Raw genomic sequence first — 57,671 nt, 5'->3', positions numbered from 1 at the left:
TACCTATATCATTCCCGATCTTTATTCCTACAGCTCATACGTATCGCAGTTTCGCTCCATCAATAACATTCAGACCATCAGTATTTTCAGATCGCCGTTTGATGGTATTGGCTCGCTGATTAAGCGTGTTGAGGATTTAGTGATTGGTGGCGTTATTACGCTGATGATTTCGCCATTGCTGCTGGTGATTGCTATTGGTATCAAACTGACGTCACGGGGGCCGGTGTTATTCAAGCAGGATCGTTACGGCCTGAGCGGCAATAAAATCAAAGTGTGGAAATTCCGCTCGATGCACGTGATGGAAAACGCCGGCGTCGTGACGCAGGCGACTAAAAACGATCCTCGTGTTACGCGTTTTGGCGCATTTTTACGCCGGACTTCGCTGGATGAACTACCGCAATTTTTCAATGTATTGCAAGGGACGATGTCGATTATTGGCCCGCGCCCTCATGCCGTCGTGCATAACGAGCAGTATCGTCAGCTAGTCGAGAATTACATGATTCGCCATAAAGTGAAGCCTGGAATTTCAGGCTTGGCGCAGGTTAATGGTTATCGCGGCGAAGTGGATACCCTCGATAAAATGGAAAAACGGGTTCACTACGATATTGCCTATATTCAGAGTTGGTCCCTTTGGTTGGATATCAAAATTATCTTTAGAACCATTTTCAAAGGCTTTATCGGTGAAAATGCGTACTGAATTGATCATCGCCGCTGGAATGATAATCCCCCTCCCATCCTGGGCCGACCTGATGCCGAAATCGCATATCGGTGTCGCCGGTATTGATTTTCAAAGCCAGGTGGGGCTGGACTATGGGCATGAGAATAACGTGACCTATCAGGCTGATGATCAGGATGCGGTGAGTTCTCATTTTCAGAGCGTCAGGCCAATGATTAAGGCCATTGGCGCGCGTTATCAGGATCAATATCTGTTGATGTATTCCGGTGATTATCGTCGTTACGACAGCGATCTGGCGGATAATTACACTGACCATTTCTTTCGCTTTAATGGCGCATGGCGCTACGGGTTGAGGCATGGATTAACGCTCAGTCTTGAGGAGGCGCTTGGGCACGACGTGCGTGGGCGCGGTATTACCGAAGGTTTTCGACCACAACAGTTCAGCGATTTCGGTATTCATTCGCCGTTGAGTACCGCGCTTTTCAACAGTGAATTGCGTTATAGCTATGGCGCGCTGAAAGGGTGCGGTAAAGCCGACGTCGCGCTGCTGTTTAGAAAACTACGGTTAGGCCGCACGGAGGATATTAAAAATACCGATATTGATTTTTATAACTATGTTCTTGGGCAGGAATGGCACGAGAACGGTTTGATCGCCGAATTATCTGACCAATACTCGTCGGCAACGCGCTTTCGCTACCGTTTTATTGGTAATCAGCGGCGTTATGAAATCGATTCGCAAAAAGATAGTGATGAATATTATCTGGAATACGGCATTAAATCGCAGCTTACGGGAAAAACCGGTATTGATGCCAATGTGTCCTGGCTCTACAAGACATTCAATAATAACCCGAACGCCAGGGATTTTAGCGGGATAAACTGGGATATTCAGACCGAGTGGAAACCACTTAAACAATCCATTTTTATCGTACATACATCGCAGCATATCAAAGACCCGTCAGAAATCGGCGGCTATATCCTGGCTTCTAAATACGGCATCTCTTATCAGCACTTTTGGCTCGTCGATCGTTTCTCCACCACGTTTGACTATTCATACCTGACGGACGTTTACAAGAATTACCCGCGAGATCGTAAAGACAGAAACAGGGTGTTCACATTCGCCATGAATTATAACTTCAGGCCCTCTATTAACGTTGAATTAAAGTATCAACTGAACACGCTACGTTCCAATCAAGATAGCGATTCTTTCTTTATTGGCCCTAACGGCGATCGCCAGGTCGTCAGAATGCTGGGCCGTGATAACTCTCTGATTATGTTTACGGCTAAGGTACAGATCTAACGTGAAAATAATAAAACTGTGCATTTTTCTGTGCCTCAGCGTCTGGCTAGCAGGATGCTCCCTGTCGAGCCAGCGGCAAATGGACAAACCTGAAAGTGAAACCACCGGTTATCAGTTAGGTGAAGGCGATGTTGTCAATATTCTGGTGTACGGCGAGCCGGAGATGACGATGAAGTTCATGCTGGATAAAAGCGGCGCGATTACCTTCCCCTACATTGGTCAACTGGTGTTGAAAGGGAAAACGCCAGAGCAGGTGGGCGAGGAGTTGGCTAATCGCCTGCGCGGCGACTATCTGCAAAATCCGATGGTGACGGTCAGCATCGCCGAGTTCCGGAAATTCTATATCACCGGTGAAGTCGAGAAACCGAACGGGTATGCCTACGAGCCGGGCTTAACCGTTGAAAAAGCGCTGGCGCTGGCCGGCGGATTTACCGATCGCGCAGACCGCAAGGATGTGGGTATTCGTCTATCGAATAGCAATCAACTGATTGAAAATATTGATGTAAGACGTGTTGTTCATCCTGGCGATACCGTGATTGTCGGTATGAGCTTTTTCTGACCATGACTCTGTCTATCGTGGAAAATGGCAGAAAACTGGAAAGCATCATCGATGTCTCCAGATTTGCCCAAGAGATCAAACAGAACGGCTGGAAGATCGTGCTGGCCGGCCTGATTGTGGCGGTAGTGGCTTACCCGCTGATTAACATGATCACGCCCAAATATGTGTCGACCGCAACGGTACTGCTTAAAGCACAGCAGGATAACGTTTCGCCTTTGCCGCAGGTCGATGGTTATGATTCCACCCGTAGTGGCTATTACGAAACCCAGTATGCGTTGATGCAGTCGCGTATTGTGCTGGAACAAGCCGTGCGGGACATCAAGCTGGACCAAAACCCAGCGTTTAACGGCGGTACAGACAAAAACGCGGATAACCGTGGCGATGCGCAACAGCGGGTCGATCACGCACTGGATTCGATAGTGGCAAACCTCACTATCACCGGCGTTCGTACCACACACCTCGCCACTATCTCATACGAATCGGCGTCGCCTGAGCTGGCGGCCGACATCGCTAACGGCGCGGCGCAGGCATTTATTGACTATACGGCCAGGCAAAAGCACCTCAAGACACTGAAAGCCAAAACGTTGAACCAAAAACAGATGGAAGAGGTGTGGCAGCAAGTCGTCGAGCAACAGGCCGTCATCGACCAATTTCTGAAGAAAGAAGGGCTGCTGACTTTCCGCGGCGTGGATGGCTTCGAAACTGAACAACTGGGGATCGTCACCACCAAGTTAGCGGATGCCACCCAACGTCGCATCAGGGCGGAAACGAATTACAACAGCGTGCGTTTGAATGTGGGTACGTCGCTGGAAAACATCATTTCTCTGCCTGATATTTCTAATCATGCGCAAATTCAGGATTTGCGCATTGCGCTGATTCAGGCCCGGCGTTCTTTATACGAGTTACGGAAACGCTACGGGCTGAAGCATACCAAAATTTTAGAAGCCGAAGCCCAGGTTCAGGCGATTGAAGAGCAAACCCACACCGTGTTACTCGAACTGGAAGCGGGGCTGAATAAGCAGTATCAGGCGGCGTTGAGGGATGAAAAATATTATCAGCAACTGCTGGAGAAACAGAAAGCGGATTTCCAAACGCTAGCGTCTAAACGTGATGAATACAATAACCTGATCACCGCGTTGGATAAAACAAAAGAGCTGTATAAGGCGCTCTATCAGCGCACCAAAGAGCAGACGCTGGCAGGTCACTATTTAGAGCCGGACGCGGTACTTTACGACCCTGCCGTGCCGGCGGACCACCCGTCGAAACCTAATAAAGCGATGCTGCTGGTGATGGTGGTCATGCTAACCCTGATTTTCTCGGTGGTTTACTTCATCGTGAGAGCCGCGCTGGATAATTCAATCAACAGTATCAGCCAGATGAAAAAGCGCCTGAATGTGGCGCCGGTGGGGGAAATTCGCATCTTCGCCAGTGGCGTGAAGCGCTCACAGGTTGTGCGTTTGATCACCAAAGCACCGCTGTACGTCGATATTGTCCACAGCATGCGAACCCACATTTTGTTATCGCATCCATCCTGCCAGGCCATTGCCATCAACTCGGCAGAGCATGGCGAAGGGCGATCGTTGCTGGCGCATTTGCTGGCGACATCTTTCAGCGCTGACCAAAAAACGCTGCTTATCGACCTGGATTTCTTTAACGACGGTGGGCTGACGCAAGACCTGGCACCCCCTTCCGCTATCGGTGTGGCGGAACTGCTGCAAGGGCAATCACCGTTGGATGCCGCACTGGTGACAATCAGTGAAAATTTAAGCTTCCTGCCGCGTGGCAATGCCTTGATGTCTTCTTTACTGATGCTGTCGTCCGAACATGTCGTGACGTTGATGGCAGAGCTGAGAACACGCTATCAGCGAATAATCGTTGATGTGGCCGCGGTGAATCAAACGCAGGATAGTCAACTCATTAGCCGGGTAATAGACGGCGTGGTTTTTGTGCTGAAAGCCGGCGAGGGGCGTACGGGTGATGTGCTTAATGCCATTGAGAAAGTTAAGCAGCACCGCGCGGTGCTGATTGGCGCGGTAATGAATCGGGTTGCGGATAAAAACCTCGAAACCAAAGAGGGGATACGTTCCCTAAACCATAGTATGAATGCACTAATCGACAGTACCGGTCACCTGTGAGTTTATTAAAAAGATGAGTTTACTAAAAAGCGTTTCTACCATTGCGGGTTCATCGGTGGTTTCACAACTGATTGGCGCGCTGTCTATCTGGCTGATTTCGCATAAATACAACATGGCCGAGGTGGGGATCTACGCGCTGAGTTACAGCATCGTGTTGGTGGGGGCGCAGGTCTGTACCTTTGCATCGCAACTGCTGATTCCGAAACAGCAAGACAGTGAACTGGCGCAGAGTGTGGTGTTCAGCACACTACAAAGCCTGCTTATCGCAGTGCCCTATGCAATGTTGACCGCATGGCTGTTTCAGCGAAATGTGTTCTTTCTCTATCTGCTCACGCTGTCCTATGCACTGGTGCTGATCTCGGAGAATTTGTCGCTGCGCGAGGGTAACTACCGTTTTCTGGCCTTTCAGCGACTCGCCGTCTCGGTGGTGGTCGTGCTTTCGCTGGTGTTCACTTCACATACCACCGCGTTTTATTGGTCCTGGGCCTGCGCCATGATGGTGCTGATTAGCGGCTGTATTCTGTTCTCGTTCAATATCCGCACCGTTACGTTTGGACATTTTAGTCTGCAACGTAATAGGGCTTTCTTTCATCAGCATGCTCATCATCTCACCCGCGTTGGCAGCGCCGAAGTGCTGGCGATGGTTAATAATAATTTGCCGGTTATGCTGATTAATTTTTGGTTTTCCGCATTGACGGCGGGGTATTTCTCGGTGGTGAGTCGTTTTTGTTTGTCTCCGGTGGTGATTATCGGCAATGCGGTGCGTCATTCTATTTTTTCAACTTGGTCTACCGATTTCAGAAATAAACGTTTCAACTATGATGAGTTCAAAAAAGTCCGGCTGGTATTATTGATGTCGGGGGTGGTCTGCACGCTAGGCGTGTTTATTTTCTATCCGTTGGTGATGCATCTGTTTTTTAGCGAGGAATGGATTAACTCTATTCCAACCTCTCGCTATATGTTGCCTTATTTATTTCCGGCGCTGGCGGTGTGTCCGCTGACGGTGATTGAACTAATATTTGGTTCTCATCGCTATTTTTTACGTATTCAATTAGAACAGTTGAGTGTGGTATTAATCGCATTTATGATTGTGCCTTATTTTTATAATCACTATGCCACATCAATAATTCTTTTTTCTGTGCTGACGTTTGTACGTTACGCGTTTATTTATCTCAAAGTAAACAAACGTGCTAATGGGCTGAAAAATATGATGACAGAACCATGATCTTGAATACAGGGCTTTACCTACAGGTTTATGTTGTTATCACGCTGGTATTCTGCGGACTGACGCAGTATTTCACCGGTTTTTTGGCGGTGCTGTGGTTACCCTTTATTTTGGCGCTGAACATGGTGGGGTTGCTGATTATGCAGACTCGCTACGATAGATTGCATTTGGATACGCAGGAATTGATAGTTCTCACGCTTTACCTCTCTTTTCTGGCGATGGCGGGATTGTCTACCCTGTTACAGGGCGGAATAACCGTCGCTATCGTTGGGTTTAAAAACGAGGTTGCATTGTCGCTGATGATGCTTTGCCTGCTGCTGGGGTTTTGCCGCGAATCACAGATTTATCGCGTGACCCGCAGTTTGTATTGGGTGTTCTACGCGCAGTTCCCGGTGGTGATTTATCAGGTGTTGTTTGTTTTACCGCGGCGGGTGGCATTGCGGGGAGAAGACGAAAAATGGGACTCGGTCGTCGGCACTTTCGGTGGCGACCCGATGGGCGGGGGAAATACTGCGGCGATGGGGTTGTTCTGCCTGTTGATTATGCTGCTGAAAGTCTCGGAATTTAAACATGGTTTGACGTCGTTTAAATCCACGGCGCTGCATATTGTTCTGGGGTTTGGCTTGTGTATCTTGGGGGAAGTGAAATTTGTGATCCTGGTTTCGCCGTTATTACTGGCCTGGGTTTGGTTAATGCCGAGCTACATCAAAGGCATGAATAGCGTAAACCTGAAAGCGATTTTGCTGATTTTCACTGGCATGGCGTTGCTGATTACCGTGGCGATTACCATTTTGGCCTCGGGTTACTCCTCGGCGTTTGGTGGCGACCCGACGAAAAGCGCGATGAGCGTATTTCTGGATTCATTGAATTATATTTTTGATACCAGCTACATTATGGAATCCGGTGAACTTGGGCGTCTTACTACGCTATTTTTCTGGCTGAAAAATCACGATATGTGGGGGATCTCCGGCACGTTGTTTGGCTATGGATTAAATGCGACAAATAGCGGCAGCGCTGTCTCTCCCGGCTTTTTGAATATCATCTATAACCTGATCATTGATTCAACTTCATTAAGTGTGCTGCTATGGGAAGTCGGCGTGGTTGGAACGCTATTTTTCATCGGGTTAATTATTTATATCTTAATCATTACGCAGCCAAAGCCGGGACTAGATCGTAATAAATTAGACCAACAGGATCTGCAACTGCTGAGTTTTTCTCCGGCCTTTAACGTTTTTGCGGTTGGGTGCCTATTGAGTCTGCCTTATAGCCAGATCCTGATGATTATTCCCATGCTGCAATTCCTGTTTTATTTATCCCTGGGCTCAAGTCTGGTAATTCGCCATTCTGTCCGCCGTTATATCGGAAAACCGTATGAGTGATAAACCTTTTATTTCAGTGAGCATTAAGACATTCAATGAGGCGGAATGCATCGAAAAAACCATCGACAGTATTCGTCGCCATATTGTGGATTACCCCCATAAAATCATTGTTGCCGATAGCCTATCAACCGACAACACGCAGCAGCTTGCCAGCGCCAAAGGCGTTACCGTGGTGTCGCTGACTGAACCGTCGGAACGCTGCTGCGGTGTGGGGCATCAGCTTGGTTATCTGTACAGTCAGGGGGATTATTTGCTGCTGATGGACGGCGATATGGAGCTGGAAGATGGCTTTATTGAGCAGGGCATCGCATTTTTAACCGCACACCCTGATTACGCTGGCGTGGCGGGAACGGTAGAGATGGATGGTGCGGCGAACTATGAGTTTACATCACGTAAACAGCGCCTTCATAAAATATATCCGTTGGGTGACTGCGGTCATTTAGGTGGTGGGGGCTTATACCGCCGCTCGGCAATTGAAAAAATAGGTTATCTCACCAACCGCAGCTTGCATGGTTATGAAGAGGCTGAATTAGGCATTCGTTTGCGCTATGCCCAATATAAATTACATCGACTGAATGTGCCTTATTTCCGTCACACGTCGTACACCATGCCAACATATAAAATGCTGCAATATCGTTGGCGGAACGGTTTTCTCTGGGCTCCGGGCGAGCTTTTACGCAGCGCATGGGGGATGCCTTATTTCCGTGAGGCATTGCATATCGTTAAAAACGAGGCAGTTTTTGCGGTTTATTTGCTGGTGCTGTTGATGAGTTTATTGACGTTTAACGCCGCTGTTATTGGCATCGCGTTGCTGCCGTTACTCGCTTTTGTGGTATTAAAAACGATTAAGAACCGTTCACTGCTGAACGGGGGGCAGAGTGTGATGAACCTGGCTGTGTTTTCTGCGGGATTGATAAAAGGGTTAACCAGACCCGTGCGCGACCCTATGACACCACCAAGCAGCAAGGTTATTCATGAATAGGCAGGTATGATGAAAGTTTTATTGGTCAATAAATTTTTTTATATTAAGGGCGGCGCTGAAACGGTTTATTTTCAAGAGATTGATATGTTGAAAAAGGCTGGCGTTGACGTTATCGCTTTCTCTATGCAGCATGAAAATAACTTCCCGTCAGACTACGCGCCCTATTTTGTCGGTAATGTGGATTATCATCAAAACAGCAATGCGATTGGGGCAATTAAAACCGCGGTTAACTTTATTCATAATGCTGAGGCATGTAAGAAATTGCTGGTGTTATTGCGTAAAGAAAAGCCGGATATTGTTCATTTTCACAATATCTACCACCAGCTCACGCCGTCGTTGATTAAAATTGCCCGTCAGTTTGGGTGTAAAACCGTGTTAACGGCTCATGACTACAAGATTATCTGCCCTTCGTACACCATGCTGCGCGATGGCAAAGTCTGTGACGCGTGTTTAACTGGTTCGGTATTTAACGCTTTTAAATATCGGTGCCAGCAAGGTTCTGCATCGAAAAGTCTGCTTCTTTCGTTAGAAGGTGCCTGGCAGAATATTGCCAAAAATTATCAGGCGCTGGATGTGATCGTTTCACCCAGCGAATTTCTGCGTAACCAATTAATGCGCAAGCTGCCGAATGTTCGTATTGACGTGATTGTTAACGGTATTAATGACAGCCTGTCGGTGGAGGATGTTAAAGACGACGGTTATTTGCTGTTTATTGGTCGCCTGAGTCGGGAGAAAGGTGTTGCTACGCTTGCCAGGGCGCATCAGCAAATGCGGAATAAAATTCCGTTAAAAATTGCGGGCAACGGGCCGCTGTATAACGATTTGGTCGCGCAATTTCCGCATGCGGAATTCCTGGGTTACAAACAGCAGGGCGAAGAACTTAACCAACTGATTAAATACGCACGCGCGGTGGTGGTTCCTTCCGAATACTATGAAAACTGTTCAATGTCGGTACTGGAGTCGATGGCATTCGCTAAACCAGTGGTAGGCGGGCGTATTGGCGGTATACCTGAACAAATTCGCGATAAGATAGACGGCATTTTATTCGAACCCGGCAATGTGCAGGCATTAGCCGATGTGCTGGATGACTTGGCGTTGAATCCGCAAAAAGCCAGAGAAATGGGATTAAATGCGCGCCAACGTCTTCGCGAAAAATATTCATTACATAAACACACAGAATCTCTATTGGCGCTTTATCGAGAAATAGTAATCGAAAAATAATATGACTACGAAAATTACCGTTCTGGGAACACGTGGTATTCCAAACGTGTTGGGTGGTGTGGAAACACATTGCCAAAATTTATATCCGACGATTAAACAGCAATTCGACGTGGATATTTGCGTTCTCGCACGTTCACCTTATGTGAATTATAAAAAATCACAATATCGAGGTGTGATGACTCGTGCTTTACTGTCGCCGAAAAAACGTTCATTAGAGGCTATCGTTCATTCGGTGCTGGCGGCATTTATCACCTGCTTTGATCAGTCTACAGTGGTGCATGTTCACGCTATTGGTCCAGGTCTGGTGGTGCCGCTTTTGCGTTTGCTGGGTAAAAAAGTGGTTTTTACTCATCATGGCCCAGACTATGACCGCCATAAATGGGGGTTCCTGGCAAAGAAAGTTTTATTGCTGGGTGAAAAGGTTGCCGTGAAATATGCCAATGAAGTGATTGTGATCTCCGAAGTGATTAATAATATGATCAAGCAGAAATATGGCCGCAATGATGCCCATCTTATCTATAACGGTGTGAATCTACCCCAGCGACTTACTGCGGACGTTATCCATCAAACATTGGTGCGTTTTTCTCTTCAGCCACAACACTATTTGGTTGCGGTTGGCCGCTTCGTGGAAGAAAAAGGCCTGCATGATCTTATCGCGGCCTATCGGCAATCGGGCGTCACGATGCCACTGGTTTTGGTTGGCGATGCCGATCACCCCACTGCGTATAGCATGCGATTAAAACAGTTAGCCCATGAAACCCCGAATGTGATTCTGACCGGATTTTTAACCGGCCAGGAACTACAAACTGTTTTCTCACAGGCTAAACTCTTTGTGATGTCTTCATATCATGAAGGGTTACCCATTGCGTTGCTGGAGGCCATGTCATTCTCATTGCCTGTCGTGGTCAGCAATATTCCAGCCAACCTGGAGGTGAAATTAGCGCCAGCAGCGTATTTCAATGTAGGAGATGTGGCGGATTTATCCGAAAAAATCACGTTGCGCTCTAAATCGTTATCTGTTGATTACTCTGAATATTTACAAAGGTATAATTGGCAACACATCGCGGAACAAACGATGACCGTTTACACCGCAGTAAATAAATCAATAGGTTAATAGTGAATGAATCGAATAAACGCCCGTTAGTCATTGAGCGCTTCTATGAAGCCCTTGATGGAAAAACCGATACAGAACTGACCTCGGAACAACGGCTGGCCGTTGAGCAGGCGGTGCTGTCGATTACGGCATCTTCAATGCATTGGGTCGACGTGCGTAAGAGTTTCCCTTTTTTGAACAGGCGCTATTACTTTGTTTTTTTGTTCGGTCTGGATCACCGCAAGCGTCCACGCAAAGAGTCAACGCTATTTCGCATACTGCTGACTGCGTTGATCCTGTTTACTGGCTTGTCCTGCATGCTTGCGGCGCTATTGATGCTTTACATGATTAAGTCTGCCTTGGGTATTGATATTTTCCCACATTTCCACTTAGGAGTTTGGGATTGGTGGCTCAGCCTGAAGGATCACTGACCCCCGGTTTCTACTGATGTGGAAATAAGGAGTCATAAGTGCATTGTAAAATTATCGCTGTAGGAGGTTTGCTATTTTCTGTATTGGGTGTGGCCGATGGCGTGATGACGACCGTCACCCCCAGAGGGCTAACTGGCCCGCTAACGAACCCAGGTACTGGCGTCGCCAGCTTTAACAAGGGTAATGGTACAACGTTGTCGCTGGCTGATTATCCCGACACCGGCATTGAATATGATCGTTTGTACTGGAATGAACTTGAGCCAGCAGAAGGCCAATATAATTTTCAAGCCGTGGACGCTATTTTCGAACTGGCTAGCCAGCATCAACCACCGATGAACGTGGGGTTGCGCTTTATGGCGCTTGATGAACCTGCCAGTGGTTCGAAGATTCCTGACTGGCTGATCCAAAAAGGCATCAAGGGCGAATGGACGCCGGACAAAAAAACCTTTGTGCCGGATCTGGACGACCCGGTGTTTATCGAATACAGCCAGCGTTTGCTTAATGCTTTTGGGCTGCGCTATGACGGTAATTCGAATTTGGCTTATATCGATATTGGATTGGTGGGGTCATGGGGCGAGTGGCACAACACCAATTTCCCGACCATTACGCCGCTGATTGAACGCTACACATCAGCCCAGTTGGATAAGTACGTGGAAATGTATTTTGCCGCGTTTCCCAACAGCCCAAAAATTATGCTCATTAACGGCGGCGACACGTTGGTCAGCGCAGTGAAGCAAGGCGCTGGATGGCGCGCGGATTGCTGGGGAGACTGGCATAATTTTTCGACCACATGGAGCCACATGCAAGATGATTACCCGCAGCGGCTGAAAAATGCGGAGGCGCTTTATCCCAATTTTAGCTCTGCGTGGCAACGTGCGCCGGTGAGTCTGGAAATCTGTGGTCATATGTCGGAGTGGCAGAGCGTGCAGCACTATACTCGTGCGCAAGTGCAGGCGGCCTTTGACTGGGCGCTGGCACAGCACGCCAGCACCATTAATCTGAAATCGCGCAGCGTGCCGACGAAATATCGGGAGATTGTGGATAATGCGCTGACCAAACTCGGCTATCGTTTCCGTTTGGCCTCGTTAACTCATGAGTCTGAACTGGCACAAGGGCAGAGCCTGACGTTAAACCAGCAGTGGTTTAACGACGGCGTAGCGCCCATTTACCTGAAATATGATGTGGCCTATCGGGTGGTGAATGATGCCAACACCGTAATGAGTATGGGAAAAACGGCTGATGACATCCGCACCTGGTTGCCGGGGCAGCATACCTTCGTCTACCAATTGGCGATGCCGGAAGCGCTTCCTGCCGGGCAGTATAATATTGACATGGCGATGCTGGACGCAAAGGGAGTATCGCGAATTAATCTCGCCAACGAGGGCAAGCAGGCCGACGGTTGGTATCGAATTTCCACGGTAACGGTGCGCTGAGCACGGAATTAAGAATAGATATTCATATGCTGAAAAATATCGGCCACGTATGTTGTGAAATAAAAGCGGCGGGCAGTATTAAAGCTAAACTAGTCATACTGCTGTTTCGCCTTTCAACCATTTACCAGTCATCAAATGCGCTGCTGAAAATTATCAGCGTTCCTTTTGTTGTCCTGAATAAAGTGATTAATGAGTGGCTGTTCTGTGTGGAAATTCCGCACAGAACTCAAATCGGTTTTGGGCTGAAAATATATCATCCGCACTGTATTGTGGTGAATTCCGATGTCATCATCGGGGAGAACTGTACATTACGGCAGGGAGTCACCATTGGTAGCGTGATAAACCGTGAAGGTCATGTCACCAAAAGCCCGGTGCTGGGTAACCAGGTGGAGCTTGGTGCCAATGCCATTCTGCTAGGCGACATTACATTAGGTGATAACGTAAAAGTCGGCGCGGGAACCGTGGTAACAAAAAGCCTTGCTGCTGGAAAGGTGGTCGTAGGGTATGGAACCAGGGAATTGAATTGAGTGTGTATGCTCATTTCTATGCAAGTGTAATGTGACAGCGGGTTGCCATTCTTGCTGGCTTAAGGAAGAAAGGCACAACGTTGGCGGCGATACCAAGGGCATCAGGATTAGCGCCTTCAACACTTGCTAACGCATTAACAAGAGATTGGCCTAAAGGTGAAAGGTTAATTGCCTGTGCATTGGGAAAGCGGCCGGAGTAGCGTGCTCTGTGTTTGAGATTTTATCAGAGGACGAGGAATATGAACTCGGCGATAGCGATAAAGTACACGAAATCGGTTTTGTTATAGAGCAGTCACACACCTGATGTGCCGTTTGTAATAGCAATATCGGACTAAGCGTTATCAGGGAAAAATGTGCAACGACAGAACGCCAGTTGAAACGCTGATAGGAAACGGGTTTGGGCAGAATCTAATCTGACAGAAACCAGCACAAAAATGGGTAACTGTCAGATCAAGTTTGAGCTAATACACGTTATTTTAGATGAATATCACCGACTACTCTTTATTACTCTTTGAGCTCAAAGTCTTCGTTAAGTTGGTACGAGACACCAAAATTGGCAGCCTGACGAGCAAGGCCAGTTGCATCACTCGATAAGAACATACCTGCTATATGATGTTCCTCGCTAATTGAAAACCTCATGTAATTTGTCGTTCCCATTTCGCCAAACGAAAAGACCCGTCCGTCACTTAAATTAAACCTTAATTCATCAATCGCACCACGACCCCAAACTTCAACACTTGTAATAGTGCTACCGTTTAAAGATATCGACCGGGTTTCACCAGTAATGGTTCCTAGATCATAAGTTGAACCATCCTCAAAATCTAACTTTAAGCCCCCAACTCTAGCTGTACCACCAATACGAGTAATGCAACCTGTGATATGCCGAATTTTAGTTCTCTTGCCATTAACAATATTTGGTCTGAATGGAGGGGGCATGTCTTCAGCATCTGTTAATGCTAAATATTTGAGTTTAGGTGTTTGCCTGCCGAAAAATATTGAGTATGTCAGTACATCAACATAAAATTGTTTTGAGATAGACTGAGCCTCTTTTATTTTTCTCCAAATCGAGATGTATTCTACGCCATTAAGTTGGCAATAACCATGAACAGACATTACATTGTTGACGATATCATCGCCTGGAGAGTTTTCGTACGCATCCTCTAGCTTTTCTTTGTACATATCTTCTATATATTTTCTTGCAGTATCGAACGTTTCATTCACATAACCTTCCAGTTTGGCTACTTCAATATAGCTTAAACCTAGCTGGTCTTTCTTCTCCAAACCATTTATCCAATACACCAGCTCTAACATAACGGTAATCGAGTACATAGGGAGAATAAGATAGTTAGTTGAATCATCTTCTTTAAAAGAATTAAACTTTTCCTGGAACCCATAAAACTCATCAGCTAAATTGTTAAAGGTTGCCCTTGTCTCTGGTGTGCCAGGGGACTTCTCCATCATTGTCGCCACCGCTTCCATTCGCATTTTCTTATAGGCTAAGTCACCACTAAGAATTCCTCTAATCACTTTTAACTCTGATTCTCTAATCTTTTGGTCAACAAGATCTAGCACTTGCTGCCACAGATCTGATTTTTTTTGGGGCCAAAAAAAACCAATCATAAAGCTTAAAGCGGGGCCTACGGTAGGAATAAAAGAAACACCTTTCTGCAATACACTTTTTAATATACCTGACACATCCAACTGCTCAATAGACATCCTTAAAAGAAAAGTATCTTGCGGGGTCAGGAGTATTGGATTAAATTCCTTTTTAAATCCGACATTAGCAGTATAATTATTCATAATTAAATCCTTTCAAAAATATATTTAAAAGAATGGTGGTCAAGCTCACAATCAAACAACATGATATCTATTAGACGAGGCGAGCGGTGAAGTTTGCCGTTACATCTGTTTTGTTTTCTATTATATATTTACTGTAATAAAATGAATTTCCAGGCGCTTTAAGAATTCCACTGTCGCCCCTTTTCACCGTGAGCGAACCCTCTGGAAACCATTTACTAGTAAACGAATGACTCCAATAAAATGTAGCAGTAATCTCATTAGCCCTGCCATCATTGAAAATTTCTAAGCTACGTCTTGTCTCAGGAATAATAGGAGTATCAACCCTGTATATCTCTATACTTGATTTTGCTTTCACAGTATAATTACTTGTACCTACAGCTTTCGCTCCATCTAATGTAGAAACGTCCTGTTCCTCTGTCAAATCTTGAACTTTATCACTAGAAATACCGTGGATTTTTGTAATGTCAACCAAGATGTTATTAGTCATTTTTCCTACCCTTTTATTTTAATAAATGGTTTTTCAGTTGTTAGGCTTGCATGTTCAGACTGAACTATAGCAAGGGATTTCTACGTTGCAAGAAATCAAGAGGTAATGTTTTCATTTCAGATTAATTTGTATTTCATTCAAATTAATTCATTCGAAACAATTCAATTAAGGGACTTATAACTTATCCCAGTAGTAACTATCATACAGGTATGTGATAACCTATTTTTCCTGAGTGATGAGTAAAATAGTTAATCAGTCATGGCATCTTTCAGATGAAATTTGGCTTTTTTGAATAAATCAGTTTTGGAATAAGCATGAAGCGACTAATGCCATCAGGTCCTAAAACAGCCACGGCTGTTGATGTAATAGCTGGCTTCGGAAATGCTGACTTCGCGGCAGACGTCTTTGACGGTACGTCCGGCTTCAACGGACTTCAACACTGAGATGATCTGGTGTTCTGTAAATCGGGCTTTGCGCATAGCGATCTCCTCAACGGAACATAATCAGTATGTCGGAAGATCTCTAAAAGTGAATGGTTCGGTTTACCGGGATACTTACAGCCTCACCAATAACCTCATCGGGGACACTCGATAGCTCAGTGGTCATTAACCGATAATCTTCGCCGTCGATGCGGATCTGAGGGGACAGAGTCTTATTCACTTTCTCAGACAGGTGATGTGATTCGATAAACGGAATGACCATACGCCGCTTTGGTGTCTGGACAATATCGTTTTGTATATCGACAAACGTTTTGTAATGGCTTGCTCGTTTGTATTCATAAACAACGAATTACACGATCACCAATTCCTATTTTCATCCGCAAAGGAACCATTCTGTGCGATAAGTTGGGCGACGTCTTCCATCCTTTCGCGGTTTTCCTTCTTCCACTCCTCAGTCTTGATACGGCGGGCTTCTCTGTCAATGGCATCATTCACCAGACCAGAAATGTTGACTCCGGCAGTACTCAGAACCTGATAATCGTCTTTGCCCACGGAAATGCTAATCCGGCGTTTCATCGCTGTGTTCCTCTTTAACTAAGCGATTTATATTTTGCAGGGATCTTAGCAATAATGCTGGCGGGGTCTAGAGAAAGTAAACGGGCGATATGGATAAATTCTACGATGTCTAACCTTCTTTCCCCGTTCTCGACCTTGGCGATAAACGATTGAGGACGATCCAGCGCTAGCGCCAGGTTTCCCTGCGTGATCCCTTTGGCAATGCGTGCTTCACGTAATGCCTTGATAACGATTTGATATTCATCAGAGTAAACAGAAGCCATCGATTCAACCCCATAAAATTTGGGATCAAATATCAGTCGCTCACTGCTTTATCCCAAAACGGGATAAGTGTTTTTTTGTATTGATTACTTAATGCTATCTTTCTGTATTTTATGCGCTATTTTTTCTAAAACAATGGAAGCGTCTACAGATAGCAGGTGAGCGATGTGGACAAATTCAACAACATCCAGCCTGCGTTCCCCATTCTCGATTTTGGCTACAAAAGACTGAGGTCGACCTAAAGCGTTCGCCAAATTTTCTTGGGTCATGCCTTTTTCGATTCTGGCCTCTCGCAATATTTTTATAACTGATTGATATTCATTTGAATAAATCGATGCCATTTTGGTGACCTTGATAGATATCCCAAAATCGAATATCAATCATTTCCTTTTTTATCCCAAAATGGGATAATTGGATTAATTCATCATAGGGAGAGGTTGATAAATGGATAATTACGATTGGCATCCGGCAGACATTATTGCTGGATTAAGAAAGAAAGGAACAACGTTGGCGGCGGTATCAAGGGCATCTGGACTAGCGTCTTCAACACTTGCTAACGCACTAACAAGACATTGGCCCAAAGGTGAAAGGTTAATTGCCTGCGCATTGGGAAAGCAGCCGGAGGAGATCTGGCCGTCACGCTATCAGGGTATGAGCCCGAATCATGGGGAAGGGGAGGAGGGATAGTACGCTCGTAGATAACTGGACCCAGTTCAGAACCCCGTTCCCCCAAAGCAAAAAACCAGCCGCTAGGCTGGTTTCTTTAAATTAGTGGTGCCCGGACTCGGAATCGAACCAAGGACACGGGGATTTTCAATCCCCTGCTCTACCGACTGAGCTATCCGGGCAACGGGGCGCATTAAACCGTATTGACCGCGTGGCGTCAACGGGTTTCTGTCACAAAGCGGAGCGCCTGCGCTATTTTCAGGCAATTGTATTATTTGCTAGCCAGTTTCTGGCGATCCTTTCAGCACGCTTAGCGTGGTAATGCTTCTTCCCGTATACGTGCGGCATGTTTCGTTGCACTTTTTACCGTGTTGAGTTCGGGCTGGATTGTTGAATTTGATGAAGAATAATGCCACTATTGCGCGGTTTTTAGCGTCTCGTTCACCTGAACGCCCCTTTAAGCGTAGTTAGCGTATAGCTAAAAGAGGATCGCCGATATGTCAGATTCATTGCTCATGGTGCAGAACGCTCGCGCCAGCTCGTTGATGACGTCACTGCGTGTCTCTTCTTGTCACCACTGCGCAGTTTACTTTTCTTCCCGTCGATTATCCTTCTTCACCATGCGGTGAGGCGTTCGTTCGCTCGCTGTTAGGCATGAGTAAAAATAGAGGGCTGCTCTGCTTTTACTGATGTCTATCGGATGGTGCTGGCTCCAGTTTTTCCATTCTTAGCCTACAGTTTACCTGTAGGGATCATACGCTTGTCGTTATTGATTGGCATTGTGATTGGTCGGGATTGTTATCCCTGAACGGTGTCTTCTAGGCACGTACACTTACCCTTAACCGTTTGGGTTTGGTTACATGAAACAGTTAAAAATTGCGGCGAATGCAGCGGTTGCCACCCGTTTAATCACAACGCGCGAGATTGTCGCGTTGAGTCAGACTGACTTCACTGATGTGGCGGCGGTCGTGGTTTCTATTGAGGAAGCCCGTAGCGGTATCCTGTCGATATTGCAAAACACCGGTTTTACCATCCCGGCGTTTGTCGAAGAGCCCGATGAGGATAAAGAGTCAGATGTTCTGCCTGCGGGCAGCGAATGGCTGGTTCTCGATGATGAAGGTGAGCACGCGAGCGTGCTGGAGCGTGCGGCGAAAGGCTATCAGGATGCGCTGCTGCCGCCGTTTTTCGATACGCTGACCAAGTACGTCAAAATGAAAAATACGACGTTTGCCTGTCCTGGGCATCAGGGCGGTCAGTTCTTCCGTAAGCATCCGGCAGGGCGTCAGTTTTTTGAGTTTTACGGTGAAAACGTTTTTCGTTCTGACATCTGTAATGCCGACGTCAAATTGGGCGATTTGCTGATCCATGAAGGAGCGGCGAAGAAGGCACAGAAGCACGCCGCGCGCGTGTTTAACGCCGACAAGACCTATTTCGTGTTGAACGGCACCTCCTCGGCGAACAAAGTGGTGACGAACGCGCTGTTGGCGCGTGGCGATCTGGTGTTGTTTGATCGTAACAACCATAAGTCCAACCATCACGGTGCGCTGATTCAGGCGGGCGCTACGCCAGTCTATCTGGAGACCGTGCGTAACCCGTTTGGCTTTATCGGTGGCGTGGATGCGCACTGTTTTGATGAAGCCTATCTGCGCAAGCTGATTGCAGAAGTTGCACCGGAACGCGCCAACGAGCCACGCCCGTTCCGTCTGGCTGTCATCCAGCTTGGTACCTATGACGGCACAATTTATAACGCACGTCAGGTCGTCGATAGCATCGGGCATCTGTGTGACTACATTCTGTTTGATTCTGCATGGGTCGGCTACGAGCAGTTTATCCCGATGATGGAGCAGTGCTCGCCGCTGTTGTTGGATCTGAATGAAAACGATCCGGGCATCTTCGTCACCCAGTCGGTGCATAAGCAGCAGGCGGGCTTCTCCCAGACTTCGCAGATCCACAAAAAAGATACGCACATCAAAGGTCAGCGCCGTTTTTGCAACCATAAGCAACTGAATAACGCCTTTATGCTGCATGCGTCGACCAGTCCGTTTTACCCGCTGTTCGCCGCGTTGGATGTGAATGCCAAAATGCACGAAGGAGCCAGTGGGCGTCGTATGTGGATGGACTGCGTGAAGCTGGGCATTGAGGCACGTAAGCAATTGCTGACGCGCTGTTCGCTCATCAAACCGTTCGTCCCTGTTACGGTAGGCGGCGCGCTTTGGCAGGATCACGATACGGATACGATCGCGCAGGATGTGCGTTTCTTCAACTTTGAACCGGGTGAGAAATGGCACGCGTTCGAAGGGTACGCGGAAGATCAGTATTTTATCGATCCGTGCAAATTACTGCTGACTACGCCAGGTATTGATGCGATTAGCGGTGATTACACCGAATTTGGTATTCCGGCGACGATCCTTGCCAACTATCTGCGTGAGCACGGCATCATCCCTGAGAAATGCGACATGAACTCGATCCTGTTCCTGCTAACGCCAGCGGAAGACGGCGCCAAAATGCAGGAACTGGTTAATGCGCTGGTGCATTTCGAAACGCTGATCGCTCGTGATGCGCCGCTGAGCGAAGTGTTGCCTAGCCTGTATCAGAAATACAAAGAGCGCTACCGTGGTTATCGGCTGCGTCGGCTGTGTCAGGAAATGCATGATTTTTACGCTCAGCATAATGTGAAAGATCTGCAAAAAGCGATGTTCCGCAAAACCGAGTTTCCGTCAGTGGCGATGTTGCCGCAGGATGCCAACAGGGAATTTGTGCGCGGGAATATCGAGCTGGTTCCCATTGTTGAAGCTGAAGGTCGTATTGCGGCGGAAGGCGCATTGCCATACCCGCCAGGCGTGCTGTGTGTGGTGCCGGGGGAAGCCTGGGGCGGAGCGGTACAGCGCTATTTTCTGGCGCTGGAAGATGGGATTAACCTGCTGCCCGGCTTTTCGCCGGAATTGCAGGGTGTTTACAGCGTCGCGGAAGAAGATGGCAGCAAACGGCTGTACGGTTACGTAGTAGAAAAGTAACGATATTTCTCTTCAACTCAGGAACTCAGGCTCGGAAACGAGCCTGAGTTTTCTCTGTCTTAAGGCATTGTTTCTTATCGTAAGATCGTTAACGCAGGTTGGATTCCTGCTGGTTAGCGAGTTTCACTGCTTCGCGCTGCTTTTTCAGTCCGCGCCAGCCTATCATCAACATGATTGCCAGGACCGGAATCGTTGCAATCGTCCAGGTTCCGTTCGGGTAATCGAACGCCATCAGTCCCAATACGCTCACCAGAAAAGCCAGCGTCAGCCATGATGTTACCGGTGCACCGGGCATTCTGAACGCAACTGGTTTGGCTTTCCCTTGATGAATCGCTTTACGCAACTGCATCTGGCACAAGATGATGAACGCCCAGGAGCAGATAATGCCGATCGAGGCGATATTCAGGACGATCTCAAACACCTGCGACGGCACCACATAGTTAAGCACCACGCCGATAATATGGATGCAGACCGTCACCAAAATGCCGGTATAGGGGACGGACTGGTTGCTCATTTTCGACAGGAAAGCGGGAGCCGAGCCACCCAGCGACAGCGAGCGCAAAATTCGACCCGTCGAGTACAGACCGGAGTTCAGGCTAGACAGCGCGGCGGACAGCACCACGATATTCATGATTGTCCCGATATAGGGAACGCCCAGCTTGCTGAAGAAGGTCACGAACGGGCTTTGTCCTGCCTGATACGCATTCCACGGAAGCAGGCAGACCAATAGCACGACAGAACCGACGTAGAACAGGCCGATACGCCAGATGACACTGTTGACGGCTTTCGGCAGCACCTGCTCCGGGTTTTTACATTCGCCTGCCGTTGTTCCGATGATCTCGATACCAGCAAAGGCAAATATCACTCCCTGAACCAGCACGAGTGCGGGCAGAATGCCGTGTGGGAACAGGCCACCGTTATCGGTAATCAGATGCAGGCCGGGCGTGTTGCCATCCAGCGGGCTGCCTGTGCCGAGATAGACCGTACCGACCACCAGAAAAATGGCGATAGCCGCGACCTTAATCAGCGCGAACCAGAACTCCATTTCGGCAAACCACTTCACGCCGATCAGGTTCATTAGCGTGACGATGGACAGCGCCCCTAGCGCGAACAACCATTGGGGGATATCGGCAAAGGTGCCCCAGTAGTGCATGTAGAGCGCGACGGCAGTGATGTCGACAATCCCGGTCATCGCCCAGTTGAGGAAGTACATCCAGCCTGCCACGTAGGAGGCTTTTTCACCCAGAAACTCACGCGAATACGAAACGAAGCTGCCGCTGGTGGGGCGATGAACGATCAGTTCGCCCAGTGCTCGCAGGATGAAAAAAGAGAAGATGCCGCAAACCAGATAGACCAGAGCCAGTGCCGGTCCCGCCATTTGCAAGCGTGCACCCGCGCCAAGAAACAGCCCGGTACCGATGGAGCCGCCAATCGCGATCATCTGTACATGGCGGTTGCCGAGACTTTGGTGATAACCCTTTTCGTGAAGGTTCTGCTGAGCGGTATGATGCTCGCTATGAGGGGAGGAATGTTGTGTCATTGATGTCGATGTTTTCCTGTCTGTCACGCATCCTGTGGTGATGCGTTCGTTATTATTATTTAAAACTCAAATGGTTATGTTTTTACCTGCGGTATTTTTTTATTGTGCATTTAACGCGGTCGGTCGCATGGCAGAAAACAACGGCAGCGATGCTACCTTTTCCTGCCTTCTGTGGCAAAAAATGGAGAGAAGGAAAGTGTGTCAGGGAATGATGGCGTGTGGGATGCGCGGTGCGTTAGACGGCGGAATTTCACCGCCCCGTCTATGTGATGGATATCCGGGGCGGGATGAAGAGCAAAAGATGACGAATTACACGCTGATATCCGCGCGCGTTGGCCCTTGAAAATGGATGGCGTTGATGTGACAGCTGCGCGGCTGGATGAGGACAAAACGCATCGCTTCCCATATGGAGCGAGCGTTCAGCAAGTGCTCACCCATTTTTTCTCCGCTAGCGGGATACTCATCAAAGCCGGTAACCTCAAAATCTGGCGGATAAAACCCTGTCACGCGAATATTCTCCTGTGCGACATGATGTGCCAGATTCTGGCTAAAACCGCTCATGCCGTGCTTGGCGGCGAAGAAGGCGGGGTGGGCGATAGAGTCGTTGAACTGCGGGATGCCGCAGACGGAAACCATCGCCAGAATATCGGCACTCTGTGAACGGCGTAAGCTCGGCAATAGCGCTTTGGTGAGCAGGATAGAGCCGGTCAGGCCGGAGTTGATGGTGCTGACGATATCCGTATCGGCATCTTCTTCTCCCAATGCGCCTTCCAGCCATTGCGCAGCGCTTAGCACGAGAATATCGACGGGCGTGCTGTCGTCCAGCAGCTGCGCAGAAAAATCCCTGACTGAGTCAGGATGGGCAATATCGCACTGATAAGCGCGAGCCGTGCCGCCCTCCCGATGAATGATGTCCACGCTGGCCTGTGCATCGGCCAGTTTGCGGGCGCAAAGATCGACCTTCACCCCTTCGCGAGCTAGCCAGACGGATACCGCTTGTCCAAAGTCGCGACCACCGCCAGTGACAATCGCGCGTTTACCTTTCAGCATCATGTTTTCCCTGATCACCGTATCTTCTTCCGTTCATACGCATCCGGCAATATGGCGGGATGCGGCATGACTGTGTTCGTTAGGTTTTCGGTGAGTCGGCCTGCGCGGCATCTTCTTCTGCCTGCCGTAAAATAGCTTTGGCAACCCACTGCGTGACATCCTGAATGCCGTCTTCTTCCAGGTTCCAGATATCTTTCAGCACCAGAAAAACTTCGGAACCATAAATGAGCGATAGGGCATAAATCACCCGCTGTTGCGCATCTGGCGTGATTTTTCCTTCCAGAGGTTCGGTGGCAATCTTGAGCAGGCGTTTACGATTGCCGCGTGTCAGCGTATCGGTATGAAGACGATTAGAACGGCGATCGGCCCACTGCTGGAGTGAAAGATGCAGGGCGGCACGTAGCGCACCTTCATGCTCCAGCATCCTTGGGTAAGCAAAATGCAGCAGTTCGGCAACGCGTTCGCTGGCGTCCGGCTGTGTCGGATGCCAAGCCAGAATCGGACCAAGGCTTTCGCCAACAACGGCTGAAACTAATGCGCTTTGCGTCGGAAAATAGCGGTATGCCGTCGCGCGTGAAAGCTGAGCCGCAGCGGCAATATCGGTAATGGAAGGAAATATGCCTTGATCGAACATATTCATGGCGGTATCAATCAATAAACGACGAGTTTTCGCCCGCGTTGATGTCAGTTTTTCATCCTGTTCAATCACATAGACCTCATTGAATTTTTCTGGCCGGAAGCTATCAGGCAGTACGGCGTTATAGCCTGAACTATAGCAAATTGAGTGATTCTTGTGCCACGTCAAGCTTTCTTACTGGTAGTGTGTTGCCATACATAACATTTTGAGACTTTTGTCTCATTTGGGTATTTAATGATTTGTCTTTCTGATACTCAAGTCTCAATATGGCGACAAATTAATCTTATTTGTTTTTGGCTTCTTATAATTATCATTTATATCAATCTGTTAATTGTTTCGCTAACGGTGGGAGGGATACCAAGTGGGAAGTGAAGTTGGCAGCGTTTATATTGCGAGTACAGCGGATACTAAAGGGAAAGAGCAGATTTATGTCCGCGATCTTATTGCCGCAACGGGCTTGAAAACGGTCACTGTCGATCTTTCAACACATTCGCGGATGTCGGATACAACAGATATCAGCGCAGAAACGGTGGCATCTTACCACCCGCAGGGTGCATCGGCGGTATTTTGCCATGACAGAGGACAGGCGATTAGCGCCATGGCCATTGCATTCGAGCACTTCATGCTGTCGCGCGATGATATTGCCGGAGTTCTCGGTCTTGGTGGTTCCGGTGGTACGGCGCTGATCACGCCCGCCATGCAGGCTCTACCGATTGGTATGCCCAAGCTGATGGTCTCGACGATGGCCTCCGGCGACATTTCCGGCTACATCGGTGCCAGCGATATCAGCATGATGTATTCCGTTACCGATGTGGCGGGTCTGAACCGTATTTCCCGTCAGGTTCTCGGCAACGCCGCACACCAAATCGCCGGAGCCGTGAAGTTTCATATTCAGGAACACCATGAAGATAAACCCGCGATTGGCCTGACCATGTTTGGTGTCACGACGCCCTGTATTCAGGAAGCCAGCAAATTGCTGGAAGCGGAGTTTGACTGTCTGGTCTTCCACGCGACGGGCAGCGGCGGCAAAGCGATGGAAAAGCTGGTGGACAGCCATTTGCTCACTGGCGTGCTCGATCTCACCACGACCGAAGTGTGTGATTTACTGTTTGATGGCGTGCTGGCCTGCGGGCCGGAACGGTTTGATGCGATTGCCAAAACGCAGGTGCCTTACGTGGCGTCCTGCGGTGCGTTGGACATGGTTAACTTTGGTGCTCCTGCTAGCGTGTCGGAGAAATACGCGCATCGTCTGTTCTATAACCACAACGCACAGGTCACTCTGATGCGTACCACGATAGACGAGAACATTGCGATGGCGCGCTGGATTGGAGAGAAACTTAACTGCTGTGAAGGCGAGGTTCGCTTCCTGATCCCGGAAGGCGGCTTCTCCGCGCTAGATGCGCCGGATCAGGCATTCTGGCACCCCGAAGCGCGTGACGCGTTTATCAGCACGTTGGAGAGCATTGTCCAGCAAACGGCAAGACGACAGATTATTCGTCTGCCTTTCCATATTAACGATCCTTTATTTGCCCACGCGGCTGTTGATGCGTTCCGGGCGTTAGTGAAGTAACAGGGAGAAAGCATGATGTCAGGCATAAATCGTCAGGAACTGCTGGCAAAATTCCGCGCAATGATCGCACGCCGTGAACCGATTATCGGTGGTGGTGCCGGAACGGGGCTTTCCGCAAAATGTGAAGAAGCGGGCGGCATCGACCTGATCGTGATCTACAACTCCGGGCGCTATCGCATGGCGGGGAGGGGGTCGCTGGCTGGCCTGTTGGCTTACGGCAACGCTAATGAGATCGTCGTGGATATGGCGAAAGAAGTGCTTCCTGTTGTGAAGCACACGCCAGTGTTGGCGGGAGTAAACGGTACCGATCCTTTCTGTCAGTTTGATAAGTTTCTGGATGACCTGAAAGCGCTAGGTTTCTCTGGCGTACAGAATTTCCCAACCGTCGGCCTGATTGACGGTAATTTCCGTGCCAATCTGGAAGAAACCGGTATGGGATATGCGCTGGAAGTAGACATGATTCGTCTGGCGCACGAAAAAGACATGCTGACCACGCCTTATGTGTTCAACGCAGAAGATGCGGTCGCGATGACGAAAGCGGGCGCGGATATTATTGTGCCGCACATGGGGTTAACGACTGGCGGTAACATTGGGGCAGAAACCGCGCTTAATCTGGCGGATTGTGTTCCATTGATTAACCACTGGGCGGATGCGGCGAAGGCCGTGCGTAAGGATGTGATTGTACTGTGTCACGGCGGACCGATTTCAACGCCGCAGGATGCACAGTTCATTATGGATCACTGCCCGCAGTGCGATGGTTTTTACGGTGCCAGCTCCATGGAGCGGTTGCCGACAGAAACAGCGTTAACAGCGACTACACAGCAATTCAAAAAAATTAAGCGTTAACAGACTTTTTTGGCTCTATATCCGCCGATGTCCTAACTCAGGAAGAAAAACGGGTAAATTTTGTGCCAATATCAGGGAATACGGCCAGCTTATGCTGGCCGTAGTTTTTTGTGCATTAAGAAGAGGTACTAAATAGCGTTTTAGGTCGCATAGGAAAGAAAGTCATTGTTATAAATACTGTTTTTCACAGTGCAGAAACTTCGGAGAAATAGGTATGACATGGCGTATCACAATAGGATTGCTCACGAACTTACTACTCAGCTTTGCTGTTATGGCAGATGCCGGTATTGGGTTTCAACAAATAACGTTGGCCGATGAGGCCAATCATCGGCCGTTGGACGTCGCCGTCTTTTATCCGACGTCGTCGTCACAACAGACGGCGATAATCGGTGAAAATGTTGTTTTTCCCGGTATCGCAGTGAGCAAAAACGCTGCGCCTGAATCCGGTGCACATCCTTTGATTGTGGTTTCACACGGTTATGGAGGGAACTGGCTTAATCAACTGTGGCTGGCGCAGGCGTTGGTTAAACAAGGCTATATTGTCGCCGCCCCCAATCATCCAGGAACCACCACTAAAGATATGCGGGCGGAGAACGCCCAGGAATTGTGGCAACGGCCTAATGACATCAGCCGCGTCATTACGGCATTACTTGCTACGCCAGAAAAGACGGGGCGAGTTGATGAGAGGCGGATTGCGGCTGTGGGCCACTCGTTAGGAGGATGGACGGTGCTTGAGCTTGCGGGTGGACGTTTCAGCACGGATCAATTTGAGCGGGACTGTCTAACGCATGTCGGGCTGGCGTCCTGCAAGGCCTATGAAAAGATGCAGATCGCAAAAAGTGCCTCATCGCGTGCGCAGCTTGATAAGTCATTAGCGGATCCGCGCATCAGCGCAGTGGTATCGCTGGATATGGGACTGGCGCGAGGGTTTACCGCAGAGAGTCTGGCAGCAATAAACATTCCGGTATTGATCTTCGCGGCAGGGTATCCGAGTGAGGAACTGCCTGCCGACTTGGAATCTCACGATTTGGCGCGGAAGCTGTCACCTGCGCATTCAGCCTATAAGGAAATTGCTGACGCAACGCACTTTAGCTTTATGCAGCTTTGTAAACCGGGTGCCGTTGAGATCATCAATGCTGAGAACCCAGGGGATGGCATGATTTGTCTCGACGGTGGTGAACGTTCGCGTGAGCAGATTCATCAGGAAGTGGCAAAGGATATCAGCGATTTTCTTCAGGCGGCGTGGCGGAAGCCGTAGCCTGCTTCCGAAGTGGGTACTGACTACGCCAGACGCTGGGGCTCATGCCCGTTAGCCGCAAAAACTCGCGGTTGAAGTTTGATTTAGTCTGAAACCCGCTCTCCAGCATGATATCCGTGATGCGTGCATCTGTTTGGCTGAGGAGGCGCTTAGCCTCCTCGATTCGATATTCGTTGATCACCTGCGAGAAATTACGGCCGTGAACGCGGTTGATGGTTTCGGACAGGCGTCTGAGTGGGATTCCCATGCGTCTGCTCAGGCGCTGAAGCGTCATGCTCGGATCGGTATACAACGCATGAGTACGAATGAAATCATCTAACGTTTTTGCTAGTTGGTGTTCATCATCGGTTGCGGGTGGCGCTTCCGGCTTTTGGTCATGTGTAACGATAAGCTCAGTCTGCGAGCGTGCAGAATGCGTGACGATAAGCATGGCCAGGATCGCCAACATGACAATGTGGAATACGGTAATGATGGTTGCCGCGTGGCTACCGTTGTTGAAGGCGATATCCAGTGCAATCACTAGATCGATAGCGCCGGAGATAAGGACATACGATCCTGCGATAAACGGTGCGCTCTTCCACATGGAGGAGGACGTTCGAGGATGGCGAGCGGTGTATACCAGCGAGACGCCATAACCGAAGTAAACACTCACCAGCGTGATATCGATGAGCGGAATAGTCGTTCTACTTTGGATTACGCCTGCACCAAGGGTGAATAAAGGCGGTAACAGATGAAGGAAGGTCGCTTGCTGTCTGCGGGGTAAGGCATCTGGCGCGTTCTTGCTGTAGGGGAAAAGGCAAAGCCATAGCAGCGACGGAATTGACGCGGCAATCGCGGGCTGGATGAACGCAGGGAAAGCCATATTGCTGCCCCAGCGCAACGCCACCAATGTCAGGGCAATACAGCTCACCCCGATGAATATCGCCTCTACTTTGCTATTACGTCTTTTTGTTTTGTTGTTATGAATATCTATGTTGTTTTGAATATGCAGAAACTGGATGCGAAAAAACAAAATAACCAGCAAAAGTGCGGTAATAAACGGTAAGGGAATCGTAGTCATATTGTTCGTCTGGTGAAGCCGCGCTGCCGGAGTCAAATCGGTAGCGCGGCGTTCTGTGGCTGACGCGGATTAGCGGCGATAATTTTTCTGCGCCGTGTTCACTTTGTTCAGGTAGCGACGTGATTCGCCAGAAGGGTGTTTCGTCGTCAGCGTTTGGTAGACATCGCCCGGTGACATGTTATTGATAATGCCTACGGCGCGATCCCGATCGCTGGAGAAGACGCGCAACACGCTGCCTGCGCCACCGTTATACGCGGTGATGACGGCGTAGCGTTTCGACGTTGGGTTCTCAATACCTGCCAGATAGCTGTTCTTCAGAATCGACAGATAGGCCGTCCCAGCATCGATATTTTGTTCTGGGTCGAACAGATAGCTGCGGCTCGGCTGCCCCCATTTCCCTTTCATTTTGAAGACATCACGTCCTGCGCTGTGCTGCACGACCTGCATCAGACCTAGCGCATCGGAACGGCTGACGGCGTAAGGGTTGAAGCTGGATTCTGTCTGCATAATCGCCAGAATCAGCGACTCTTCAATGCCATAACGCTCAGAGGCTTTACGCACTAGCGGCAGGTATTTGTGCGCACGTTTGTCCAGATGGTTAGGGACGAGCTGGATCGTGACCGACCAGATAACATGCAGGCCGGAGGTGCGTTTTTGCAGACGATTTTGGAGCAGGTAATCCGCGAAGCTGGCGGCACGGCCTTCCCAGCGGATCGCTTGTCCCGTGTTATCCAACACCTGTCCATACAGCAGCGGTTCGCGGCTGATTTGAATATCGTTAGCGTCGGAATACAGGTCGGTGTTACTGGCGTCATCACCCATCAATAGGGTCGTGATAATCGCCTGACGCAGGCTGGCGACGGAGTTGGTCGCCGAAAGGGTTTCGATAGTGATCGAACCGGCATCAAAGTTGATGTGGCTACGCGTCTGATATTGATCGGTATATTTGACGTAGTCTTTCGGACCGGCGATCAGAACTTCATTCATCCCCCAGATATTTTCGATGTTGTTGGCAAATTGCCCCATCAAAATATCGAAGGCGTTGGTATCCTTGAGAAACTCTTCGTTGTCGGTATTTCCTTTGTTTCCCGAACAGGAAACCAACAATGGTGCAATCACCAGCAGAGCTAACATTTTCTTCATATAACAAGCCGTGTCGGAATAGGGACGTAAGCGGGCCCGAAAGCCCGCAATCTCAATGGCTCGGAGGCGTATAGCCTTCGATGTGAACGTCCTTCCCTTCAAACAGGAACTTGATCATTTCCTGTTCCAGCAGCTTACGGTCGTCAACATTCATCATGCTGAGTTTTTTCTCGTTGATCAGCATTGTTTGCTTGGTTTGCCACTGCGCCCAGGCTTCTTTAGAAATTTCGTTATAGATGCGCTTGCCCAGATCGCCGGGGTAGAGCTGGAAGTCCTGCCCTTCAGCGTCGCGTTGTAAAACGGTACAAAAAATCGTTCTGCTCATGCTTCTTCCTCATCAATTGCGCAGGCATTCAAAAGTGTTGACTGTGGGTGAGCCAGTTCCCTCAGCAAGCGTTCTACCGGGGTGGCCAGTCCGACAGACGGCGGCTGCGCTAAGTTATACCAGAGACCTGCACCGTCATCCATGCAGGACCTGTTTTGTGAGCTATCGGTCTGCGATACGTTCAACCAGAGTGGAACGATATCCAGATGAAAATGGCTAAATGTGTGGCGGAACGCGACAAGCTGTTGCAATCCATCAGGATTCAGACCACGTTGTTGCATCCAGAGTTCCAATTCCTGACGTTCGCTAAACTGTGGGAAGCAAAATAATCCGCCCCATAGGCCCACTGCAGGGCGCTGTTGCAGCCAAACCTGAGAGCCTTGTTGCATCAGCAGGAACCAGCCGGTTTTTTCCGGTAGCGTCTGTTTCGGTTTCTTACCGGGGTATTGTGCCCAGCTGTGGTTAGCGTAAGCGACGCATCCCGTGCTCAGCGGGCACAGCTCGCACTTGGGGCGGCTGCGGGTGCAAACCATCGCGCCGAGATCCATCATCGCCTGATTAAACTGGCTGACACCTTCGGCGGGTGTGACATCCTCACTCCGTGCCCACAGCTTCTTTTCAACCTCTTTCTTGCCCGGCCAGCCGTCAACGGCGTAGCAGCGTGCCAGCACGCGCTTCACGTTGCCATCGAGAATGGGGTAATGCTGACCGAGAGAGAGTGATAACACAGCTCCAGCGGTGGAACGACCAACGCCCGGTAATGCAGCCACTTCATCAAAGGTGGCTGGGAATTTGCCGCCGTGGCGTGAAACGATGGTCTGTGCCGCTTTGTGTAGATTACGCGCACGGGCGTAATAGCCCAGCCCGGTCCATAAGTGGAGCACTTCATCCAGCGGCGCTGCCGCTAGTGCGTTAACGTTGGGAAAGCGTTCCATAAAGCGTTGGAAATAGGGGATAACCGTGGTGACCTGCGTTTGTTGCAACATCACTTCGGATAGCCATACTTTATAGGGAGTTTTCTCAAGCTGCCACGGCAGGGTTTTGCGGCCATAGCGTTGATACCAGTCCAGCACCTGATGGGCGAACTGTTGCGCTTGCATCATAAAATGGAGTCACTATCCGACAAATAAAAAGTTTGATAGCGATTCCAGCACAGAGTGAATGTGCTGTAAACCGGAACTTTCCGAGGCTGTGGGCTTGCTAAACCACGGTATCCTTGCATAATGCGCGTTTCCTTAACGAAATCGGACAGCAAGTAAGCACTCTTTATGATTAACAACGTCATTTCACCGGAATTTGATGAAAATGGGCGCCCGATGCGTCGTATCCGCAGTTTTGTCCGCCGCCAAGGGCGTTTGACCAACGGGCAACAGCTGGCGCTGGATAACTACTGGCCGGTGATGGGCTTGGAATATCAGACCGAGCAGGTAGATTTTAACGCGCTATTTGGGCGTGACGCTCCCGTGGTGCTGGAGATTGGTTTTGGGATGGGCGCATCGCTGGTGACGATGGCGGCACAGCATCCCGAGCAGAATTTCCTCGGTATTGAAGTTCACTTGCCGGGCATAGGGGCGTGTCTCGCTTCCGCACAGGATGCGGAAATCAGTAACCTGCGCGTGATGTGTCACGATGCGATCGAAGTTCTGGTTAAGATGATCCCTGATGGTTCATTGTCCATGGTCCAGCTCTTCTTCCCAGATCCGTGGCACAAAGCTCGCCATAATAAACGCCGTATCGTGCAGGTGCCATTCGTCGAACTGGTGCAGAGTAAATTGAAAGTTGGCGGTGTGTTCCATATGGCAACAGATTGGGAACCTTATGCGCAACACATGCTCGAAGTGATGACGTCTGTCGCCGGGTACCGTAATCTTTCCGATAATAATGAGTACGTTGTGCGGCCGGAATCCCGTCCGCTGACGAAATTTGAAGCACGCGGCCAGCGTTTGGGGCATGGCGTGTGGGATCTGATGTTTGAGAGGATAAAATAAAATGGCACAAGCTCGTAGCCGTCGTTTGCGTAAAAAACTTCACATTGATGAGTTTCAGGAATTAGGTTTTTCGGTCAGCTTCCGCTTCCCAGAAGGCACTGATGTGGAAGACATCGATAAGCTGATGGATAAGTTCGTCGACGATGTCATTGAACCAAAAGGGCTGGCATTTGAAGGCAGCGGTTATTTGCTCTGGGAAGGACTGGTCTGTCTGCAAAAAATTGGTCACTGCACCGACGAGCATCGCCAACTGGTTAGCCGCTGGTTGGAAGAGCAGAAACTGACAGACGTGAAAGTCAGCAATCTGTTCGATATCTGGTGGGATCTGCCAGAACACCTGCTGTAATCCTTGGTCTTATCAAGGAATGCCTGAGCTGATTCTGGCTCAGGCGTTATCTGCCTCATCAAAGGGCGCATTGCCGCTTTCTCGCCACTGTCGTTGTTTTCTTCAGGAGAAAATATGTCGCGTAAAATGACCTTGGGTTTATTGATGTTGCTGTCCTGGCAAGCCCAGGCGGCTTACCAGTGCAACGTGAACCCGCAGGACGACATTATTATCAGTCCGCAGCACGTACAGGTTGTGGGTGCCAGCGGCAATTTACAGCTTTCTCCACAGGGCGATATTGTCCGTAACGGAACGCCATTGACCCTGAACGCCGAACAGCGCCAAAAATCCAAAGCCTATCAGACGGATTTACGCCAACAACTGCCGTGGATCGACCAGGGAGCGCAGCAGCATCTGGAAAAAGCGCGAGTCGCACTGGATAAAGTGATTGTGCAGGAGCTTGGCAGCGACAGTAATGTGCGCAATCGTCTGACTACGCTGGATAAACAGCTCAAACAGCAGATGAACCGTATTATCGAACACCGCAGTGATGGCCTGACGTTCCACCATCAGGCGATCAAGCAGGTTGAGCAAGATGGCAAGCAGATCGTGCAGCAAAGCATGGGCGGCGTCTTGCAGGACAGCCTGAACGAAATGGGCGTAAAACAGATGTCCAGTGGCGGCAATCCGCTACAGGCGATGATGGGTAACCTCGGCGGTTTGCAGAAAGCGATTCAGGCCGAGTGGAATAATCAGGAACTGGAGTTCCAGCGTTTCGGCAATGACGTATGTAGCCGCGTTACGTCGTTAGAAGACCAGCGCAAGAGCCTATTGCAGTCGCTGAAGTAAGCGCGCAGTAGATCTACATATATTGCTGTGCATCTACAAACATTAAAAAACCGGGCGATGCCCGGTTTTTGCGTTTACGGTGCTGGGAACGTGAAGCGGCGGTGGATGGCTTCTAGTTCATCGAGAATCTCGCCGTCCAGCGTCAGGTTCTGGCTATCCAGGTTGATTTGCAACTGTTCCAGCGTGGTTGCGCCCAGCAACGTACTGGCAACGAACGGCTGCTGACGAACAAACGCCAATGCCATCTGTGCTGGATTCAGACCGTGCTTTTGCGCCAGTGCGACATATTCGGCAACGGCTGCCTGAGCCTGCGGGCCGGTATAGCGGGTGAAGCGGCTAAATAGCGTGTTGCGGGCATCTGCGGGTTTCGCGCCATTGAGGTATTTACCCGTCAGCGTACCGAACGCCAGTGATGAATAGGCGAGCAGTTCCACACCTTCATGCTGGCTAATTTCCGCTAAGCCAACTTCAAAACTGCGGTTCAGCAGGCTGTAGGGGTTCTGAATCGAGACGATGCGCGGCAGATCGTGTTTTTCCGCCAGATGCAGATAGCGCATCACGCCCCACGGCGTTTCGTTGGAGACACCGACATAGCGAATTTTACCGGCACGCACCTGCTCATTCAGCGCTTCCAACGTTTCCAGCAGCGTCACTACCGATTTGTCGTCGGTATATTGCGGTTTGTCATCAGTATATTGATAGTTCAGCTTGCCAAAGCAATTGGTCTGGCGCTGTGGCCAATGCAACTGGTAGAGATCGATATAGTCAGTGTTCAGGCGTTGCAGGCTGGCATCCAGTGCTGCACGGATGTTTTTCCTGTCTAATGCTTGTTGCGGACGAATGCTGTGATCGTTTCCGCGCACAGGGCCGGAGACTTTGCTCGCCACGATCAATTTTTCACGTCCGCCACGGGATTTCAGCCAGGAGCCGATATAGCTTTCGGTTAATCCCTGTGTTTCTGGGCGAGGAGGAACGGCGTACATTTCTGCTGTGTCAATCAGGTTAACACCTGCGGCAATGGTTTGATCTAACTGAGCATGAGCGTCTGCTTCGCTGTTCTGTTCGCCAAAGGTCATCGTACCAAGACCCAGCACGCTCACTTCTAAAGAACTATGGGGAATACGGTGATATTGCATTGCCAGCTTCCTTATGTCTGAAAATAGCAGGCGCATTTCCCATCATCTCCGCATGATTTGCTGCGATTCCAATGAGTTTGGGAAGACACACCTGAATTCGACTATAACGAAGCAGTGACGAGTGGGGAAGTCTCTTCTGTTATCCCTTTCGGATTATTCTTGATAGTACTACCCGATGTGAGGTGATCGTTTCGGGCTGGCTGCGATCTCAACGCTGCACGATCTGGGAGACTTGGTCGCTGTTGATTTGTTTCTGGTTACCTTGCTCATCGGTATAGCTAAGTAAGCCAGTATCTTTATCTAACACAGGTTTCCCCTGTGTCAGGAGCATTTGCCCCTCTTTTGTCGCCATCACATAGTTACTGGAACAACCCACAAGGGTGAATAATAACGCCAGTGTTACCGCCATTTTCATCCGTTTTTTCATCATATCAACCTGTTAATAAATGCAAAATCTAAAGTGAGTCTAGCAAATGGTCGCGGGGGATAACGTAGGAATAATGGAAAAAATGCGTATAGAGGGAATTAATGTTGTGTAATCAGGCGGCAGGTTGCCGCCTGATGATGACGTCTTTATCAATAAAGCGCGTTATGCGGCGATTAGTGCGCCGTTTTTTCTTTCTTACTACGTAACAGGTTCAATGCCTCGACTGACATCGAGAAGAACATGGCGAAGTAGATATAGCCTTTTGGTACGTGAACGTCGAAGCTTTCCAAAATCAGTGTGAACCCGACAAGGATCAGGAATGATAAGGCCAGCATTTTGACGGACGGATGGCGTTCAACAAACTCGCCGATAGGGCGTGCGGAGAACATCATCACGAGAACGGCGATAATCACGGCGGCCATCATAATAAACAGATGGTCAGACAGGCCGACGGCAGTGATCACCGAATCCAGGCTGAAGATAATATCCAACATCATGATCTGCACGATCGCACCAAAGAAAGAGTATGTCTTGGAGGTATGATCTTCTGAACCGCCTTCGACCGTTTCGTGAATTTCCATGCTGGACTTCCAGATCAGGAAAAGCCCTCCGAAGAACAGAATCAGATCGCGAGTGGAAATTTCATTGCCTGCTACGGTAAACAGCGGGTCGGTCAGACGCATTACCCAAGCGATAGACGCGAGTAGCCCCAGACGCATAAACATCGCACCCATCAGACCGATACGGCGAGCTTTGTTTTGCTGGGCTTTAGGTAATTTGGCGACAACGAGGGACAGGAAAATAATGTTATCGATCCCAAGAACGATTTCCAGAATAGTCAGCGTTCCCAATGCCAACCATGCGTTCGGATCAACAATCCAATCAAACATTATATCAATACACCTTAAACGAAACGTAAACGATATTATACTCTGCCAGCTCGGTGCGTAGGCAAGTGAAAGTGTGATGTCGTGAAAAGATACTCGTCATACTTCAAGTTGCATGTGCGCTGGTGTCCCTTTTTGCTCTGGGTCGGCATCAGGCGTTTCCCTGAGTCGTATTCCTTTGTCGCACGATATGCGGCATATGGCATATCGTGGGGTCTATAAGGCTAGTGTACGATGAAGCGCCATGCTGATGAAGTAGGACGCTAATAGAACATAGCGCTAATGAAATTTAATGCTAATGAAATTCAGTTGCTGAGCTGCATGAAGTGGCGGGCCAGTAGCGGCGCGGTAAAGGTTTTTTTCAGGTAGAATCCGCGCGGTAAGGTGAGAATCGGTTGACCAAATTCGCCAATGGCCTCTGTTAATGCTCGACTGTTTGCCGCTTTGGGGCGTAATTGCAGTACTTCGCCATGTCGGGCGGTGATGCTTTCTACCCGGCCAAGCACAATCAGGTCCATCAACTCTTCCCAGTCACAGCGTAGCTGTTCCTCTTCTTCTTCGTTTGGACTCCAGATCAGCGGCGTGCCAATACGTCGTTCTCCCAGCGGAATGTGACGAGAACCTTCCACCGGAATCCACAGTACCCGAGCGAGCTTGTGTCGTACGTGGCTGCTTTCCCACGTTACGCCGCTATTACCTGTTAACGGAGCGACGCAGACGAAGGTGGTTTCAAGCGGTTTACCCTGTTCATCAATAGGGATGGTTTTTAGCTCGATACCAATTTCAGGGAAATCCTGCTCGGGTTTGCTGCCTGCGCTCGCACCTAGAAAACGTTCCAGCAAGATGCCAATCCAGCCTTTATCGCGTTTCAGGTTAGCGGGAAGAGGTAGGAGAGCGATGTTTGCTAATTCTGCAAGATTATAGCCTGCGAGGGACTGTGCACGTTGCAGCAAGGCTTGTTCATTTTGCGGTGCAGCCGTGTGAACCGAGGGTGAATTCATAGCATATCGCCCGATATTTTTTCGCTCAAAAAAAACACAACAAATGGAAAATACAAATGTACAACCTGTAAGGTTGTGGAGAGAAACAATAATAGCATGATTCGTAGCGTTTTTTTTCAGTGTGATGGCGATCACTGAACGCAGTTTTACAAACTGTGCACGTATAGCCACCGACAATGAACAGGATCTTACACTAGGTTATCCACAGATTTCTTGGATAACCCACGTAAACATGGATTACTGGTTCCATTTACAGCCTTGACTCGCAGCATTTTTGCTGTGTTTGCCTATTTATTGCCTGAGTTTGAAACATTCCCTGTGGATAAAATCGGCATAGTGCGATCTTTCGCCAATATTGCATTGTATGCCATTTGAACAAAAATAAAGGGGTAGTCATTTCAATTAAAAAGGTTTGTAATTTTATGAATAAAAAGAATTATTTTTTAATTGTTAGTGGTTTTTTTTCTTTGTGGAAAATGAGTTTTACTCACTTCTTCATGGGTTCTGCACAAAGATGTCCACAGAAAAAGTGAATAAACTGCGGGTTACAGCCTTTACATGTTTATAACTTCGATCTTATCTGTGGGTTATCTTACTTTTATTAGTATCACATGCTTTCTAAGCAGTGGTTTACCGCCTGACGGGAGTGTGAAACAATCAGGTCATCTTTGCATTGATGTTTATTGAGGTAGTCCGGTGATCGATGATGATGGCTACCGCCCAAACGTTGGTATTGTAATTTGTAATCGGCAGGGGCAGGTGATGTGGGCCCGGCGCTATGGTCAGCACTCATGGCAATTTCCACAGGGGGGAATTAACCCCGGTGAAAGTCCCGAGCAAGCGATGTTCCGCGAACTGTTTGAAGAAGTCGGGTTAAGAAAAAAGGATGTGCGCGTGTTGGCATCTACCCGTAACTGGTTACGCTATAAATTACCAAAGCGTTTGGTGCGTTGGGATACAAAACCGGTCTGTATCGGCCAAAAGCAGAAATGGTTTTTGCTACAGTTGATGTGTAATGAGTCGGATATCAATATGCAGAGCAGCGGCACGCCGGAATTTGATGGCTGGCGCTGGGTGAGTTACTGGTATCCGGTACGTCAGGTCGTCTCTTTTAAGCGAGATGTTTATCGTCGCGTGATGAAGGAATTTATCAGCCCGGTGATACTGCTTCAGGAGAGTGTTGCGGCTCGGGTGGCGACTCCATCCGGTCCCCGGCGAAAAAGAGGGTAATTCAGGCACATTATGCTCACGCGCTTGCGAGAAATTGTCGAAAATGTTGCGGCAACGGCCCGCCTTAGTGATGCGCTGGACATTCTGGTCAATGAGACCTGTCAGGCTATGGACACGGAAGTCTGTTCCATTTATCTGGCCGATCACGATCGTCAATGCTACTACCTGATGGCGACGCGCGGGTTGAAAAAGCCGCGTGGTCGCTCGGTTACGCTGGCATTTGGGCAAGGCATCGTCGGGCTGGTCGGGCAACGTGCTGAACCCATCAATCTGGCCGACGCTCGCACACATCCTAGCTTCAAATATATCCCCGCGGTCAAAGAGCAACATTTCCGTTCTTTTCTCGGTGTTCCCATTATTTACCGTCGCCACCTGCTGGGTGTGTTGGTTGTTCAGCAGCGTGAACATCGTCAGTTTGATAAAAACGAAGAATCGTTCATGGTGACGCTGGCCACGCAGATGGCCGCTATTCTTTCTCTTTCGCAGATAAAAACGCTCTTCGGTCAATACCGCCAAACGCGCGTTAAGGCGTTGGTCGCTGCACCCGGCGTGGCGATTGCCCCCGGCTGGCAGGATTGTACCCAACCTTCTCTGGAACAGGTTTTCCCCGCATCCAGTTTGGACAGCGAACGCGAGCGCTCCCGTTTAACGCAGGCATTAGAAGAGGCGACGGCGGAATTCCGTCGCTTCAGCAAACGCTTCAACGCTAGCGCGCAGAAAGAGAGCGCGGCGATTTTCGATTTGTATTCGCACTTGCTGAATGATGCGCGTCTCAAACGTGAACTGTTTCAGGAAGTGGATGCGGGTAATGCCGCCGAGTGGGCTGTCAAACTGGTGATTGAACGTTTTGCAGCGCAGTTTACCAATTTGCAGGACACCTATTTACGCGAGCGCGCTGGCGATCTGCGTGCGTTAGGGCAACGCCTGCTCTTTCATCTCGACGATAACGCGCAAATCATGGGGCAATGGCCTGAGCGCTTTATCCTCGTTGCGGATGAATTAACGGCCACGCTGCTCGCGGAACTGCCGCCGGAGCGGCTGGCGGGCGTCGTTGTCTATGACGGTGCTGCCAATTCGCATGCGGCGATTCTGGTTCGTGCCATGGGCATTCCTACGCTGGTTGGCGCGGACATTCAGCCCGAGCTGCTGCATCAGCGACAGCTGATCATTGACGGCTATCGCGGTGAGTTGCTGGTCGATCCCGAACCGGTGCTGGTGCAGGAATACCAGCGTCTACTTACGGAAGAAAACGAGCTGACTCGTCTGGCCGAAGGCGAGATGGAGCAGCCCGCCGTGCTGAAAAGCGGTGAACGTATTCAGGTCATGCTGAATGCGGGGTTAAGCGCTGAGCATGAGAAACGCTTTATCAATCAGGTCGATGGTGTTGGGCTGTATCGCACGGAAATCCCTTTTATGCTGCAAAGTGGGTTTCCGTCCGAAGATGAGCAGATGGCACAATACCAAAGCATGTTGGATCTTTATCCTACGCGCCCTGTGATGCTGCGTACGCTGGATATTGGTGCGGACAAGCCGCTGCCTTATCTGCCTATTAGCGAGGAGAATCCATGTCTCGGCTGGCGCGGGATTCGTATTACGCTCGATCAGCCTGAAATCTTTCTGATTCAGGTGCGTGCCATGCTGCGTGCGAATGCGCATATCGGTAATCTCAATATTCTATTGCCAATGATCAGCAGTCTGGATGAAATCAGTGAGGCACGTCGCCTGATCGATCAGGCCGCAAGCGAGGTTGAGGAATTACTGGGCTTCCCACAGCCCAAGCCGCGGATTGGGATCATGATCGAAGTGCCATCGATGCTGTTTCTGCTCCCTCATCTGGCTTCCCGTATCGATTTTGTTTCGGTTGGTACCAACGATCTGACGCAGTATCTGCTGGCTGTGGATCGTAACAACGCCCACGTAGCATCACTCTATGACAGCCTTCATCCTTCGATGTTACAAGCGCTGAATATGATTGCTGTCGAGTGCGAACGACATAATATTCCGCTTTCCGTGTGCGGTGAAATGGCAGGGGAAGCGCTTGGCGCACTCCTGTTGACCGGGCTGGGTTATCGCTCTCTCAGCATGAATGGGCGCAGCGTTGCGCGAATTAAATATTTGCTGCGCCAAATTACGCTGGCTGAGTCACAGGCGCTGGTGAAGCAATTGCTGAATGCACAGAGTGCGACGGAAGTCCGACAGTGGGCGGCGATCTTCATGGAAGAGCGTGGGCTGGGCGGTTTGATTCGCGGCGGGCGCTAATGCGTAACTCAGGTAAGTGATTCTGGTGAGTGACAAATCTGCCGAAGGTAGATTTAAACGCTGCTTGCAGCGGCTCCAACGGGGCGAGGCACACGCCGGTGTGCTGAGTAGCGCAGCCAACGCGCATGCAACTTGAAGTATGACGAGTATAAATGTTTTACAGAACTTTTCCCCACAGCGAGCAATGAGCACGGGCGCGTATGCTATGATTCGCCACCGCGGTTTGCAGGAACGGATTCATTCTCCTGCCTTTTGCCTATCAATGACGATCCCGAAAGCAGGGATAACACAATAAAATATGTGGTGAATGATGACGACAAGCTATCTGGCGTTTCCTCAGTTTGATCCAGTGATTTTCTCAATTGGCCCGTTGGCGCTGCACTGGTATGGGCTGATGTATCTGGTGGGTTTTGTATTTGCCATGTGGTTGGCGGTGCGTCGGGCGAATAAACCGGGTAGCGGTTGGACCAAGGATGAAGTCGAAAACCTGCTGTATATGGGGTTCCTTGGGGTCTTCGTCGGTGGGCGTCTGGGCTATGTCCTGTTTTATGCCTTCCCGTCATTTCTTGAAAATCCGCTCTATCTTTTCAAAGTCTGGGATGGCGGTATGTCGTTCCACGGCGGCTTAATGGGCGTTATCTGCGTCATGCTGTGGTTTGCTCATCGAACCAAACGCCATTTCTTCCAGGTTGCGGATTTTATTGCGCCTCTGATTCCTTTTGGACTCGGTGCTGGCCGCTTGGGCAACTTTATCAACGGCGAACTGTGGGGGCGTGTCACGACAGATATCCCATGGGCCATGCTGTTTCCTGGCTCGCGTAGCGAAGATATGATGCTGGCCGTCAGCAATCCGCAATGGCAGACGATTTTCAATCAGTTCGGTATGCTGCCGCGTCATCCTTCCCAGCTGTATCAAATGATGCTGGAAGGCGTAGCACTGTTTATCATTCTGAACCTCTTTATTCGTAAATCTCGGCCAATGGGCAGCGTGTCGGGGCTTTTCCTTATCTGCTACGGCATGTTCAGGATTATTACCGAATTCTTCCGCCAGCCGGATGCGCAGTTGGGTCTATTTGGCGACCTTTTCAGCATGGGGCAAATCCTGTCGTTGCCAATGGTGATCGCCGGTATTCTGATGATGGTTTGGGCGTATCGCCGTCAGCCTGCACAGCAATAATCCGCTGTCCTTCTTTAATATTTGTGGTGAGGTAGTATGAAACAGTATCTGGATCTGATGAAAAAAGTGCTTGAAGAAGGCACGCCGAAGGCCGACCGTACCGGTACGGGCACGCGTTCCATTTTCGGCCATCAGATGCGTTTCAACTTGCAGGACGGGTTTCCGCTGGTTACCACCAAAAAATGCCACCTGCGTTCGATTATCCATGAACTGCTTTGGTTCCTGAACGGCGATACCAATGTTGCTTATCTGAATGAAAACAAAGTCAGTATTTGGGACGAATGGGCAGATGAGAACGGTGATTTGGGGCCGGTTTACGGTAAACAGTGGCGTTCGTGGGGAGCTGCAGACGGTCGTCAGATCGACCAGTTGAAGAATGTCCTGACCCAGTTGAGACAGGATCCTGATTCTCGCCGTATTATCGTGTCTGCTTGGAACGTGGGCGAGCTGGACAAAATGGCGCTGGCACCGTGCCACGCGTTTTTCCAGTTCTACGTGGCGGATGGCAAACTCTCTTGCCAGCTTTATCAGCGTTCATGCGATATCTTCCTCGGCCTACCGTTCAACATCGCCAGCTATGCGCTTCTAGTGCATATGGTGGCGCAGCAGTGCGATCTGGACGTCGGTGATTTCGTCTGGACCGGCGGTGACACGCATCTGTACAACAACCATATGGAACAGACGCATTTACAGTTGAGCCGTGAACCGCGCGCGCTGCCTAAATTGGTGATTAAGCGCCGCCCGGATACGCTATTCGACTATCGCTTCGAAGATTTTGAAATCGAGGGATACGATCCGCATCCCGCCATCAAAGCGCCAGTGGCAATATAAAGCCTTTCACTGTTTCTTAGGGCCGCGTAATGCGGCCTTTTTTGTTTCCTCGTTTTCCCATCTCCCCGCATATTTTCCCTGTTGTTACATCGTTGCAGTAAAACATTGCGAACCGCCGCGTATAGCGCTGTTAACACGCTGTTTTTGCGGATAGCACTCACTATCCTGATGCCATGAAAACAGGGAATCGACAACAGCGGGGATTTACCTTGCTTGAATTATTGGTGGTGCTGACGATCGTGGCGCTGATGGCTGGCGGCGGCCTACATGGCTGGATTCAATATCAGCAGGCCATCCGTCTGGAACAGAGTGCGCAGCAACTGCTCGACTTTTTGAGTCGGGTTCAGGCCAATGCCTACTGGCATAACGAAACCCGGACGGCGAAGCTGATACTACAGGGGGCGCTGTGGTGCATGGTGGCTGGGCAGAATGAAAAACAGGCAGAGGAAGCATGTCGTGAGAACCACCCGCGACAGTTTGTTCGCCGCACACAGGATGTCGTGTTGGCAAAGTCTACCAGTAATGTTTTCACGTTCTTTGGCTTACGTAACGCCGCACAGGCTGGGCACATCTCGTTGTCGAACTCTGCGGGGCAACTGCGTCTGGTTATCTCGGTGAGGGGGCGCATTCGTCTGTGCAGTGAGTCGCAAGCTGTCTTGGCGATTCCGCTATGTTGAGGCAGAAAATGTTGAGACAGAACGTGTTAAGACAAACGGGGTTTAGGTGTGAACAACGTGGCTTCACACTGCCGGAAATCCTGTTGGCGTTGAGTTTAGGTAGCCTGATTATGCTGTCGGCAGCGCAGTTGTACCCTCTGTTACGCAGCCAAAGTCAGGACAGTGCGCAGCTTTTCCGACTGGAACAGCTATTCAGTCAGGTAGCGATGGGGATTGAGAAAGATATCCGTCGGGCGGGGTTTTGTGCGGGAACGTGTCAGGGAAAGGCGATCAGTATGGGGAATTATCCGGGAGAAGCGGAAAACAGCTGCCTGAATGTCTCTTACGATCTGAACCGGAATGGCGTGTGGGATGGTGGAGAGCAGCAGGATGCCGAGTCTTTCGGCTATCGTCTGCGCGGCAGGTCGTTGGAAATTCAAAGCGGGGCGCATAACTGTCAGGGTGACAGATGGGAAAAATTGTTTGATCCGCAGGAGGTGGTGCTCACGGCGTTCCGGTTACAGCGTTTGTCTACGCAGAATGATGTGGCGTTGTACGAACTGCAACTGGCTGGCTATTGGGCCAAACGCCCCGCCGTTCGGCAGCATACCTCTCGCATTATTCTCGGTCGTAACCAATGATAAAAGGAAAGCAAGAAGGGAGTGGAACGCTGGCTATGGTGCTGCTTATCGCTATTATCGGCCTGCTGTTAATGTCAGGTTTGCAACGCCAGCTTGATGCTGCCATTCAGATGGGAAGCGATGAACGGCACTATCTGCGAGCCTTCAATCAGGCATTGTCCTCGCTGAACTGGGGAGTAGGGCAGCGCTGGGGCGCGCTAACGGAAAACTGGCAGTGTCAGCAGTTGTCGGCAGATCCGTTGGTGGTGTGCCTGCGTGCGGCCTCGGATGGGGGGCAAGGGTTACTGCGTGGTGACGGCGCGATCCCTGCTTCGCCGCGACCATTGAGGCTGTACCAGCGTGTGTCATTTTCGGCACTGTCGTCGGGCCAAATTACTATTCAACCATTAGGTAATGGTTGGTTAGACTTTTGCCCAGATAAAGATGTTGCGCACTGTGATGCAACGGAGTAACGCAGTGAACAACAGATTCGTGAGTTATCAATCGGGTTTCAGCCTGCCGGAGACGCTGGTGGCAGCGTTGTTGTTTGCCGTATCGCTGATGGGGTTACTGCAATATCACCAGATCTTGCAACAGTCATTTCAGCACCAGTTGCAACAGCGCCAGGCCTGGCGGTTGGCTATACAACAGCTTGAAGCCTATGAAGCGGGTGTGCCGTATCATCCGTTCAACCTTGATGATTCGGCGTCTTCTTCAGGTAAAAACTGGCAGTTTAGCCTGTTAGAACAGCAACAGAGCGGAGAATGCCGTCAGGTAACGGCAAGAGTCATGACGCCACGTCGCTATCAGGCTACACTGAACCGTTGGTTTTGCCTGTCATCACCTGTCATCACCTGTCAGCTAAATATGCCTGGCAAACTATACCCTAAATAATTCGAGTTGCAGGCAGGCGGCAACCGCACGACAAATCGGTCTAAGACCGATTTGAACAGCGCTAGCGCTGGCCCGAAGGGTGAGTCTCATTTATGAGGCTCATTAATCCCCGAGAGCTTACACCAGTAAGTGATTGGGGTGAGTAAGAGAAGCCAACGCACATGCAGCTTGAAGTATGACGGGTATATGAATGATCAATCGTAAGCAGCGGTAGCAGGAGCCAGAATGTTTAGAATCTATCACTCCAATCAGTTGGATATCTTGAAAGAACTGATGGTTGAGCTGATAAAACGTCAGCCGCTTATGGATCCTTTCCAGCAGGAAGTGATTCTGGTACAAAGCCCTGGGATGGCGCAGTGGTTGCAAATTGAACTGGCTGCGGACTTTGGGATTGCTGCCAATATTCAATTCCCCTTGCCCGGCGTTTTTTTGTGGAATATGTGTCGCCATGTGCTGCCGGATATTCCAAAAGAAAGCGCCTTTAGTAAGGATGCGATGACGTGGAAGCTCATGCATTTGCTGCCTGATTTGTTGGAACAGCCTGATTTTTCTGCGCTTAACCACTATTTGCAGGATGATGATAACCAGCGCAAGTTGCACCAACTTGCCGGACGCGTGGCGGATCTTTTCGATCAATATCTGATTTATCGCCCTGATTGGATTAAAGCATGGCAAGAGGGGAAACAGGTTGACGATCTCGGGGGAAATCAGCTGTGGCAGTCGGCACTGTGGCGCGCACTGGTGGATTACACGCGTGAACTGGCACAGCCCGAATGGCACCATGCGATTCTGTACCAACGTTTTATTCATGCATTAGAACATGCAAAAACATGTCCTAACGGTCTGCCGCCACGCGTTTTTATCTGCGGTATCTCCGCGTTACCTCCGATCTACTTACAGGCGTTGAACGCACTGGCGCAGCATATTGATGTGCATCTGTTATTTACCAATCCCTGCCGCCATTACTGGAGTGACATTCAGGATTATAAATTTCTGGCGAAGCTAAAAGCCCGCAACCGCCGCTTACATCGCTTTGGCCGCGAGCAGTCTGATGAGACTCGCCCGCTATTTCGCGACCCTTCACAGGCTGAAACGTTGTTCAATGATGACGGTAAACAGTCGATTAATAACCCGCTGCTGGCATCGTGGGGAAAGCTGGGTCGCGATAACCTGTATCTGCTGGCCGAATTGGATAACGTGCAAGAAATCGATGCCTTTGTGGAGTCGGATGGTGAAAATCTGCTGCAAACTTTGCAGCGCGACATCCTTGAGCTGGAAGATCATGCGGTCGTGGCGGTAAGCCACGAGACACAAAATACCAGCACGCAAAAGCGTTTGTTGGTACCCGATGATCGTTCGATTGATTTTCATGCCTGTCACAGTCCGCAGCGTGAGGTTGAAGTGCTTCACGATCGGCTGTTGGCCATGATGGCAGACGATCCTGAACTGATGCCGCGCGATGTGATCGTGATGATGGCAGATATCGACAGCTATACGCCGTTTATTCAGGCGGTGTTTGGCAATGCGCCGGATAACCGCTACCTGCCTTTTTCCATTTCCGATCAGCGTGCGCGACATGCGCATCCTGCGTTGCAGGCGGTGATCAGTCTGTTAGATTTGCCCACGAGCCGTTTTACGGCGGAGCAGGTTTTGGCGTTGCTTGAAGTGCCCGCACTGGCTGCCCGTTTCGGTATTCAGGAAGAAGGGCTACGGCGTTTGCGCCTGTGGGTAGTGGAATCGGGCGTGCGCTGGGGATTGGATGATGACAACGTACGTGATCTGATGCTGCCGCCAACGGGGCAGCATACCTGGCGCTTCGGCCTGACGAGGATGCTGCTGGGCTATGCGATGGATAGCCAGGTTGGCGACTGGCAGGGCGTGCTGCCTTATGATGAATCCAGTGGACTGATTGCTGAGCTGGCTGGTCAACTGGCCGAACTGCTGATGCAGATTCATCAATGGCGTGAGCGCCTGTCCCAGCCACGTTTGCTTGTCGATTGGTTACCGCTATGCCGAGAGCTGATCGAAACCTTCTTTGATGCGGATAGCGAGACTGAAGCGGCGCTGGCGCTAGTTGAAAAACAGTGGCAGCACGTGATTGGCATGGGCACGATGGCGCATTATCCGCAACAGGTGCCGATATCTCGGTTACGTGATGAACTGTCACGGCGTCTCGATCAAGAACGACTTAGCCAGCGTTTTCTGGCCGGTGCTATCAACTTTTGTACGTTGATGCCTATGCGTTCCATCCCCTTCAAGGTCGTGTGTTTACTGGGTATGAACGATGGTGTTTACCCTCGGACGCTGCCGCCGCTTGGGTTCGATCTGATGGGGCGGAAAATCAAGCGCGGTGACCGTAGCCGACGTGACGATGACCGCTATCTGTTTCTTGAAGCGCTCCTGTCGGCACAGCACAAACTCTACATCAGCTATATAGGACGCTCGATTCAGGATAATACGCGCCGCTATCCTTCCGTATTGGTCAGCGAACTGACGGAATATATCGCGCAGAGTTATGTCCTGCCGGGCGATGACGCGCTGGATATCGATAGCAGCGCCGAGCGCGTGGCGAAGCACCTTTGCCGTGAGCATAGCCGTATGCCTTTTGATGCGCATAATTTCCTGCCTGTACCGCAACCGTTGAGTTTTGCGGCAGAGTGGTTGGCGGCGGCGAACCGAAAAGGGGAGGCCCAGCCTGATTTCGATCGTGAAGCACTATCCAAAAGAGCAAGTGATAGCGATGTCAGTCTGGACGATCTGAAGCATTTTTATCGTCACCCCGTGCGAGCCTTTTTTCAACTGCGGCTTGGCGTAAGCTTTATGCTGCACAGTGACGAACTATTGGATGAAGAGCCTTTTGTCGTCGATAGTCTGAATCGTTATCAATTGAATAGCGAGTTACTTAATACCTTGATTAATGAAGGTGATACGGAAAAACTGTACCGTCGTGCCAGAGCTGCGGGCGAATTGCCCTACGGCGCGTTTGGCGAAATTTACTGGCAGGAACAGCAGCAGGATATGGCGCAGTTAGCCGCGCGTGTACGTGATGAATTAACGCCGTCGCTGTCGGTGAGCCAGGAAGTGGATATTCTCCTTAACGGCATGCGTGTCAGCGGATGGCTGAATCAGGTTCAGCCGGATGGTTTGCTGCGTTGGCGTCCCGGAACGCTTTCCATGAAGGATGGTATTACGCTGTGGCTGGAACATCTGGCCTATTGTGCAACGGGTGGACAGGGAGAAAGTCGGCTGTATGGGCGGGAAGACACGGCATGGCGCTTTGCCGCACTGTCGGAAGCGCAGGCCAGAGAACATCTGAGCGTCATGCTGGATGGATATCGTCAGGGAATGAGCAAGCCGCTGTTACTGCTCAATAAAGCAGGGAGCGCGTGGCTGGCTGAATGTTATGATCGTGAAAGTGATAGCTTGCGGTCAGATGACGAGACGCAGAATAAGGCGCGTGCCCGCTTGCTGCAAGCCTGGCAGGGCAACATGGGAATGCGGGGTGAAGGTGAAGATTATTACCTGCAACGCATTATTCGTGAGTTGGATGAAAAACGAATGAATGAGGTGATTGAAGCGGCGCAAATCTGGCTACTGCCGCCGTTCCGCTCTAATCTGGCTTGATGAATGTGTTTTGAATAATGTCTGTGTAGATTTCGAGGTGCGAAAAGATAACGCACTGCAACGTGAAAAGTGATGGATATGAGGTTGGAGAATTGCATGCGTAAACAGTGGGTCTGGATTACCGGGTGGTTTCTTTTATTCACATTCTGGCTTCCGGCGAGTTGGGCTGAAACGGGTTGGCAACCGCTGGCTCAGACGATTCGAAAAAGCGAAAAAGATCCGCGACAATATCAGGCGATCAAACTGGATAACGGAATGACGGTTCTGTTGGTTTCCGATACGCAGGCACCCAAGTCGCTGGCATCACTGGCGCTGCCGATTGGCTCGTTGGACGATCCCAATAACCAACTCGGGTTAGCGCACTACCTCGAACACATGGTGCTGATGGGCTCGAAACGTTACCCAGAACCAGAGGCGCTTTCCGAGTTTTTGAAAAAGCACGGTGGTAGCCACAATGCGAGCACGGCCTCTTATCGTACGGCCTTTTATCTGGAAGTGGAAAACGATGCGCTGCGGCCTGCCGTGGATCGGATGGCCGATGCTATCGCGGAGCCGCTGCTCGACCCGGTAAACGCCGATCGTGAGCGTAATGCAGTTAATGCGGAATTGACGATGGCGCGTTCACGTGACGGTCACCGCATGGCACAGGTAGGGGCGGAAACATTGAATCCGGCGCACCCAAGCGCACGTTTCTCTGGCGGTAATCTTGAAACCCTGAGCGATAAACCCGGCAGCAAACTGCATGATGAGCTGGTGAAGTTCTACCAGCAATACTACTCAGCCAACCTGATGAAAGGGGTGATTTATAGCAATCAACCTCTGCCTGAACTGGCGAAACTGGCCGTCGATACATTCGGGCGTATTGCCAATCACAATGCCAGCATCCCTGCGGTTACGGTTCCCGTAACGACGGAGAAGCAGCGTGGCGTAATGATTCACTATGTTCCTGCCCAGCCGAGAAAACAGCTGCGTATTGAGTTTCGCGTCAGCGATATTAGCCAGGAATTCCGTAGCAAGACGGATACCTATATCAGCTATCTACTCGGCAACCGTAGCCAGAATACGCTCTCTGACTGGCTGCAAAAGGAAGGACTGGTTGAGTCTATTGGTGCCGGTTCTTCACCGATAATCGACCGCAACGGCGGCATGTTCGCTATTTCAGCCTCGCTGACCGATAAAGGTCTGGCGCAGCGTGATGAAGTGATTGCAGCCATATTCCGTTACCTGCAACAAATCCGTACCGAGGGAATTCAGCAGCGTTATTTTGATGAGATCGCACATGTTATGGATCTGGATTTCCGCTATCCGTCCATTAGCCGGGATATGGATTACATCGAATGGCTGGTTGATACCATGCTGCGCGTGCCGGTCGAGCACACGCTGGATGCACAGTATGTCGCGGATCGCTACGATCCGAAGGCTATCGCCGCACGACTGGATGAGATGACGCCGCAGAATGCGCGTGTTTGGGTCATCAGCCCGAATGAGCCGCATAATAAGGTCGCCTATTTTGTCGATGCGCCGTACGAGATGGATAAAATCCCGTCTGCGACCTTTGCAAAATGGAAAACGCTGGGTCAGAAAATGTCGCTGTCGTTGCCGACGATAAACCCTTACATCCCAGATGATTTCTCTCTGATCAACGCGGATAAGGCGATGACTAAACCGACGCTCCTGCTGAATCAGCCGGGGTTGCGTGTGCTGTACATGCCAAGCCACTACTTCGCTGATGAGCCAAAAGCAGAGATCACGCTGCTTCTCCGTAATCAGGAGGCGCGCAGTACCGCACGTAATCAGGTGCTGTTTGCGTTAAACGATTATCTGGCCGGTCTGGCGTTGGATGAACTAAGTTATCAGGCGTCGATTGGTGGCATCAGTTTCTCCACCCGCAGCAATGATGGCCTGGTGATTAGTGCCGATGGCTATACCCAACATTTGCCACGATTGCTACTGACGTTGGCGGATGGCTATGCTTCCTTTACCTCGACGGAAGCGCAGTTGGAGCAGGCTAAATCCTGGTACTTGCAGCAGTTGGATGCCGTCGAGAAATCAAAAGCCTTTGAACAGGCGCTACAACCGATTCAGGCCGTATCGCAACTGCCTTACTTTGAGCGTGGTGAACGCCGTAAGCTGTTGAAGGATATCCGTTTACAGGATGTGGTTAACTACCGCAACGATCTGTTGCAAAAAGCCACGCCGGAAATGCTGGTCGTCGGTAACTTGACGCCGGAGCGGGTAACCGAATTGGCGAACACGCTGAAAGCGCATCTGAAAGCCGGTGGAGAAAATCTGTCGCGCAGTGATGATGTTAAAGTCAGTAAGCCTCAGCTTGCTAACCTACAGCGCCCGGGCAGCAGTACGGATTCCGCGTTAGCGGCGGTGTATGTACCGACTGGTTATTCGGAAACGGAAAGCATGGCCTATGGCTCAGTACTGGGGCAGATCGTCCAGCCTTGGTTCTATAGCCAACTGAGAACGGAAGAGCAGTTGGGCTATGCGGTGTTTGCCTTCCCGACGACCGTTGGCCGACAGATGGGCATCGGCTTCCTGTTGCAGAGCAATAGCAAACAACCTGCTTATTTGTACCAGCGCTATGAAGACTTTTTCCTGAAAGCGCAAAAGCGACTGCGTGAGATGAGTGAAGAAGAGTTTGCGCAGTATAAGCAAGGCGTGATGAATGAACTGAGCCAGCGTCCGCAAACATTGGGCGAAGAGGCTAGCCGACTGCGTCGCGATCTGGATCGGGAAAACTTTGCTTTTGATTCGCGTGAGAAGTTGCTCGAACAAATCAAGCCGCTGACGGTGAAGCAACTGGCGGATTTCTTCCAACAGGCGCTGAAGCCTGAAGGTCTGGCGGTGCTGTCGCAGGTTTCTGGTAGCCATCATGGTAAAGCTGACTATGCTGCACCGAAAGGATGGCATACCTATGCTGATGCGTCTTCATTGCAGAAAACGTTACCGCGTGAGAAAGCACCCACGATGATCCCTGCACCCGTAGCACAGCCAGCGGCATCGGAAGCTGTCAGTAAGGTTTCAGCAGAATGAAAAATGCCGCGCCGCAATCATTAGACGTCATGACGTTGCCGCTCTTAGGAGAGCGGCTGATTGAGGCGTCGGCAGGAACGGGGAAAACCTATACGCTGGCGGCGCTCTACCTACGTCTGCTGCTGGGGCTAGGTAAGCAAGCCGCGTATCCACGCCCGTTACTGGTCGAGGAAATTCTGGTTGTGACCTTTACTGAGGCTGCGACCGAAGAGCTACACGAACGTATCCGTGCCAGAATTCACGCGTTGCGCATCGCCTGTCTGCGTAAAAGTGCGCAGGGTGACACGGCGCAGGAACCTAAGGATACCTCGCTAGCACAACTGCTGGCGGAGATTTCAGATCACCGCGAGGCCGCCGATGTATTGCTGGCAGCCGAACGGCAAATGGACGAGGCAGCGATCTACACGATCCACGGTTTCTGCCAACGTATGCTCAGTACCAATGCGTTTGAATCCGGCGTGCTTTTTGAACAGGTGCTGATAGAAGATGAACAGCCGTTACGCCGTCAGGCCTGCGCCGATTTCTGGCGTCGCTACTGTTATCCGCTGCCGGTAGAAGTTGCGCGTATTGTCGGTCTGGAGTGGAAAGGACCGGAGAATTTGCTGGCCGATCTGGCGCCTTATCTGCACGGTGAAGCGCCTGCGTTTCGCTTGCCGCCAGAAGAGGACGAAACGTTGCTGAGTCGACATGAGAAAATCGTGGCGACCATCGACGCTTACAAACAACGCTGGCTGGCGTCAGCAGCGGATTTGGAAGCGCTGATTAGTGCTTCTGGCGTTGATAAGCGCAGCTATAGCAGCAAGCACCTTCCCAACTGGCTACAGAAAGTCACACAGTGGGCTGAGCAACCGACGTTGGATTATCAACTGCCGAAAGATCTGGTGAGGTTTGCCCAGCAAACGTTAATCGAGAAGACGAAGAAAGGCGAACCGCCCGTTCATGCCATCTTTGAGGCAACAGAGCGACTGCTAGAAACGCCGCTATCACTGCGTGATTTGGTCATTGTACGCGCGCTGTCGGCAATCCGAGATTCTGTGCGTGAAGAAAAACGACAGCGTGCGGAACTGGGGTTTGACGATCTGCTGAGCCGTCTGGATGACGCATTGCAACAGCCGAGTGGGGAGCAACTTGCCAGCGCCATTCGTGAGCGTTATCCGGTGGCAATGATCGATGAGTTTCAGGATACCGACCCCCAACAATATCGTATTTTCCGCACGCTTTATGTCGGACAACCACAGTGTGGCCTATTGCTGATCGGTGACCCTAAGCAGGCCATTTATGCATTTCGCGGTGCGGATATTTTTACTTACATGCACGCGCGTGGAGAAGTGGCCGCACATTATACGCTGGGCACGAACTGGCGTTCATCTCACCAGATGGTACGTGGCGTTAATCGTCTTTTTGAACGTATTGAGCACCCTTTTATTTTTCACAACATCCCTTTTTTACCGGTCAAACCTGCGGAATCTAAGCGCGGTTTGGTGTTTGACATCGCCGGACAGCCTCAGCCTGCGCTGCAATTCTGGCTAACGGGTGAAGAACCGATTGGCGTCGGGGATTATCAGCAGCAGATGGCGCGCCAGTGTGCGGCACAGATTCGCGACTGGCTGGCAGCCAGCCAGCGCAAAGAGGCCTGGCTGGTAACCGATGATTCCCGGCGTTTGGTTAAAGCCTCTGACATGAGCGTGCTGGTGCGTAGCCGACGTGAAGCCTCGCTGATTCGTGATGCGCTGAGCCGTTTGTCCATTCCGTCGGTGTACTTGTCCAATCGGGATAGCGTGTTTACTACGCCTGAAGCCAGCGATATGTTGTGGCTATTGAAGGCGGTGTTGGCACCCGAGCAGGAGCGCACGTTACGCAGCGCCATGGCGACGGCTCTAATGGGGCTGGATGCCGAACAGGTTGATGCCTTAGGGCAAAGCGAAACCGCGTGGGATGCGCTGGTGGATGAGTTTGCTGGCTACCGTGCGCTGTGGCGCCAACGTGGTGTATTGCCAATGCTGCGTGCGCTGATGAGCCACCATCAACTGGCGGAGAACCTGCTGGCGAGCGCTGAGGGAGAACGCCGTATTACCGATATTCTGCATATTGGTGAATTATTGCAGGATGCCTCGGCAACGCTCGACAGTGAACACGCACTGGTGCGCTGGCTATCGCAACAGATTGTCCAGCCTAATCCGCAGGCAGAGAACCAACAACTGCGTCTGGAAAGCGACCGCCATCTGGTGCAGATCGTGACGATCCATAAATCGAAAGGGCTGGAGTATCCACTGGTTTGGCTACCTTTCATCAGCAATTTCCGCGTGCAGGATCAGGGGATTTATCACGATCGCGATAGCTATCAGGCCGTGTTAGATCTGCAAAATAATGAAGAAAGCCAGACGCTGGCGGAAGAAGAGCGGTTAGCGGAAGATTTACGTTTGCTGTATGTCGCACTAACCCGTTCTATCTACCACTGTAGCGTTGGTGTCGCGCCCGTTCAGAGGTCGCGTAAGAAAGATGGCAGTAGTGATATGCACCACAGTGCGCTGGGTTATTTGCTCCAGCGGGGTCAAGAGGCGGATGTTGCCATCTTGGTCAGCGAGCTTAAGGGAATGGTGGGTGACGGTGTTGCATTGACTCCGCTACAGACAACGGAAGCGCAGCGCTGGCAACCGGATCAACCAGAGTTGGCAGAATTGCAGGCTCGTCATATTGAGCGCCAACTGCGCGACGGCTGGCGAGTGACCAGCTATTCGGGGCTTCAGCAACACGGTTCAGCAAACGCGCAGGATCTGGTGCCGCGTCTGGATATTGAAGCGATAGGTGAACGTCAGGAAGTGGGGGAAACCCAATTGACGCCGCATACGTTCCCGCGCGGCGCGAGTCCGGGGACGTTTTTGCATAGCCTGTTTGAAACGCTGGATTTTACCCAACCCGTTGATGATGACTGGCTGGCTGAACAGTTGCAGCTTCAGGGGTTTGAAGCGCACTGGCATCCGGTGTTGAAGGCGTGGATGGATACGCTTTTGAATACGCCACTTAACGAGCAAGGAATTACGCTATCGGCGCTGGATAATTCGGATAAGCAGGCTGAACTACAGTTCTATATACCGATTAAGGCACCGATACAGGCAGCGCAGCTTGATCGGTTGGCAAAGCACTACGACCCGCTATCCGCACAGTGTCCGGCGCTCTCTTTTCAGCAGGTTAAAGGCATGCTGAAAGGGTTTATCGATCTGGTCTTTCGCTGGGAAGGACGTTACTACCTGCTGGACTATAAATCCAACTGGCTTGGTCCTGATGCCAGTGCCTACACCCAGACTGCCATGGCTCAGTCGATGGCCGAGCACCGCTATGACTTGCAATACCAGCTTTACGCGCTGGCTCTGCACCGCTATCTGCGTCATCGCATTGCGGATTATGACTATGAGCGCCACTTTGGCGGCGTGTTTTATCTGTTTTTACGCGGCGTCGAGGATTCTCATCCCGGTAATGGCATCTTTGCTTTTCGTCCTTCTGCTGAATTTGTTTTCGGGCTTGATGCGTTGTTCGAAGGCGATTTTTTCAACGGTGACGTGTTCAACGATGATGTGTTTGGGGGAAAGGCACCTGATGATGCTGACACAGGAGTTTCGTCATGATTGCCTTGCTTGAAATGGCGCAGGCGCAGCGGTTGCTGCGCGCTCTGGATATCCAGTTTGCCAGAATGTTGGCAGATGATACGCAGCCTGAACTGCTGTTGGCGGCCGCCTGCCTGAGTGCACATTCGGGCGCGGGGCATGTGTGTCTACCGTTGGAGAACTTGCAGGCGCAGACGCTATTTGACGGTCGTGAACCTGAACTGGCGCAACAGTTGATCACCGAGTCAGGGATCAACACGGTTGCTGCCTGGCAGCAACGTTTGCTGGCGTCCGATGCCATAAGCGACGGTAGCAAACCTACGCCTCTGGTGCTGCAAGGCGAAAAACTTTATTTACAGCGTAGCTGGCAGAGTGAAGGGCGCGTGGCGCAGTTTATCGCCAGCGAGCGTGATACGGTGTCGGTCGATGAACCTGCGATTCGGGCGGTGCTGGATCGGCTGTTTCCTGATACGGGCGAAGAGATTGATTGGCAGAAAGTGGCCGCCGCTGTTGCCCTGACGCGCCGTATTGCGGTTATTTCCGGTGGACCGGGGACGGGGAAAACGACGACGGTTGCTAAGCTGCTGGCGGCGCTGATTGAGCTGAATACAGGGGAGGCGTTACGTATTCAATTAGCTGCGCCTACCGGAAAGGCAGCCGCGCGGCTAACGGAATCGCTGGGGTTGGCATTGCACCGTCTGGCGGTGGATCAACGACAGCGAGATGCGTTTCCGAAGGAAGCGACGACGCTGCATCGCCTTTTAGGCGCAGTGACGGATAGCCAGAGACTGCGTCACCATCAGGGAAATCCGTTGCATCTGGATATGCTGATTGTGGATGAGGCTTCGATGGTCGATTTGCCGATGATGGCGAATGTGATCGCCGCGCTTCCGGTACAGGCCAGAATTATCTTTCTGGGCGATCGCGATCAGCTGGCGTCCGTCGAGGCGGGGGCGGTGTTAGGTGACATCTGTCGTTTTGCCGAGGCTGGCTATAGCCGTGCGCGGGCGCAGCAGTTGCAGCGGCTGACAGGCTGCGAACTGGATGAGAGCGGCTCGGAAGGACAGACGACGGTCAGTGACAGTATTTGTCTGTTACGTCGGAGCTATCGCTTCGATCCACATTCCGGTATTGGACAACTGGCGCTGGCGGTGAACGGCGGTGATGATGCCCGCGTGCGTGCGGTGCTGAACGGCGAGTTTGCCGATATCACCTGTAGCCCGTTAGCCGAGGCTGAAGAGTATCAGGCGATGCTGGTACAGTGCGTCGAAGGCTATCGTGATTATCTTGATCTTATTGCAGCGGGAGCGACACCGGATGCAGTGCTGCTTTCCTTTCAGCGTTATCGCCAGCTGTGCGCGTTGCGCGAAGGGCCATTTGGCGTAGCGGGACTCAATCAGCGCATCGAGCAGGCTTTGCATCAGTCTGGATTGATTCAGCGCAGTCGCAACCCACTTAACCGCTGGTATCCCGGTCGACCGGTGATGATTGGACGTAATGATGCTGCATTGGGTCTGTTCAATGGCGATATTGGTATCGCTATGATGGGTGAAAACGGGGAACTGCGCGTGTTTTTCCCCTTGCCGAATGGCGAAACCAAAGATGTTACGCCAAGCCGTCTGCCGCCGCATGAAACGGCTTATGCGATGACGGTACATAAATCGCAGGGATCGGAGTTCGATCATACAGCGTTGGTACTGCCGAACCACTATTTGCCGGTGCTGACGCGGGAGTTGGTATATACCGCTATCACGCGTGCGCGCCAACGCCTGTCACTCTATACCGATGTCCGAATTCTCTGTCGTGCGGTGAAAACACCCACGCAGCGCTATAGCGGGTTGGAAGAGAGGATTAGCGCGTTCATTAATGGCCTAAATAATTCGGTTTGAAAGGCAAGGTGTTAGCGTTTTGAACAACGCACATGCAGCACGCATATGCTGCTTGAAGTATTTCGGGGATAACCTCAGGCGGACTCGCGCTCAATGAGTGAAAAGCCGATATCCATGACGGGGGAGGGTACGTTTTTCCCCTCAATCTTTTCCGCTAACATTGCTGCGGCATCAGTGCCGATCTTCCAGCGATCGACCTTGACTGTGGTAATGCTTGGCGTGTTGTGCGCAGCGAAATCAAGATCGCCAAATCCCATCACTGCCAGTTGCTTCGGCACCGCTAATCCTCTGGCGGTGGCTTCGATAATCACACCCTGCGCAAGCGTATCGGAGCTGCAAATAATGGCATCAAAAGCTTCGCCATCGGCGAGAAGTTCGCTCAACCCCTGCCGCCCTAATGCCAGCGTCGCGGGCCAGGGGGCGATGGCTTCACGCACGTAGTTCCCCGTTTGTTGTATGACGTCGTAAATGCCTTTCTTGCGCAGTCCAGCGCGCGCGTCTTCCGTCCAGACAAGGCCGAAGCGCGAATGTCCCTTACCGATCAAATACTGCCCAATGGTATTCCCGATACTTTCATGGGAAAAACCGACCAGCATATCGAGCGGCGTCGGAGTCAGATCCCAGATTTCAACGACGGGGATGGCGGCGTTGAGGAGGAGTCGCTTGAGCTCGGGCGTATGGTGAATACCGGTGAGGACGATGCCGTCAGGGCGGCGCGAAAGCAGAGTGGCGACAATCTCCGCCTCGGATTCATTGGTATAGCCAGCGACGCACAACAGCATGTGATAACCGCGCGCGGCCAGCTCATCGCTGATCGCCTGAACGGTATCAACAAACATGCTGTTATTGATTTGCGGCACGACGACGGCAATGAGTTTGCTGCGTCTGGAAGCCAGTCCGCCCGCTAACATATTTGGGATGTAGCCCGTGGCACGGACGGCTTCTATCACCTTGTTCACGGTTTCCGCACGAACAATTTTCGGGTTGTTCAGGGCGCGGCTGACGGTCATGGGTGAAATGCCTGCGGCGCGAGCCACATCTTCAAGCGTGGGGGCGCGAGGCGGAGTGCTGCTGGCGTTCTTATCGCGTTTCAATCACAGGTTCCCTTTTGAGCTGCGCGCACATTCACATGTTGTGGGATTATCGTTGATGGTACATCGATTTTCCAGTCACCCGTGTTTTTAGCAAACTGCCGAATTTCTCGTTTTTTCGCGTTGGCAATTGAACTTCCCGCTTCGTATTTTCGTTTTATCCTCTTGCTTTTCGTGGTGATTGCGCAATCATTATTTGGTTGTTTGAGATATGTAATGGGCATTTTAATGATTAATTTGTGATCTATATTGCATGTTTTTTCTTCATTTATCGCTATCTTCCTTTTGGTTAATAAATGTTAGCGCAATCATTTTACGAGGTGAGATATGACCATCAGTGCAAATTCAGCGGCGGTTAGCTATGCAAAAGTCACGAACGTCAGAACGGCTGCCGAGTCGGGCGATCGAATCGAATGGGTAAAACTCTCTCTGGCATTTTTGCCGCTGGCAACGCCGGTTAGCGATGCGAAAGTGCTGACAGGCAGGCAAAAGCCGCTGACTGAAGTGGT

Annotated in this window: 51 protein-coding genes, 1 tRNA gene and 3 pseudogenes (1 of these 55 running past the window's edge); 35 read left to right on the top strand and 20 right to left on the bottom strand. The window is 50.6% G+C overall.

Going from position 1 to position 57,671, the window contains the following annotated elements; all coding sequences use genetic code 11:
* The 13 genes in view from A0G03_RS14480 to A0G03_RS14420 are tightly spaced (at most 47 nt apart) and all read left to right on the top strand, a layout consistent with a single transcriptional unit that may run on beyond the window.
* A protein-coding gene (locus tag A0G03_RS14480; RefSeq protein ID WP_048258959.1) for an undecaprenyl-phosphate glucose phosphotransferase crosses the window boundary here: on the top strand, nucleotides 1–697 show its 3' portion. Its footprint begins 695 nt before the window's first position; 697 of the gene's 1,392 nt are visible here — the last part of the coding sequence; its start codon lies beyond the left edge, outside the window; its stop codon occupies nucleotides 695–697.
* Nucleotides 687–1,973, top strand: a complete 1,287-nt coding sequence (locus A0G03_RS14475; RefSeq protein ID WP_048258960.1) for an outer membrane beta-barrel protein — start codon at nucleotides 687–689, stop codon at nucleotides 1,971–1,973. Before A0G03_RS14480 ends, A0G03_RS14475 begins: the two co-directional genes overlap by 11 nt.
* A gap of 1 nt (nucleotide 1,974) precedes the next feature.
* Complete coding sequence (locus A0G03_RS14470) at nucleotides 1,975–2,532, top strand: polysaccharide biosynthesis/export family protein (protein WP_048258961.1); 558 nt, start codon at nucleotides 1,975–1,977, stop codon at nucleotides 2,530–2,532.
* Nucleotides 2,533–2,534: 2 nt separating this feature from the next.
* On the top strand, nucleotides 2,535–4,667 hold the full coding sequence (locus tag A0G03_RS14465; protein ID WP_048258962.1) for a GumC family protein: 2,133 nt from the start codon (nucleotides 2,535–2,537) through the stop codon (nucleotides 4,665–4,667).
* Between the two features lie 13 nt (nucleotides 4,668–4,680).
* Entirely contained in the window at nucleotides 4,681–5,892 is a 1,212-nt protein-coding gene (locus A0G03_RS14460) for a lipopolysaccharide biosynthesis protein (RefSeq protein WP_048258963.1), read from the top strand.
* Nucleotides 5,889–7,271, top strand: a complete 1,383-nt coding sequence (locus A0G03_RS14455) for a hypothetical protein (RefSeq protein ID WP_048258964.1) — start codon at nucleotides 5,889–5,891, stop codon at nucleotides 7,269–7,271. Before A0G03_RS14460 ends, A0G03_RS14455 begins: the two co-directional genes overlap by 4 nt.
* The gene (locus tag A0G03_RS14450) at nucleotides 7,264–8,253 is read left to right on the top strand and encodes a glycosyltransferase family 2 protein (RefSeq protein ID WP_048258965.1); all 990 of its coding nucleotides are present in this window, start codon (nucleotides 7,264–7,266) and stop codon (nucleotides 8,251–8,253) included. The genes A0G03_RS14455 and A0G03_RS14450 overlap by 8 nt, the downstream gene beginning before the upstream one ends.
* Before the next feature lie 9 nt (nucleotides 8,254–8,262).
* The gene (locus A0G03_RS14445) at nucleotides 8,263–9,474 is read left to right on the top strand and encodes a glycosyltransferase family 4 protein (RefSeq protein WP_048259021.1); all 1,212 of its coding nucleotides are present in this window, start codon (nucleotides 8,263–8,265) and stop codon (nucleotides 9,472–9,474) included.
* Between the two features lies 1 nt (nucleotide 9,475).
* Entirely contained in the window at nucleotides 9,476–10,588 is a 1,113-nt protein-coding gene (locus tag A0G03_RS14440; protein ID WP_048258966.1) for a glycosyltransferase family 4 protein, read from the top strand.
* A gap of 2 nt (nucleotides 10,589–10,590) precedes the next feature.
* Nucleotides 10,591–10,998 carry a hypothetical protein gene (locus A0G03_RS14435; RefSeq protein WP_048258967.1) on the top strand — a complete coding sequence of 136 codons (408 nt, stop codon included), beginning with the start codon at nucleotides 10,591–10,593 and terminating at the stop codon, nucleotides 10,996–10,998.
* 38 nt (nucleotides 10,999–11,036) lie between these two features.
* The gene (locus A0G03_RS14430; protein ID WP_048258970.1) at nucleotides 11,037–12,431 is read left to right on the top strand and encodes a DUF4832 domain-containing protein; all 1,395 of its coding nucleotides are present in this window, start codon (nucleotides 11,037–11,039) and stop codon (nucleotides 12,429–12,431) included.
* Between the two features lie 26 nt (nucleotides 12,432–12,457).
* On the top strand, nucleotides 12,458–12,958 hold the full coding sequence (locus A0G03_RS14425; RefSeq protein WP_048258971.1) for a serine acetyltransferase: 501 nt from the start codon (nucleotides 12,458–12,460) through the stop codon (nucleotides 12,956–12,958).
* Between the two features lie 47 nt (nucleotides 12,959–13,005).
* Complete coding sequence (locus A0G03_RS14420; protein ID WP_072061996.1) at nucleotides 13,006–13,158, top strand: helix-turn-helix domain-containing protein; 153 nt, start codon at nucleotides 13,006–13,008, stop codon at nucleotides 13,156–13,158.
* 304 nt (nucleotides 13,159–13,462) lie between these two features.
* Here the strand turns inward: A0G03_RS14420 and A0G03_RS14410 are convergent, their stop codons facing one another.
* The 7 genes and pseudogenes from A0G03_RS14410 to A0G03_RS14380 all read right to left on the bottom strand — a co-directional run bounded on the left by A0G03_RS14410 (nucleotide 13,463) and on the right by A0G03_RS14380 (nucleotide 16,863).
* The gene (locus tag A0G03_RS14410; RefSeq protein WP_048258972.1) at nucleotides 13,463–14,758 is read right to left on the bottom strand and encodes an insecticidal delta-endotoxin Cry8Ea1 family protein; all 1,296 of its coding nucleotides are present in this window, start codon (nucleotides 14,756–14,758) and stop codon (nucleotides 13,463–13,465) included.
* A 70-nt stretch (nucleotides 14,759–14,828) separates the two neighbouring features.
* Nucleotides 14,829–15,245: a hypothetical protein gene (locus A0G03_RS14405; RefSeq protein WP_053075293.1), complete on the bottom strand. Its 417-nt coding sequence runs from the start codon at nucleotides 15,243–15,245 to the stop codon at nucleotides 14,829–14,831.
* Between the two features lie 362 nt (nucleotides 15,246–15,607).
* Nucleotides 15,608–15,724: pseudogene (locus tag A0G03_RS14400) on the bottom strand (transposase); the annotation flags it as partial.
* Between the two features lie 43 nt (nucleotides 15,725–15,767).
* A pseudogene (locus tag A0G03_RS14395) lies at nucleotides 15,768–16,034 on the bottom strand (CcdB family protein); the annotation flags it as partial.
* An 8-nt stretch (nucleotides 16,035–16,042) separates the two neighbouring features.
* Nucleotides 16,043–16,261 carry a type II toxin-antitoxin system antitoxin CcdA gene (gene ccdA, locus A0G03_RS14390; RefSeq protein ID WP_048258974.1) on the bottom strand — a complete coding sequence of 73 codons (219 nt, stop codon included), beginning with the start codon at nucleotides 16,259–16,261 and terminating at the stop codon, nucleotides 16,043–16,045.
* Between the two features lie 14 nt (nucleotides 16,262–16,275).
* Entirely contained in the window at nucleotides 16,276–16,524 is a 249-nt protein-coding gene (locus A0G03_RS14385; protein WP_048258975.1) for a helix-turn-helix domain-containing protein, read from the bottom strand.
* Between the two features lie 84 nt (nucleotides 16,525–16,608).
* A complete protein-coding gene (locus A0G03_RS14380; protein ID WP_048259022.1) occupies nucleotides 16,609–16,863 on the bottom strand; it encodes a helix-turn-helix domain-containing protein in 255 nt (84 codons plus the stop codon).
* Nucleotides 16,864–16,966: 103 nt separating this feature from the next.
* Between A0G03_RS14380 and A0G03_RS14375 the strand changes: the two genes are divergently transcribed.
* On the top strand, nucleotides 16,967–17,209 hold the full coding sequence (locus A0G03_RS14375; protein ID WP_072061997.1) for a helix-turn-helix domain-containing protein: 243 nt from the start codon (nucleotides 16,967–16,969) through the stop codon (nucleotides 17,207–17,209).
* A gap of 85 nt (nucleotides 17,210–17,294) precedes the next feature.
* On the opposite strand, the gene A0G03_RS14370 is transcribed toward A0G03_RS14375, so the two are convergent.
* A tRNA-Phe gene (locus A0G03_RS14370) sits at nucleotides 17,295–17,370 on the bottom strand.
* Nucleotides 17,371–17,685: 315 nt separating this feature from the next.
* Between A0G03_RS14370 and A0G03_RS22065 the strand changes: the two genes are divergently transcribed.
* Together A0G03_RS22065 and A0G03_RS14365 are read left to right on the top strand one after the other, a co-directional pair.
* The gene (locus tag A0G03_RS22065) at nucleotides 17,686–17,817 is read left to right on the top strand and encodes a hypothetical protein (protein WP_277814053.1); all 132 of its coding nucleotides are present in this window, start codon (nucleotides 17,686–17,688) and stop codon (nucleotides 17,815–17,817) included.
* A 231-nt stretch (nucleotides 17,818–18,048) separates the two neighbouring features.
* On the top strand, nucleotides 18,049–20,202 hold the full coding sequence (locus A0G03_RS14365) for an ornithine decarboxylase (protein WP_048258976.1): 2,154 nt from the start codon (nucleotides 18,049–18,051) through the stop codon (nucleotides 20,200–20,202).
* 88 nt (nucleotides 20,203–20,290) lie between these two features.
* On the opposite strand, the gene ansP is transcribed toward A0G03_RS14365, so the two are convergent.
* The 3 genes from ansP to A0G03_RS14350 all read right to left on the bottom strand — a co-directional run bounded on the left by ansP (nucleotide 20,291) and on the right by A0G03_RS14350 (nucleotide 23,501).
* Entirely contained in the window at nucleotides 20,291–21,742 is a 1,452-nt protein-coding gene (gene ansP / locus A0G03_RS14360; protein ID WP_048258977.1) for an L-asparagine permease, read from the bottom strand.
* Between the two features lie 309 nt (nucleotides 21,743–22,051).
* Nucleotides 22,052–22,792 (bottom strand): SDR family oxidoreductase, encoded by a 741-nt coding sequence (locus A0G03_RS14355; protein WP_048258978.1) that lies wholly within the window; start codon nucleotides 22,790–22,792, stop codon nucleotides 22,052–22,054.
* A 79-nt stretch (nucleotides 22,793–22,871) separates the two neighbouring features.
* The gene (locus A0G03_RS14350; RefSeq protein ID WP_048258979.1) at nucleotides 22,872–23,501 is read right to left on the bottom strand and encodes a TetR/AcrR family transcriptional regulator; all 630 of its coding nucleotides are present in this window, start codon (nucleotides 23,499–23,501) and stop codon (nucleotides 22,872–22,874) included.
* Between the two features lie 289 nt (nucleotides 23,502–23,790).
* Between A0G03_RS14350 and A0G03_RS14345 the strand changes: the two genes are divergently transcribed.
* The 3 genes from A0G03_RS14345 (at nucleotide 23,791) to A0G03_RS14335 (ending at nucleotide 27,103) form a co-directional block, all read left to right on the top strand.
* Nucleotides 23,791–24,999, top strand: coding sequence for a Tm-1-like ATP-binding domain-containing protein (locus A0G03_RS14345; RefSeq protein ID WP_048258980.1), 1,209 nt, complete (start codon nucleotides 23,791–23,793; stop codon nucleotides 24,997–24,999).
* 12 nt (nucleotides 25,000–25,011) lie between these two features.
* Nucleotides 25,012–25,845, top strand: coding sequence for a phosphoenolpyruvate hydrolase family protein (locus A0G03_RS14340; protein WP_101749515.1), 834 nt, complete (start codon nucleotides 25,012–25,014; stop codon nucleotides 25,843–25,845).
* A gap of 214 nt (nucleotides 25,846–26,059) precedes the next feature.
* Nucleotides 26,060–27,103, top strand: a complete 1,044-nt coding sequence (locus tag A0G03_RS14335; protein ID WP_048258981.1) for an alpha/beta hydrolase family protein — start codon at nucleotides 26,060–26,062, stop codon at nucleotides 27,101–27,103.
* Here A0G03_RS14335 and A0G03_RS14330 read toward each other — a convergent pair.
* From A0G03_RS14330 to mutY, 4 genes are all read right to left on the bottom strand, one after another.
* Nucleotides 27,066–28,163, bottom strand: coding sequence for a helix-turn-helix domain-containing protein (locus tag A0G03_RS14330; RefSeq protein WP_048258982.1), 1,098 nt, complete (start codon nucleotides 28,161–28,163; stop codon nucleotides 27,066–27,068). The genes A0G03_RS14335 and A0G03_RS14330 overlap by 38 nt on opposite strands.
* 69 nt (nucleotides 28,164–28,232) lie before the next feature.
* Nucleotides 28,233–29,306, bottom strand: a complete 1,074-nt coding sequence (mltC, locus tag A0G03_RS14325; protein WP_048258983.1) for a membrane-bound lytic murein transglycosylase MltC — start codon at nucleotides 29,304–29,306, stop codon at nucleotides 28,233–28,235.
* A 52-nt stretch (nucleotides 29,307–29,358) separates the two neighbouring features.
* Entirely contained in the window at nucleotides 29,359–29,631 is a 273-nt protein-coding gene (locus A0G03_RS14320; protein ID WP_011092575.1) for an oxidative damage protection protein, read from the bottom strand.
* Nucleotides 29,628–30,734 carry an A/G-specific adenine glycosylase gene (mutY, locus tag A0G03_RS14315; RefSeq protein WP_048258984.1) on the bottom strand — a complete coding sequence of 369 codons (1,107 nt, stop codon included), beginning with the start codon at nucleotides 30,732–30,734 and terminating at the stop codon, nucleotides 29,628–29,630. The genes A0G03_RS14320 and mutY overlap by 4 nt, the downstream gene beginning before the upstream one ends.
* Nucleotides 30,735–30,899: 165 nt before the next feature.
* On the opposite strand from mutY, the gene trmB reads away from it, so the two are divergent.
* From trmB to A0G03_RS14300, 3 genes are all read left to right on the top strand, one after another.
* Nucleotides 30,900–31,619, top strand: a complete 720-nt coding sequence (trmB, locus tag A0G03_RS14310; RefSeq protein ID WP_048258985.1) for a tRNA (guanosine(46)-N7)-methyltransferase TrmB — start codon at nucleotides 30,900–30,902, stop codon at nucleotides 31,617–31,619.
* Nucleotide 31,620: 1 nt separating this feature from the next.
* The gene (locus A0G03_RS14305; RefSeq protein WP_048258986.1) at nucleotides 31,621–31,965 is read left to right on the top strand and encodes a YggL family protein; all 345 of its coding nucleotides are present in this window, start codon (nucleotides 31,621–31,623) and stop codon (nucleotides 31,963–31,965) included.
* A 114-nt stretch (nucleotides 31,966–32,079) separates the two neighbouring features.
* On the top strand, nucleotides 32,080–32,793 hold the full coding sequence (locus A0G03_RS14300; RefSeq protein WP_048258987.1) for a YggN family protein: 714 nt from the start codon (nucleotides 32,080–32,082) through the stop codon (nucleotides 32,791–32,793).
* A gap of 74 nt (nucleotides 32,794–32,867) precedes the next feature.
* Here A0G03_RS14300 and A0G03_RS14295 read toward each other — a convergent pair whose 3' ends face one another.
* From A0G03_RS14295 to mutH, 4 genes are all read right to left on the bottom strand, one after another.
* Nucleotides 32,868–33,929: an NADP(H)-dependent aldo-keto reductase gene (locus A0G03_RS14295; RefSeq protein ID WP_048258988.1), complete on the bottom strand. Its 1,062-nt coding sequence runs from the start codon at nucleotides 33,927–33,929 to the stop codon at nucleotides 32,868–32,870.
* 208 nt (nucleotides 33,930–34,137) lie between these two features.
* Nucleotides 34,138–34,344 (bottom strand): YgdI/YgdR family lipoprotein, encoded by a 207-nt coding sequence (locus A0G03_RS14285; protein WP_081923380.1) that lies wholly within the window; start codon nucleotides 34,342–34,344, stop codon nucleotides 34,138–34,140.
* A 185-nt stretch (nucleotides 34,345–34,529) separates the two neighbouring features.
* Nucleotides 34,530–35,246: a TerC family protein gene (locus tag A0G03_RS14280; RefSeq protein WP_048258990.1), complete on the bottom strand. Its 717-nt coding sequence runs from the start codon at nucleotides 35,244–35,246 to the stop codon at nucleotides 34,530–34,532.
* Nucleotides 35,247–35,548: 302 nt separating this feature from the next.
* Entirely contained in the window at nucleotides 35,549–36,244 is a 696-nt protein-coding gene (mutH, locus tag A0G03_RS14275; RefSeq protein ID WP_048258991.1) for a DNA mismatch repair endonuclease MutH, read from the bottom strand.
* A 696-nt stretch (nucleotides 36,245–36,940) separates the two neighbouring features.
* Here mutH and rppH point away from each other — a divergent pair.
* The 12 genes from rppH (at nucleotide 36,941) to recD (ending at nucleotide 56,071) form a co-directional block, all read left to right on the top strand.
* Nucleotides 36,941–37,474, top strand: a complete 534-nt coding sequence (rppH, locus tag A0G03_RS14270; RefSeq protein WP_048258992.1) for an RNA pyrophosphohydrolase — start codon at nucleotides 36,941–36,943, stop codon at nucleotides 37,472–37,474.
* Between the two features lie 12 nt (nucleotides 37,475–37,486).
* Nucleotides 37,487–39,733, top strand: a complete 2,247-nt coding sequence (gene ptsP, locus A0G03_RS14265) for a phosphoenolpyruvate--protein phosphotransferase (RefSeq protein WP_048258994.1) — start codon at nucleotides 37,487–37,489, stop codon at nucleotides 39,731–39,733.
* Between the two features lie 310 nt (nucleotides 39,734–40,043).
* Complete coding sequence (gene lgt / locus A0G03_RS14260; protein ID WP_048259024.1) at nucleotides 40,044–40,910, top strand: prolipoprotein diacylglyceryl transferase; 867 nt, start codon at nucleotides 40,044–40,046, stop codon at nucleotides 40,908–40,910.
* 36 nt (nucleotides 40,911–40,946) lie between these two features.
* On the top strand, nucleotides 40,947–41,741 hold the full coding sequence (gene thyA / locus A0G03_RS14255) for a thymidylate synthase (RefSeq protein WP_011092588.1): 795 nt from the start codon (nucleotides 40,947–40,949) through the stop codon (nucleotides 41,739–41,741).
* Between the two features lie 173 nt (nucleotides 41,742–41,914).
* Nucleotides 41,915–42,418 (top strand): prepilin peptidase-dependent protein, encoded by a 504-nt coding sequence (locus A0G03_RS14250; RefSeq protein WP_048258995.1) that lies wholly within the window; start codon nucleotides 41,915–41,917, stop codon nucleotides 42,416–42,418.
* 8 nt (nucleotides 42,419–42,426) lie between these two features.
* Nucleotides 42,427–43,038 carry a prepilin peptidase-dependent protein gene (locus A0G03_RS14245; RefSeq protein ID WP_048259025.1) on the top strand — a complete coding sequence of 204 codons (612 nt, stop codon included), beginning with the start codon at nucleotides 42,427–42,429 and terminating at the stop codon, nucleotides 43,036–43,038.
* The gene (locus A0G03_RS14240) at nucleotides 43,035–43,490 is read left to right on the top strand and encodes a YgdB family protein (RefSeq protein WP_241771480.1); all 456 of its coding nucleotides are present in this window, start codon (nucleotides 43,035–43,037) and stop codon (nucleotides 43,488–43,490) included. Before A0G03_RS14245 ends, A0G03_RS14240 begins: the two co-directional genes overlap by 4 nt.
* The gene (locus tag A0G03_RS14235; protein ID WP_048258998.1) at nucleotides 43,477–43,911 is read left to right on the top strand and encodes a prepilin-type N-terminal cleavage/methylation domain-containing protein; all 435 of its coding nucleotides are present in this window, start codon (nucleotides 43,477–43,479) and stop codon (nucleotides 43,909–43,911) included. Before A0G03_RS14240 ends, A0G03_RS14235 begins: the two co-directional genes overlap by 14 nt.
* Before the next feature lie 225 nt (nucleotides 43,912–44,136).
* Entirely contained in the window at nucleotides 44,137–47,535 is a 3,399-nt protein-coding gene (recC, locus tag A0G03_RS14230) for an exodeoxyribonuclease V subunit gamma (RefSeq protein ID WP_048258999.1), read from the top strand.
* A gap of 96 nt (nucleotides 47,536–47,631) precedes the next feature.
* Nucleotides 47,632–50,580 (top strand): pitrilysin, encoded by a 2,949-nt coding sequence (gene ptrA / locus A0G03_RS14225; protein ID WP_048259000.1) that lies wholly within the window; start codon nucleotides 47,632–47,634, stop codon nucleotides 50,578–50,580.
* A complete protein-coding gene (gene recB / locus A0G03_RS14220; RefSeq protein ID WP_048259001.1) occupies nucleotides 50,577–54,203 on the top strand; it encodes an exodeoxyribonuclease V subunit beta in 3,627 nt (1,208 codons plus the stop codon). The genes ptrA and recB overlap by 4 nt, the downstream gene beginning before the upstream one ends.
* Nucleotides 54,200–56,071 carry an exodeoxyribonuclease V subunit alpha gene (gene recD / locus A0G03_RS14215; RefSeq protein ID WP_048259002.1) on the top strand — a complete coding sequence of 624 codons (1,872 nt, stop codon included), beginning with the start codon at nucleotides 54,200–54,202 and terminating at the stop codon, nucleotides 56,069–56,071. The genes recB and recD overlap by 4 nt, the downstream gene beginning before the upstream one ends.
* A gap of 74 nt (nucleotides 56,072–56,145) precedes the next feature.
* On the opposite strand, the gene A0G03_RS14210 is transcribed toward recD, so the two are convergent.
* Complete coding sequence (locus A0G03_RS14210) at nucleotides 56,146–57,165, bottom strand: LacI family DNA-binding transcriptional regulator (protein WP_048259003.1); 1,020 nt, start codon at nucleotides 57,163–57,165, stop codon at nucleotides 56,146–56,148.
* Between the two features lie 324 nt (nucleotides 57,166–57,489).
* Here A0G03_RS14210 and A0G03_RS14205 point away from each other — a divergent pair.
* Nucleotides 57,490–57,671, top strand: a pseudogene (locus tag A0G03_RS14205) (L-talarate/galactarate dehydratase); the annotation flags it as partial.

It is taken from the genome of Pectobacterium peruviense, from assembly GCF_002847345.1.
In the GTDB taxonomy this organism is placed as follows: Bacteria; Pseudomonadota; Gammaproteobacteria; order Enterobacterales; family Enterobacteriaceae; genus Pectobacterium; species Pectobacterium peruviense.
Note: the sequence above shows the minus strand (reverse complement) of the source record. Positions and strands in the feature narration are given on the sequence as shown.

What these genes read in the sequence shown, in the direction of transcription:
- A0G03_RS14365 (WP_048258976.1), top strand. Translation starts at nt 18,049, where the DNA reads ATGAAACAGTTAAAAATTGCGGCGAATGCAGCGGTTGCCACCCGTTTA.
- lgt (WP_048259024.1), top strand. Translation starts at nt 40,044, where the DNA reads ATGACGACAAGCTATCTGGCGTTTCCTCAGTTTGATCCAGTGATTTTC.
- ansP (WP_048258977.1), bottom strand. Translation starts at nt 21,742, where the DNA reads ATGACACAACATTCCTCCCCTCATAGCGAGCATCATACCGCTCAGCAG.
- mltC (WP_048258983.1), bottom strand. Translation starts at nt 29,306, where the DNA reads ATGAAGAAAATGTTAGCTCTGCTGGTGATTGCACCATTGTTGGTTTCC.
- recC (WP_048258999.1), top strand. Translation starts at nt 44,137, where the DNA reads ATGTTTAGAATCTATCACTCCAATCAGTTGGATATCTTGAAAGAACTG.
- A0G03_RS14425 (WP_048258971.1), top strand. Translation starts at nt 12,458, where the DNA reads ATGCTGAAAAATATCGGCCACGTATGTTGTGAAATAAAAGCGGCGGGC.
- A0G03_RS14385 (WP_048258975.1), bottom strand. Translation starts at nt 16,524, where the DNA reads ATGGCTTCTGTTTACTCTGATGAATATCAAATCGTTATCAAGGCATTA.
- A0G03_RS14440 (WP_048258966.1), top strand. Translation starts at nt 9,476, where the DNA reads ATGACTACGAAAATTACCGTTCTGGGAACACGTGGTATTCCAAACGTG.
- A0G03_RS14280 (WP_048258990.1), bottom strand. Translation starts at nt 35,246, where the DNA reads ATGTTTGATTGGATTGTTGATCCGAACGCATGGTTGGCATTGGGAACG.
- A0G03_RS14320 (WP_011092575.1), bottom strand. Translation starts at nt 29,631, where the DNA reads ATGAGCAGAACGATTTTTTGTACCGTTTTACAACGCGACGCTGAAGGG.
- A0G03_RS14235 (WP_048258998.1), top strand. Translation starts at nt 43,477, where the DNA reads ATGCAACGGAGTAACGCAGTGAACAACAGATTCGTGAGTTATCAATCG.
- A0G03_RS14300 (WP_048258987.1), top strand. Translation starts at nt 32,080, where the DNA reads ATGTCGCGTAAAATGACCTTGGGTTTATTGATGTTGCTGTCCTGGCAA.
- A0G03_RS14245 (WP_048259025.1), top strand. Translation starts at nt 42,427, where the DNA reads ATGTTGAGACAGAACGTGTTAAGACAAACGGGGTTTAGGTGTGAACAA.
- trmB (WP_048258985.1), top strand. Translation starts at nt 30,900, where the DNA reads ATGATTAACAACGTCATTTCACCGGAATTTGATGAAAATGGGCGCCCG.
- A0G03_RS14405 (WP_053075293.1), bottom strand. Translation starts at nt 15,245, where the DNA reads ATGACTAATAACATCTTGGTTGACATTACAAAAATCCACGGTATTTCT.
- A0G03_RS14240 (WP_241771480.1), top strand. Translation starts at nt 43,035, where the DNA reads ATGATAAAAGGAAAGCAAGAAGGGAGTGGAACGCTGGCTATGGTGCTG.
- ccdA (WP_048258974.1), bottom strand. Translation starts at nt 16,261, where the DNA reads ATGAAACGCCGGATTAGCATTTCCGTGGGCAAAGACGATTATCAGGTT.
- A0G03_RS14335 (WP_048258981.1), top strand. Translation starts at nt 26,060, where the DNA reads ATGACATGGCGTATCACAATAGGATTGCTCACGAACTTACTACTCAGC.
- A0G03_RS14410 (WP_048258972.1), bottom strand. Translation starts at nt 14,758, where the DNA reads ATGAATAATTATACTGCTAATGTCGGATTTAAAAAGGAATTTAATCCA.
- A0G03_RS14475 (WP_048258960.1), top strand. Translation starts at nt 687, where the DNA reads ATGCGTACTGAATTGATCATCGCCGCTGGAATGATAATCCCCCTCCCA.
- A0G03_RS14375 (WP_072061997.1), top strand. Translation starts at nt 16,967, where the DNA reads ATGGATAATTACGATTGGCATCCGGCAGACATTATTGCTGGATTAAGA.
- A0G03_RS14445 (WP_048259021.1), top strand. Translation starts at nt 8,263, where the DNA reads ATGAAAGTTTTATTGGTCAATAAATTTTTTTATATTAAGGGCGGCGCT.
- thyA (WP_011092588.1), top strand. Translation starts at nt 40,947, where the DNA reads ATGAAACAGTATCTGGATCTGATGAAAAAAGTGCTTGAAGAAGGCACG.
- recD (WP_048259002.1), top strand. Translation starts at nt 54,200, where the DNA reads ATGATTGCCTTGCTTGAAATGGCGCAGGCGCAGCGGTTGCTGCGCGCT.
- ptsP (WP_048258994.1), top strand. Translation starts at nt 37,487, where the DNA reads ATGCTCACGCGCTTGCGAGAAATTGTCGAAAATGTTGCGGCAACGGCC.
- A0G03_RS14380 (WP_048259022.1), bottom strand. Translation starts at nt 16,863, where the DNA reads ATGGCATCGATTTATTCAAATGAATATCAATCAGTTATAAAAATATTG.
- A0G03_RS14285 (WP_081923380.1), bottom strand. Translation starts at nt 34,344, where the DNA reads ATGAAAATGGCGGTAACACTGGCGTTATTATTCACCCTTGTGGGTTGT.
- A0G03_RS14295 (WP_048258988.1), bottom strand. Translation starts at nt 33,929, where the DNA reads ATGCAATATCACCGTATTCCCCATAGTTCTTTAGAAGTGAGCGTGCTG.
- A0G03_RS14355 (WP_048258978.1), bottom strand. Translation starts at nt 22,792, where the DNA reads ATGCTGAAAGGTAAACGCGCGATTGTCACTGGCGGTGGTCGCGACTTT.
- mutH (WP_048258991.1), bottom strand. Translation starts at nt 36,244, where the DNA reads ATGAATTCACCCTCGGTTCACACGGCTGCACCGCAAAATGAACAAGCC.
- mutY (WP_048258984.1), bottom strand. Translation starts at nt 30,734, where the DNA reads ATGATGCAAGCGCAACAGTTCGCCCATCAGGTGCTGGACTGGTATCAA.
- A0G03_RS14305 (WP_048258986.1), top strand. Translation starts at nt 31,621, where the DNA reads ATGGCACAAGCTCGTAGCCGTCGTTTGCGTAAAAAACTTCACATTGAT.
- A0G03_RS14340 (WP_101749515.1), top strand. Translation starts at nt 25,012, where the DNA reads ATGATGTCAGGCATAAATCGTCAGGAACTGCTGGCAAAATTCCGCGCA.
- ptrA (WP_048259000.1), top strand. Translation starts at nt 47,632, where the DNA reads ATGCGTAAACAGTGGGTCTGGATTACCGGGTGGTTTCTTTTATTCACA.
- A0G03_RS14455 (WP_048258964.1), top strand. Translation starts at nt 5,889, where the DNA reads ATGATCTTGAATACAGGGCTTTACCTACAGGTTTATGTTGTTATCACG.
- recB (WP_048259001.1), top strand. Translation starts at nt 50,577, where the DNA reads ATGAAAAATGCCGCGCCGCAATCATTAGACGTCATGACGTTGCCGCTC.
- A0G03_RS14465 (WP_048258962.1), top strand. Translation starts at nt 2,535, where the DNA reads ATGACTCTGTCTATCGTGGAAAATGGCAGAAAACTGGAAAGCATCATC.
- A0G03_RS14450 (WP_048258965.1), top strand. Translation starts at nt 7,264, where the DNA reads ATGAGTGATAAACCTTTTATTTCAGTGAGCATTAAGACATTCAATGAG.
- A0G03_RS14250 (WP_048258995.1), top strand. Translation starts at nt 41,915, where the DNA reads ATGAAAACAGGGAATCGACAACAGCGGGGATTTACCTTGCTTGAATTA.
- A0G03_RS14460 (WP_048258963.1), top strand. Translation starts at nt 4,681, where the DNA reads ATGAGTTTACTAAAAAGCGTTTCTACCATTGCGGGTTCATCGGTGGTT.
- A0G03_RS22065 (WP_277814053.1), top strand. Translation starts at nt 17,686, where the DNA reads ATGTCAGATTCATTGCTCATGGTGCAGAACGCTCGCGCCAGCTCGTTG.
- A0G03_RS14330 (WP_048258982.1), bottom strand. Translation starts at nt 28,163, where the DNA reads ATGACTACGATTCCCTTACCGTTTATTACCGCACTTTTGCTGGTTATT.